General features: G+C 57.8%; 59 protein-coding genes and 1 other RNA gene (1 of these 60 running past the window's edge). 46 read left to right on the forward strand and 14 right to left on the reverse strand.

Annotation, left to right across the window (positions count from 1 at the left end):
* Positions 1–102: 102 nt before the first annotated feature.
* Together IEX57_RS14505 and IEX57_RS14510 are read right to left on the reverse strand one after the other, a co-directional pair.
* On the reverse strand, positions 103–1,698 hold the full coding sequence (locus IEX57_RS14505; RefSeq protein WP_188705081.1) for a TnsB C-terminal domain-containing protein: 1,596 nt from the start codon (positions 1,696–1,698) through the stop codon (positions 103–105).
* The gene (locus IEX57_RS14510; protein WP_188705082.1) at positions 1,688–2,353 is read right to left on the reverse strand and encodes a TnsA endonuclease N-terminal domain-containing protein; all 666 of its coding nucleotides are present in this window, start codon (positions 2,351–2,353) and stop codon (positions 1,688–1,690) included. Before IEX57_RS14510 ends, IEX57_RS14505 begins: the two co-directional genes overlap by 11 nt.
* 172 nt (positions 2,354–2,525) lie before the next feature.
* Between IEX57_RS14510 and IEX57_RS14515 the strand changes: the two genes are divergently transcribed.
* Positions 2,526–3,128 carry an ATP-binding protein gene (locus IEX57_RS14515; protein ID WP_229709035.1) on the forward strand — a complete coding sequence of 201 codons (603 nt, stop codon included), beginning with the start codon at positions 2,526–2,528 and terminating at the stop codon, positions 3,126–3,128.
* Positions 3,129–3,137: 9 nt separating this feature from the next.
* On the opposite strand, the gene IEX57_RS14520 is transcribed toward IEX57_RS14515, so the two are convergent.
* Complete coding sequence (locus IEX57_RS14520) at positions 3,138–3,560, reverse strand: globin family protein (protein ID WP_188705084.1); 423 nt, start codon at positions 3,558–3,560, stop codon at positions 3,138–3,140.
* Between the two features lie 186 nt (positions 3,561–3,746).
* On the opposite strand from IEX57_RS14520, the gene parE reads away from it, so the two are divergent.
* From parE to IEX57_RS14540, 4 genes are all read left to right on the forward strand, one after another.
* Positions 3,747–5,720: a DNA topoisomerase IV subunit B gene (gene parE, locus IEX57_RS14525; protein WP_188705085.1), complete on the forward strand. Its 1,974-nt coding sequence runs from the start codon at positions 3,747–3,749 to the stop codon at positions 5,718–5,720.
* 150 nt (positions 5,721–5,870) lie between these two features.
* Positions 5,871–6,410, forward strand: a complete 540-nt coding sequence (locus IEX57_RS14530) for a nucleoside 2-deoxyribosyltransferase (protein ID WP_188705086.1) — start codon at positions 5,871–5,873, stop codon at positions 6,408–6,410.
* Positions 6,411–6,598: 188 nt separating this feature from the next.
* The gene (gene parC / locus IEX57_RS14535; protein ID WP_188705087.1) at positions 6,599–9,001 is read left to right on the forward strand and encodes a DNA topoisomerase IV subunit A; all 2,403 of its coding nucleotides are present in this window, start codon (positions 6,599–6,601) and stop codon (positions 8,999–9,001) included.
* Between the two features lies 1 nt (position 9,002).
* Positions 9,003–9,548 (forward strand): M15 family metallopeptidase, encoded by a 546-nt coding sequence (locus IEX57_RS14540; protein ID WP_188705088.1) that lies wholly within the window; start codon positions 9,003–9,005, stop codon positions 9,546–9,548.
* A 42-nt stretch (positions 9,549–9,590) separates the two neighbouring features.
* Here the strand turns inward: IEX57_RS14540 and IEX57_RS14545 are convergent, their stop codons facing one another.
* The 3 genes from IEX57_RS14545 to thiD all read right to left on the reverse strand — a co-directional run bounded on the left by IEX57_RS14545 (position 9,591) and on the right by thiD (position 12,059).
* The gene (locus tag IEX57_RS14545) at positions 9,591–10,187 is read right to left on the reverse strand and encodes a chloramphenicol phosphotransferase CPT family protein (RefSeq protein ID WP_229709036.1); all 597 of its coding nucleotides are present in this window, start codon (positions 10,185–10,187) and stop codon (positions 9,591–9,593) included.
* A 2-nt stretch (positions 10,188–10,189) separates the two neighbouring features.
* Complete coding sequence (locus IEX57_RS14550; protein ID WP_188705089.1) at positions 10,190–11,041, reverse strand: helix-turn-helix domain-containing protein; 852 nt, start codon at positions 11,039–11,041, stop codon at positions 10,190–10,192.
* Positions 11,042–11,207: 166 nt separating this feature from the next.
* Positions 11,208–12,059, reverse strand: a complete 852-nt coding sequence (gene thiD / locus IEX57_RS14555) for a bifunctional hydroxymethylpyrimidine kinase/phosphomethylpyrimidine kinase (RefSeq protein ID WP_188705090.1) — start codon at positions 12,057–12,059, stop codon at positions 11,208–11,210.
* A 64-nt stretch (positions 12,060–12,123) separates the two neighbouring features.
* Between thiD and IEX57_RS14560 the strand changes: the two genes are divergently transcribed.
* From IEX57_RS14560 to IEX57_RS14605, 10 genes are all read left to right on the forward strand, one after another.
* On the forward strand, positions 12,124–12,288 hold the full coding sequence (locus IEX57_RS14560) for a rubredoxin (RefSeq protein ID WP_188705091.1): 165 nt from the start codon (positions 12,124–12,126) through the stop codon (positions 12,286–12,288).
* A 69-nt stretch (positions 12,289–12,357) separates the two neighbouring features.
* The gene (locus IEX57_RS14565; protein ID WP_188705092.1) at positions 12,358–12,780 is read left to right on the forward strand and encodes a CopD family protein; all 423 of its coding nucleotides are present in this window, start codon (positions 12,358–12,360) and stop codon (positions 12,778–12,780) included.
* A 35-nt stretch (positions 12,781–12,815) separates the two neighbouring features.
* Entirely contained in the window at positions 12,816–13,283 is a 468-nt protein-coding gene (locus tag IEX57_RS14570; protein ID WP_188705093.1) for a CYTH domain-containing protein, read from the forward strand.
* A gap of 14 nt (positions 13,284–13,297) precedes the next feature.
* Positions 13,298–14,578, forward strand: a complete 1,281-nt coding sequence (gene hemL / locus IEX57_RS14575) for a glutamate-1-semialdehyde 2,1-aminomutase (protein ID WP_188705094.1) — start codon at positions 13,298–13,300, stop codon at positions 14,576–14,578.
* A 572-nt stretch (positions 14,579–15,150) separates the two neighbouring features.
* Positions 15,151–15,591, forward strand: a complete 441-nt coding sequence (locus IEX57_RS14580; RefSeq protein WP_308433875.1) for a type IV pilin protein — start codon at positions 15,151–15,153, stop codon at positions 15,589–15,591.
* 2 nt (positions 15,592–15,593) lie between these two features.
* The gene (locus tag IEX57_RS14585) at positions 15,594–16,154 is read left to right on the forward strand and encodes a GspH/FimT family pseudopilin (protein WP_268238359.1); all 561 of its coding nucleotides are present in this window, start codon (positions 15,594–15,596) and stop codon (positions 16,152–16,154) included.
* A gap of 2 nt (positions 16,155–16,156) precedes the next feature.
* Positions 16,157–16,585: a type IV pilus modification PilV family protein gene (locus IEX57_RS14590; protein WP_188705096.1), complete on the forward strand. Its 429-nt coding sequence runs from the start codon at positions 16,157–16,159 to the stop codon at positions 16,583–16,585.
* 46 nt (positions 16,586–16,631) lie between these two features.
* Positions 16,632–17,675 carry a PilW family protein gene (locus IEX57_RS14595; RefSeq protein WP_188705097.1) on the forward strand — a complete coding sequence of 348 codons (1,044 nt, stop codon included), beginning with the start codon at positions 16,632–16,634 and terminating at the stop codon, positions 17,673–17,675.
* Positions 17,672–18,232, forward strand: a complete 561-nt coding sequence (locus IEX57_RS14600) for a pilus assembly PilX family protein (RefSeq protein ID WP_188705098.1) — start codon at positions 17,672–17,674, stop codon at positions 18,230–18,232. The genes IEX57_RS14595 and IEX57_RS14600 overlap by 4 nt, the downstream gene beginning before the upstream one ends.
* 12 nt (positions 18,233–18,244) lie before the next feature.
* On the forward strand, positions 18,245–21,892 hold the full coding sequence (locus IEX57_RS14605; protein ID WP_188705099.1) for a pilus assembly protein: 3,648 nt from the start codon (positions 18,245–18,247) through the stop codon (positions 21,890–21,892).
* Between the two features lie 149 nt (positions 21,893–22,041).
* Here IEX57_RS14605 and IEX57_RS14610 read toward each other — a convergent pair whose 3' ends face one another.
* Both IEX57_RS14610 and IEX57_RS14615 read right to left on the reverse strand, forming a co-directional pair.
* The gene (locus tag IEX57_RS14610; RefSeq protein WP_188705100.1) at positions 22,042–22,755 is read right to left on the reverse strand and encodes a hypothetical protein; all 714 of its coding nucleotides are present in this window, start codon (positions 22,753–22,755) and stop codon (positions 22,042–22,044) included.
* Between the two features lie 78 nt (positions 22,756–22,833).
* A complete protein-coding gene (locus IEX57_RS14615; RefSeq protein ID WP_188705101.1) occupies positions 22,834–23,322 on the reverse strand; it encodes a TlpA family protein disulfide reductase in 489 nt (162 codons plus the stop codon).
* Positions 23,323–23,668: 346 nt separating this feature from the next.
* Here IEX57_RS14615 and ylqF point away from each other — a divergent pair, with 346 nt between their 5' ends.
* From ylqF to IEX57_RS14670, 11 genes are all read left to right on the forward strand, one after another.
* Positions 23,669–24,589, forward strand: a complete 921-nt coding sequence (gene ylqF, locus IEX57_RS14620) for a ribosome biogenesis GTPase YlqF (RefSeq protein WP_188705102.1) — start codon at positions 23,669–23,671, stop codon at positions 24,587–24,589.
* The gene (locus IEX57_RS14625) at positions 24,586–25,440 is read left to right on the forward strand and encodes a cobalamin-binding protein (protein ID WP_188705103.1); all 855 of its coding nucleotides are present in this window, start codon (positions 24,586–24,588) and stop codon (positions 25,438–25,440) included. Before ylqF ends, IEX57_RS14625 begins: the two co-directional genes overlap by 4 nt.
* Positions 25,441–25,494: 54 nt before the next feature.
* Positions 25,495–25,788, forward strand: coding sequence for a hypothetical protein (locus IEX57_RS14630; RefSeq protein WP_188705104.1), 294 nt, complete (start codon positions 25,495–25,497; stop codon positions 25,786–25,788).
* Positions 25,785–26,090, forward strand: coding sequence for a cell division protein ZapA (locus IEX57_RS14635; protein ID WP_184101529.1), 306 nt, complete (start codon positions 25,785–25,787; stop codon positions 26,088–26,090). Before IEX57_RS14630 ends, IEX57_RS14635 begins: the two co-directional genes overlap by 4 nt.
* 36 nt (positions 26,091–26,126) lie before the next feature.
* A non-coding RNA gene (gene ssrS / locus IEX57_RS14640) (6S RNA) lies at positions 26,127–26,307 on the forward strand.
* A 6-nt stretch (positions 26,308–26,313) separates the two neighbouring features.
* Positions 26,314–26,931 (forward strand): 5-formyltetrahydrofolate cyclo-ligase, encoded by a 618-nt coding sequence (locus IEX57_RS14645; RefSeq protein ID WP_188705105.1) that lies wholly within the window; start codon positions 26,314–26,316, stop codon positions 26,929–26,931.
* Between the two features lie 222 nt (positions 26,932–27,153).
* Positions 27,154–29,688, forward strand: a complete 2,535-nt coding sequence (ptsP, locus tag IEX57_RS14650; protein WP_188705106.1) for a phosphoenolpyruvate--protein phosphotransferase — start codon at positions 27,154–27,156, stop codon at positions 29,686–29,688.
* A 294-nt stretch (positions 29,689–29,982) separates the two neighbouring features.
* Positions 29,983–31,524: a PTS transporter subunit EIIC gene (locus tag IEX57_RS14655; protein WP_188705107.1), complete on the forward strand. Its 1,542-nt coding sequence runs from the start codon at positions 29,983–29,985 to the stop codon at positions 31,522–31,524.
* A 107-nt stretch (positions 31,525–31,631) separates the two neighbouring features.
* Positions 31,632–31,826: a PspC domain-containing protein gene (locus IEX57_RS14660; protein WP_188691529.1), complete on the forward strand. Its 195-nt coding sequence runs from the start codon at positions 31,632–31,634 to the stop codon at positions 31,824–31,826.
* Between the two features lie 91 nt (positions 31,827–31,917).
* Positions 31,918–32,583: a glutathione S-transferase family protein gene (locus IEX57_RS14665; RefSeq protein ID WP_188705108.1), complete on the forward strand. Its 666-nt coding sequence runs from the start codon at positions 31,918–31,920 to the stop codon at positions 32,581–32,583.
* 71 nt (positions 32,584–32,654) lie between these two features.
* Positions 32,655–33,917 (forward strand): AmpG family muropeptide MFS transporter, encoded by a 1,263-nt coding sequence (locus IEX57_RS14670; RefSeq protein WP_188705109.1) that lies wholly within the window; start codon positions 32,655–32,657, stop codon positions 33,915–33,917.
* Positions 33,918–33,968: 51 nt separating this feature from the next.
* Here IEX57_RS14670 and IEX57_RS14675 read toward each other — a convergent pair whose 3' ends face one another.
* Entirely contained in the window at positions 33,969–34,229 is a 261-nt protein-coding gene (locus IEX57_RS14675; RefSeq protein WP_188705110.1) for a hypothetical protein, read from the reverse strand.
* Positions 34,230–34,243: 14 nt separating this feature from the next.
* The gene (locus IEX57_RS14680) at positions 34,244–35,020 is read right to left on the reverse strand and encodes an exodeoxyribonuclease III (RefSeq protein ID WP_188705337.1); all 777 of its coding nucleotides are present in this window, start codon (positions 35,018–35,020) and stop codon (positions 34,244–34,246) included.
* A gap of 210 nt (positions 35,021–35,230) precedes the next feature.
* Between IEX57_RS14680 and pyrE the strand changes: the two genes are divergently transcribed.
* From pyrE to ppgK, 3 genes are all read left to right on the forward strand, one after another.
* Positions 35,231–35,878: an orotate phosphoribosyltransferase gene (gene pyrE, locus IEX57_RS14685; protein ID WP_188705111.1), complete on the forward strand. Its 648-nt coding sequence runs from the start codon at positions 35,231–35,233 to the stop codon at positions 35,876–35,878.
* A gap of 49 nt (positions 35,879–35,927) precedes the next feature.
* On the forward strand, positions 35,928–36,515 hold the full coding sequence (locus IEX57_RS14690) for a DUF4124 domain-containing protein (RefSeq protein WP_188705112.1): 588 nt from the start codon (positions 35,928–35,930) through the stop codon (positions 36,513–36,515).
* Between the two features lie 202 nt (positions 36,516–36,717).
* Complete coding sequence (gene ppgK, locus IEX57_RS14695) at positions 36,718–37,494, forward strand: polyphosphate--glucose phosphotransferase (protein ID WP_188705113.1); 777 nt, start codon at positions 36,718–36,720, stop codon at positions 37,492–37,494.
* A gap of 76 nt (positions 37,495–37,570) precedes the next feature.
* On the opposite strand, the gene IEX57_RS14700 is transcribed toward ppgK, so the two are convergent.
* From IEX57_RS14700 to IEX57_RS21315, 3 genes are read right to left on the reverse strand one after another with little or no spacing between them, the layout of a single operon-like run.
* The gene (locus IEX57_RS14700; RefSeq protein ID WP_188705114.1) at positions 37,571–38,404 is read right to left on the reverse strand and encodes a Cof-type HAD-IIB family hydrolase; all 834 of its coding nucleotides are present in this window, start codon (positions 38,402–38,404) and stop codon (positions 37,571–37,573) included.
* Entirely contained in the window at positions 38,397–38,657 is a 261-nt protein-coding gene (locus IEX57_RS14705; protein ID WP_188705115.1) for an HPr family phosphocarrier protein, read from the reverse strand. Before IEX57_RS14705 ends, IEX57_RS14700 begins: the two co-directional genes overlap by 8 nt.
* Before the next feature lie 17 nt (positions 38,658–38,674).
* On the reverse strand, positions 38,675–39,616 hold the full coding sequence (locus tag IEX57_RS21315) for a PTS transporter subunit IIC (RefSeq protein ID WP_268238350.1): 942 nt from the start codon (positions 39,614–39,616) through the stop codon (positions 38,675–38,677).
* Positions 39,617–39,960: 344 nt separating this feature from the next.
* Between IEX57_RS21315 and ulaG the strand changes: the two genes are divergently transcribed.
* From ulaG to glmU, 16 genes are all read left to right on the forward strand, one after another.
* Positions 39,961–41,025 carry an L-ascorbate 6-phosphate lactonase gene (gene ulaG, locus IEX57_RS14715; RefSeq protein ID WP_188705116.1) on the forward strand — a complete coding sequence of 355 codons (1,065 nt, stop codon included), beginning with the start codon at positions 39,961–39,963 and terminating at the stop codon, positions 41,023–41,025.
* A gap of 66 nt (positions 41,026–41,091) precedes the next feature.
* Positions 41,092–41,847, forward strand: a complete 756-nt coding sequence (gene ulaR / locus IEX57_RS14720; RefSeq protein WP_188705117.1) for an HTH-type transcriptional regulator UlaR — start codon at positions 41,092–41,094, stop codon at positions 41,845–41,847.
* Between the two features lie 400 nt (positions 41,848–42,247).
* Positions 42,248–44,164, forward strand: a complete 1,917-nt coding sequence (mnmG, locus tag IEX57_RS14725; protein WP_188705118.1) for a tRNA uridine-5-carboxymethylaminomethyl(34) synthesis enzyme MnmG — start codon at positions 42,248–42,250, stop codon at positions 44,162–44,164.
* Between the two features lie 51 nt (positions 44,165–44,215).
* Positions 44,216–44,842 carry a 16S rRNA (guanine(527)-N(7))-methyltransferase RsmG gene (gene rsmG, locus IEX57_RS14730; RefSeq protein ID WP_188705119.1) on the forward strand — a complete coding sequence of 209 codons (627 nt, stop codon included), beginning with the start codon at positions 44,216–44,218 and terminating at the stop codon, positions 44,840–44,842.
* Positions 44,843–44,847: 5 nt separating this feature from the next.
* Entirely contained in the window at positions 44,848–45,636 is a 789-nt protein-coding gene (locus tag IEX57_RS14735) for a ParA family protein (RefSeq protein WP_188705120.1), read from the forward strand.
* Positions 45,637–45,674: 38 nt separating this feature from the next.
* The gene (locus IEX57_RS14740) at positions 45,675–46,520 is read left to right on the forward strand and encodes a ParB/RepB/Spo0J family partition protein (protein WP_188705121.1); all 846 of its coding nucleotides are present in this window, start codon (positions 45,675–45,677) and stop codon (positions 46,518–46,520) included.
* 122 nt (positions 46,521–46,642) lie between these two features.
* Complete coding sequence (locus IEX57_RS14745) at positions 46,643–47,071, forward strand: ATP synthase subunit I (protein ID WP_188705122.1); 429 nt, start codon at positions 46,643–46,645, stop codon at positions 47,069–47,071.
* 3 nt (positions 47,072–47,074) lie between these two features.
* Positions 47,075–47,863, forward strand: a complete 789-nt coding sequence (gene atpB, locus IEX57_RS14750) for a F0F1 ATP synthase subunit A (protein WP_188705123.1) — start codon at positions 47,075–47,077, stop codon at positions 47,861–47,863.
* A gap of 117 nt (positions 47,864–47,980) precedes the next feature.
* Entirely contained in the window at positions 47,981–48,256 is a 276-nt protein-coding gene (gene atpE / locus IEX57_RS14755; protein WP_053938443.1) for a F0F1 ATP synthase subunit C, read from the forward strand.
* A 38-nt stretch (positions 48,257–48,294) separates the two neighbouring features.
* Positions 48,295–48,765, forward strand: coding sequence for a F0F1 ATP synthase subunit B (locus IEX57_RS14760; RefSeq protein WP_188705124.1), 471 nt, complete (start codon positions 48,295–48,297; stop codon positions 48,763–48,765).
* A 6-nt stretch (positions 48,766–48,771) separates the two neighbouring features.
* Positions 48,772–49,308, forward strand: a complete 537-nt coding sequence (locus IEX57_RS14765; protein WP_188705125.1) for a F0F1 ATP synthase subunit delta — start codon at positions 48,772–48,774, stop codon at positions 49,306–49,308.
* Positions 49,309–49,318: 10 nt separating this feature from the next.
* Positions 49,319–50,860, forward strand: a complete 1,542-nt coding sequence (gene atpA / locus IEX57_RS14770; RefSeq protein WP_188705126.1) for a F0F1 ATP synthase subunit alpha — start codon at positions 49,319–49,321, stop codon at positions 50,858–50,860.
* Positions 50,861–50,886: 26 nt separating this feature from the next.
* Positions 50,887–51,756: a F0F1 ATP synthase subunit gamma gene (gene atpG / locus IEX57_RS14775; protein WP_188705127.1), complete on the forward strand. Its 870-nt coding sequence runs from the start codon at positions 50,887–50,889 to the stop codon at positions 51,754–51,756.
* Between the two features lie 44 nt (positions 51,757–51,800).
* On the forward strand, positions 51,801–53,180 hold the full coding sequence (gene atpD, locus IEX57_RS14780; protein ID WP_188705128.1) for a F0F1 ATP synthase subunit beta: 1,380 nt from the start codon (positions 51,801–51,803) through the stop codon (positions 53,178–53,180).
* 12 nt (positions 53,181–53,192) lie between these two features.
* A complete protein-coding gene (locus tag IEX57_RS14785) occupies positions 53,193–53,621 on the forward strand; it encodes a F0F1 ATP synthase subunit epsilon (protein ID WP_188705129.1) in 429 nt (142 codons plus the stop codon).
* A gap of 158 nt (positions 53,622–53,779) precedes the next feature.
* On the forward strand, positions 53,780–55,150 hold the full coding sequence (gene glmU / locus IEX57_RS14790) for a bifunctional UDP-N-acetylglucosamine diphosphorylase/glucosamine-1-phosphate N-acetyltransferase GlmU (RefSeq protein WP_188705130.1): 1,371 nt from the start codon (positions 53,780–53,782) through the stop codon (positions 55,148–55,150).
* 6 nt (positions 55,151–55,156) lie between these two features.
* Here glmU and IEX57_RS14795 read toward each other — a convergent pair whose 3' ends face one another.
* Complete coding sequence (locus tag IEX57_RS14795) at positions 55,157–56,053, reverse strand: YihY/virulence factor BrkB family protein (RefSeq protein WP_229709037.1); 897 nt, start codon at positions 56,051–56,053, stop codon at positions 55,157–55,159.
* Between the two features lie 293 nt (positions 56,054–56,346).
* Between IEX57_RS14795 and ychF the strand changes: the two genes are divergently transcribed.
* Positions 56,347–56,477, forward strand: the start of a protein-coding gene (ychF, locus tag IEX57_RS14800; protein WP_188705131.1) for a redox-regulated ATPase YchF. 961 nt of this gene lie beyond the right edge of the window; 131 of the gene's 1,092 nt are visible here — the first part of the coding sequence; it begins with the start codon at positions 56,347–56,349; its stop codon lies beyond the right edge, outside the window.

Consider the following 56,477-nt stretch of genomic DNA (forward strand, 5'->3'; position numbering starts at 1 on the left):
TCAACATAGCCACGTCGATCACTCCAGTACTCCCGCTCGTTACCTCGCGGGACAGTGTTCTACGTGGGTCAGTTTTCGGTGCAAATTACTGCATCAAGTGGGTCAGGTTTGGGTGCAAATCAACAGCTTGATCTCCGGGTCAAAGAAGTACAACTGGCTGATGTTGCGCGGGTCGCGCCGGACGATGAATTTGCGCTTGTAGCGAGTCAACTCTGGATCCATTGCATTGATCCAGGGGTTCAGCACTTCGTGGTAGTAATAAATGTCGTCAAGCAAGATACCGTAGGGCTGGACGGTGCGTTCCTTGAACGGGAGAAAATCGAGCCTCAGTTTTGCCGGATCCGCCGGGACCTCGGGGACACCACGGGCCGGTTTGTCGTCATTCCTGCCCAACACGTCTTCTTGCCATTTCTGCAACGGAGACATGCCGAGTTCTGCATGCTTGTTCTTGTGATACACGTTGACGATGAAATCAACGAGATTGGCCTCGAACTCACGAAGCGTGAGTGCAGCCTTCTTCTCGGAGTCGTAACCTTTACGCTCCTGGGTATTCGAGAATGTTGTGCCCGGCCACTTATGGATTTGCCGGGCCGTGGTGAGCATCAGTCGTTCGATATGACCGCCATAGTGCGGCTTTTTGACTGGTCTTAACTCAAGGCCAATATTGTAGAGTTCGGTCGCTTCACGCAGCATTTCTCCCCGGAATTCACGGGCATTGTCTGCATGAATCTTGCCCATCTTGCCCCACACCGGCCATTCACCGGGGACGCCAAGCTCCAGCAGATACGATGTCTTGGGCAGCATGGCCATGGACAGGCACATCCCCGCGGCAAGGGAACTCGGTTTTTCAAAGGAAATATAGAGTCCTACTACCATCCGGCTGTAAACATCGATCGCAAGGGTTACAACTGGCCGGTTGATCGTCTGGCCGGTGGATTCCTCGACCAGGATGATGTCCGCAACGGTGTGATCAATCTGGACTACAGACAGGATATGGTCGGCGTTGGGAAAGGGCCCGAGAATGGCTTCATACTTGTCTCTTGCCTCGTCCTTCTTCCCGCGCCGGCGTAGTGTCGATGCTGTTGGCAGCGCATTGATACGGTTACGGACCGTATTTACATGCGGGATCGGCAAGGGCGGCCTGGCATTCAGGCAAAGTTCTTTCACCTTCAAATGCACATCCTTTGGGGTGAGGCGCTGATCAGTCAGATACACCTCGGTAATAGCCTGATCGATGACGGTATCAGTGGCTTCGTCCAGCCGGCGCGTCCCTTTCGTCATGCCTCTGGTCGCAGGGATCAGCGAAGATAGAAGTCCAGATTCGCAGTAGACCTTCAACCAGGAATAAATTGTTGCAGCGCTACAACGATTTTTAGCTGCGACATCCTCCACCTTCTGGCGAGTACGCCCGTTCAGTGTCAGAAGCGGAGAGATAATTTCCAGTCGCTTATGGGCGGTCTGCCACTCCTCATCGGTGTAGTCCTGCGCGTCTCGGGAGGTGGGGTCTTTGTTGCCTTCACTTCCTGCCTTGATCACCGGGCCAATCTTCTCGATACCAATCACTCTGTGCTGCCCGGTCTCAACGTTGAGGCACAAGAAGTTCCCCATATCGAGCGTGTTGGTCACTTTATAAGTAACCCCTTCCGAGCTGATCAGGCTCCCCGGATTAAGTGCAACGAATGCAGGCTTATTCATCATGGAGCTCCGGAGACCGTCCCAGCCAGATGGGGCTTTTCATGTTCAGTGGTTGGGTGAGATCTGCGCGGATCAGGCCGACCGCCATCAGACGCCATAGATAGCCTACGGCGCTGGCAAAGTGATGATCGCTTTCGAAACAGGCCTCAAGAAGAATTCGTGGTGTTGTCTCACCAAGCTCTTCGAGCATTCTCATCATTCTTTGTTCGTAGTTAGGTTCCTCACGCCGGGACCGGTAATCCTTCAAGAAGGTTGCGTTCTCCAGCAACGCGGAGCTTCGGATTTCAACCTCCGTGAGTATCCTGAAGCGCCCACCTTCAAGGCGGGCTTGGTGGACAGCGGCTTTGAAGCCGGGCCGAAAGGCTTCCCAGTCCTCCTTGAGATCCTTCCTGTACTTGATTTCTACGAGCCAGTAGCTGCCATCTGCGAAGCTGACCTTGTAGTCGGGGGTGTACACCTTGCCCACCGCATATCGCACCTGAACCGGCTGGGAAAGAATGTCCGTAACGCCTGGCAAAATCTCCGCCAGCGTAACGAAGTCTCGTTCCAGTGTTGATTCATACGGGATATGTCCGAATCCCGTTGGGGCATACCCGGTAACGCTGCGGTAGCTTTTTCCAATGCGTCGTACAGATCTCTTTGAAACCAGTCTAGACATTAAATGTGTCCTTATAACCAGTCTAGGAATAGCGTGTACCCAATCCAGCTATCCAATGTATCGAGTATGCCTAAGCCCTTGATTTATGGCAGCCACAGTCCAATTTTGTTGTGTTTTTCACAGTGGTAACCCGCCGCAGCCCGGTGAGGTCTCGCTGGCGCATCACGGGATCTTGTTCCTCGATGAGCTGCCCGAGTTCGATCGCAAGGTGCTGGAAGTGCTGCGTGAGCCGCTGGAAACCGGCGAAGTGCATATCAGTCGCGCCAATCATGCCGTGACTTATCCGGCACGGTTTCAATTGATTGCGGCGATGAATCCGTGCCCCTGCGGGTATCTTGGACACCCCACCCGGGCCTGCCGCTGCACGCCGGACCAGATCACGCGTTATCGCACCAAACTATCCGGGCCGTTTCTGGATCGCCTCGACATTGCCATTGAAGTGCCTGCCATCAACGAGAACACGCTGCTGGCCGCGCCGGATGGGGAGGACACGGCCACCGTACGCCAACGCATCCTGCAGGCGTGGGCGTGCGCGCACGCACGCCAGAACAAGCCCAACGGGGTACTGACGACGGCCGAGATAGATCAGTGGTGTACGCCTGACGAGGCGGCGCGGGCGATGCTGCATACGGCGCTGCAAAAGCTCAACCTGTCGGCCCGCAGCTATCACCGTGTACTGAAACTGGCCCGCACCATCGCTGATCTGGCCGGCAGCGCGACGATTGGCGCAGCGCATGTGGCTGAAGCGATCCAGTACCGGCGCGGGCTGGGCTAGCGCCCGGTTTCAGTTAAGCTGGCGGCAGCGGGTGACGGCCAGGATGGGTTCGGGCTCCGCCACCATGGCCGGGGCGAGTAACTGCGGAAAAGACTGTTCCAGAATATCCACCCGGCGCAGCCAGGCTGTAGCCAGATCGTTATGCAGGCAACGGCTGATCGCGGCACGGAACAACTGGAACACAAGGCCGTGGCTATCGGCAAAAATGGCCGGCATTTGCGCGCCGCCATTGCTGCGGGTCAAGGACAAGCGCCAGGTTTCACCATCCAGCACGGCGTGCCAGAAATGCACCAGGCGCGTTTTAAGGCGGCCCTCGTCGGCAATCTGGTTAAAGCTGGCGCTAAAACGCGGATGTTGCCGCAACAGGGAGAGAAAATCGTCCACTACCGCCTTGATGGCGGGGATGCCGATCATGGATGCGAGCGCGTTCATGGTAGGTCCACTCTGCTTTTATTCAATTGCTGTCATTCACAGACTGGTTACATCGGCAAACGTTCAGTTTAAACAAAACCGTCATGTACACATCACATAACCGGACGGTCCTGGTGTGCGGTGGTTTGCCGCCAGGTCCGGGTTTGTTAGACTTCGCCGCATCCAGAGACCGACGCGTTAAAGAATATGTCCACACCCCGTTACGATGAATCCGCCGTCAAGGTCCTTAAAGGGCTCGATCCGGTCCGCCACCGCCCCGGCATGTACACGCGCACGGATAACCCGCTGCACATTTGCCAGGAAGTGATCGACAACGCGGCTGATGAGGCGCTGGGCGGGTTTGCCACGCGCATTGATGTCACCTTGTTCCGCAACCAGACCATGCGCGTCAGCGATAACGGCCGTGGTATTCCGGTGGGTATTCACCCGGAAGAAGGCGTACCGACCGTGCAGGTGGTGTTCACGCAATTGCACGCCGGCGGCAAGTTCGACAAAAAAGACGGCGGCGCGTATGCGTTCTCTGGCGGTCTGCACGGGGTGGGTGTGTCGGTCACCAACGCCCTGGCGACGCGTCTGGAAGTCGAGGTCAAACGTGATGGCCAGGTCAACAAGCTGGCATTTGCCGATGGCAACGTGATCGAGCCGCTGGCCGTGATCGGTTCTTGCGCCAAAAAAGAGACCGGGACCACGGTGTTTGTTGCTCCGGACCCCAAATATTTTGATTCCGCCGCCATTCCGCAGGGCGAGCTGGAACATCTGTTGAAATCCAAGGCCGTGCTGCTGCCGGGCCTTGTGGTGACGCTCAAGCTGGAACAGGCCAATGGCGAGTTCGCGGAAAAATCCTGGAATTACCCGGATGGCTTGCCCGGTTATCTGGCCGAACAACTGGCCGGTTATGAGCTGGTTATCCCTATTTTCCGTGGCGAGAAATTTATTGAAGGTGTGGACGAAACCTTTGCCCCGGGCGAAGGCTGCGGCTGGGCGCTGACCTGGACTGAAGACGGCCCCACCTCGCGTGAATCTTATGTGAACCTGATTCCGACGCTGATTGGCGGCACGCACGAATCCGGCCTGCGTGACGGGGTATTCCAGGCGGTCAAAACCTTCATGGAATTTCACTCGCTCACGCCCAAGGGTGTGAAGCTGCTGCCGGAAGACTTGTTCAGCCGCGCGTCGTTCGTGCTGTCGGCCAAGATTCTGGACCCGCAATTCCAGGGCCAGACCAAAGACAAACTCACCAGCCGCGATGGTCTGAAACTGGTGTCCACCATGGTCAAGTCGCCGTTCGAGTTGTGGCTGAACGAGCACGTTGAGCTGGGCAAAAAACTGGCGGAGTTGTGTATCCGCGCCGCGCAGGCCCGCCAGAAAAACGCCCAGAAGGTGGAGAAGAAAAAATCCAGCGGCGTGGCCGTGCTGCCAGGCAAACTGACCGATTGCGCCAGCGATGAAACCGAACGCTGCGAACTCTTTCTGGTCGAGGGCGATTCTGCCGGCGGTTCTGCCAAGCTGGGGCGTGACAAAGACTTCCAGGCCATCCTGCCGTTGCGCGGCAAGGTGCTCAATACCTGGGAAGTCGATCGCGACCAGATTTTTGCCAATAACGAAGTGCACGACATTGCCGTTGCGATCGGCGTGGATGCGCATACGCTCAACGACACGCCGGATCTGTCTGGCCTGCGTTACGGCAAGATCATCATCATGTCTGATGCGGACGTGGATGGCTCGCACATCCAGGTACTGCTGCTGACGCTGTTCTACCGGCATTTCCCGGCGCTGATTGCGCGCGGGCATGTCTGCGTCGCGCAGCCGCCGCTGTACCGGGTGGACGTGGCCGGCGCCGGCAAGAACAAACCACCGCGCAAGTTCTACGCACTTGATGAAGGCGAACTGAACGCGATCCTGGACAAACTGCGGGCCGAGAAAGTCCGCGAAGGCGCCTGGGATATCTCCCGCTTCAAGGGCCTGGGTGAAATGAACGCCTCGCAGCTGTACGAGACCACCATGAACCCCGACACCCGTCGCGTATTGCGCGTGGGTATTCCGGACGACGTCAGCCAGAACACGCGTGACATGATGCATATGCTGATGGGCAAGAGCGAGGCCTCCAGCCGCCGTGCGTGGCTTGAAGCACGCGGCAACGAGGTAGAAGCAGATATCTGATCTGCCCGCCGAGATAGTTTCATCTGCCCGCAACTGACGTCTGTGGGCGACACAAGGGGCGCAATAGCGCCCCTTTTGCTATTCAAACGGTCATAATAGTTCCCTTTCAATCTTTGCCAGCTTTGGCATCACCCTCGTATTTGCGGCGTTATGGCTTCCCAAATCTCTGTCTATCTTGCTGGCCCGGGCGTGTTCCGGCCCGACGCCGCAGTCTGGGGCGCCAGGCTTAAATCCGCCTGTGAAATGTATGGTCTGCAGGGATTGTTTCCGCTGGATGCCAACGTCCCGCCGCTGCCGGATCACGCCTCAAGACGGCAGTGGATCTTCCAGCAAAACTGCACCCTGATCAGCCGCAGCAATCTGGTGCTGGCCGATTTGCGTGCTTTTCGCAGCCAGAGCGAGCCAGATTCCGGCACCGCGTTTGAAGTCGGTTTTGCCTATGCGCTGGGTAAACCGGTGTGGGTCTGGGTGCCCGACGCCGACGCCAATACCCCCATGTATACCCGCGTTCCGGGCGCGGCCAGGCCGCAAGACCGGTGGGTGGATAAATCCGGTTTGTCGATTGAAGACTTTGGCGTGCCCCTGAATCTGATGCTGTGGCAGGCCGCGGCCGGCATCATTTGCGAAAACTCGCCAGAACAAGCCGTGGAACAACTGGTACGGCGCGCCCGCTTGCCGGTGCTGCGCTGAACGCCGCTGCCGTTCATTCCCGCCACAGATCATGATTAGCCACTGCTGATACACCAGCAGCAGTGCGGCATGCGCGCCAATGTTCCACGTGGAACACACGCATTGCAGACAATCTGCGCATGCCCTGCCCACACAAGCCGGCGCGCGGCTACAATGCCGTCTGACCTGTTTTCATGGATTGTGGTGCCATGTCTGAAATCGACGAACAGAACGAACTTCTGCCCGAAACCGCCGATACCGTCGTTGAACCCGAAGCCGAAGCAGATGCCGGCCAGGGCGGCGGCAACCGGCGTTTTGTTTCCGCACAAGTATCGGCGTCTCTGCCGGATGATGGCGAAACGGTGCAGCTGGGCCTGTATGCAGAGCGCAGCTATCTTGAATATGCCATGAGCGTGGTGAAGAGCCGCGCCCTGCCCCAGGTGGAAGACGGCCAGAAGCCGGTGCAGCGCCGCGTGCTGTACGCCATGCATGAGATGGGCCTGACTGCCACCGCCAAGCCGGTCAAGTCCGCCCGTATTGTGGGTGAAGTGCTGGGTAAATATCACCCGCACGGCGACCAGTCCGCCTATGACGCACTGGTCCGCATCGCGCAGAGCTTCTCGCTGCGTTACCCGCTGATTGATGGTCAGGGTAACTTCGGCTCCCGCGATGGCGATGATGCTGCGGCCATGCGTTACACCGAAGCGCGCCTGACCCCGATTGCCGAATTGCTGCTGGGCGAACTCAACCAGGGCACCACCGATTTCATCCCCAACTACGACGGCGCTTTTGACGAGCCCGTGCTGCTGCCAGCCCGCCTGCCCATGCTGCTGCTCAACGGCGCATCCGGCATTGCCGTGGGTATGGCGACGGAAATTCCGTCGCACAATCTGGGCGAAGTGGCTGATGCAGCCATCGCGCTGATCCGCAATCGCCAGATGGATGTCCCTGCCCTGCTGCAATATATCCAGGGCCCGGATTTGCCCGGTGGCGGGCAGATTATCTCTAGCCAGCGCGATATCCAGTCTGCGTATGAAACCGGCCGTGGCTCGCTGAAGATCCGTGCCCGCTGGGAAAAAGAAGACATGGCGCGCGGCCAGTGGCAGATGGTAGTCACCGAACTGCCGCAAGGCACGTCCACGGCCCACGTGCTGGAAGAAATTGAAGAGCTGACTAACCCCAAGGTCAAGAAAGGCAAAAAGGCCCTCACGCAAGAGCAGATCCAGACCAAGCAACTGGTGCTCTCCATGCTTGATCGCGTGCGTGACGAGTCCGGTAAAGACCAGCCGGTACGCCTGGTGCTGGAACCCAAGTCATCCCGCCAGAGCCCGGAAGAAATGATGAATGTGCTGCTGGCACATACATCGCTGGAATCCTCGCTGTCGCTGAACCTGGTCAGCATTGGCCGCGATGGCCGCCCTGGCCAGAAGTCGCTGAAAGCGCTGCTGGATGAATGGATCGACTATCGCTTTGATACCGTCACCCGCCGCCTGAATCACCGCCTGGGTCAGGTCAACGACCGCATCCATATCCTGGAAGGCCGTTTGATCGTCTTCCTCAATATCGATGAAGTCATCCGGATCATCCGCCACAGCGACGAGCCCAAGCCGGCGCTGATCGAGGCGTTTAATCTGTCTGATCGCCAGGCTGAAGACATTCTTGAAATCCGCTTGCGCCAACTGGCCCGGCTGGAAGGCATCAAGATTGAGCAAGAACTGGCCGCACTGCGCACCGAGAAAGAAGAGCTGGAACACCTGCTGGCCAATAGCGGGGCGCTGCAAAAACTGGTCATCAAGGAAATCGAAGCCGATCGCAAGAAGTTTGGCGACCCGCGTCGCACGCTGATCCAGGAAGCTGAACGCGCCTCGCTGGAAGCCACTGTGGTCGACGAACCCACCACCCTGATCCTCTCGGAAAAGGGCTGGCTGCGGGCCCGCCAGGGCCATGGCATTGATACGCAGAACCTGACCTTCAAGGACGGTGATGCCCTGCTCGCGGCGATTGAATGCCGCACAGTCGATCAGGTTGCGCTGTTTGGCACTGATGGCCGCATCTACACCATTGCCGCTTCTACCGTGCCAGGCGGGCGTGGCGATGGCGTGCCGGTGACCACGCTGGTTGAGCTGGCGGCGCAGACCAAAGTAACGCAGATGTTCGTCGCCAAACCGCAGGACTGGCTGGTCATTGCCAACTCCGGCGGCTATGGCTTCACTTGCCAGTTCGAAAATCTGTTGTCGCGGCAGAAAGCTGGCAAGGCGTTCCTCTCGCTGGAAAAGGGCGAAACGGTGCTGCGTGTTTCGACATTTGTTCCACGTGAAACATCGCTGGTGGCGTGTTTGTCCAAGGGCGGCAAGCTGCATCTGTTCCCTTTGTCCGAGTTCAAACAACTCACCGGCGGGGGCCGCGGCGTGATCACCATGGCGCTGGATGACAAAGACACGCTGGCCGCCATTACCGTATCGGATGGCGTCACGCTCAAGCTCACCGGCACTGGCCGCGGCGGCAAAGCGGTTGAACTGATTCTGGACGAAAACGAGATGGCGCCCTATATCGGCAAGCGCGCACGCAAGGGCAAACCCATCAACGCCGGTCTGAAGTTCCCCGGTTTCTAAGATGCGTGATGTACGGCCGTCGCCCGGCTTGCAGGCGCTGTGGTCCAGTCTGGGTATCAACCCGGACTGGATTACCGCCAGAAACCTGCCGTTGTTTGCCGATGCGACAGCGCTGGTCACGGTCGCGCCAGGCTACCCGACCCAGCGTGTTTTTCAACTGACACCCGAAGCCGCAACAGCCTGGCGCGCGATGAACGAGGCAGCCACGGCGGATGGCATCGCACTGTTGATGATCTCCGCATGGCGCGGCATAGACCGCCAGGTAGAGTTGATCCGCGCGCGGCTGGCCGAAGGTGAAGCCATCACGACGGTACTGGAACGGCTGGCGCCACCGGGTTGCAGTGAGCACCATACCGGCCGCGCGATCGATATTGCCACGCCCGGCACCATCACGCTTGATGCCACCTTTGCCGACACCAGCGCATTTGCCTGGCTGCAGCAACACGCTGCGGCATTTGGCTTTGTGCTGTCTTTCCCGCGCGATAACCCCTATGGCTTTACCTACGAGCCCTGGCATTGGTGTTATCACCCAAAAAATGAAGCATGAAAAAAGCCCGCACAATGCGGGCTTTATTTTGGGCAAACTGGCCTAGCCAAACAGGCTGAGCGACTCCAGCGTATTACCCGCGCCGCGCCAATGTGCGCCAGGAACCGCCCGTAATTGCGCTGCGAGTTCTTCGGCGCAAGCGTCTGCATTGGCTCGCGCAGTATCCAGCAACACGTCGTATTCCATATTCTGGTGCACACGCTCGAACTCCCAACGCGCCAGGCCAGGCGGGCGATCACCCCGCGCTTGCTCGCGCTGCTCAACCAACGCCAGATCGCATTGCACGCCGACCAGCATGACGCGGTAGCCCGCCAGTTCGGTCAGCAGCTCGCGTTTTTCATCGACATGGCACCAGGCGTTATCCACAATCAACCGCAGCCCGGCCTGCAGCAATCCGGGCAAGGCATAGTGATAACCGCGCACCAGCTTCTGCCAGTCGTGCCCGTTGCGCGTGATGATATCGCCGCTTTGCAGCTGCGCCAGATCCGTCAGCGGCAATGCGTCCAGCACAGAGTCGATCGAGAAATTGAGATACTGCAGCGGTAGTTTTTCCTGCAGCGCGCCGGCAATGCTGGTTTTGCCGGATGAACTGGTGCCATTGAGCACAATCACCTGCGGCATGTCTTCAGGTAGCGCCACGGTTATTCCGGCAGTACAGGCAGACAAAGTTCGTAATGCCCGACCAGATACTGATCTTCCGCGTAGCGCTCAACCCGCGGCCGGGACGGATCAAGCACCACTTTGGCACCCGCTACCCAGGTCAGCATCAGATCGCGCCAGCGCGGGCCGATGTCATCGGTTGGGCCATGATGGCGGAACACCGCCCAGCGCCCGCCCTGCAATTTGTATTCACCCAGACCGCGCGGAATACGGATATTGGGCGCAATCACTTGCGCAGCATCGTAACGGCGGCGGCCAGAAGGCGTCGTAGCCGGGTCACTCCAGATCAGGCCGTAGCGTCGGGTCGGCGCAATGCCATACATGGTGCAGGTCTTGCGGAACCGCTTCCACAGCAAATCCAGATTACAGCCATACTCCCCTACTTCGCGGATAAACACCACGCGCTCGGTGTCCCATTGCTCGTAGGTGATGCGGGCATCGACTTCGGCAAAGCTCCAGTGATAATCGGCCGGTGTACCGACAATGGCGGCGCCCGGTTTGTAGGAATGCTCGCCCAGATTGCGGTCACGCCAGGCATCCGCTGCCGGCGCACCCTTGCGCCACTCACTGGGCGTAAACCCGAACTCGCGATGAAATGCGCGACTGAACGTCGCCGCCGAAGAAAAGCCCACCATCAAGGCCACCCGGCCAATCGGCATGCCGGGCTGCCACTGCAGAATGGAGGCCGCCGTTTCCAGGCGCAGGCGCCACAGAAAGGCCTGCGGCGTGGTGGCATAGCGGGAATGGAACCGGCGGACCAGATACCAGGGCGAATAATGCGCCGCCTCCGCCAGATCAGCGAGCGTCAGCGGTGTAGCAAGATCGCGCACCATTTTATTGATAGCGCGTTCCAATCTCAGGCAAGGCGTAGACATCCTGTATTCGTCCCCGGCTAGACAATACCAAGCCCGCTATTTTATCAGTGACAATGGCATACGTGTTTGCCGGTCAGCCAATACACCTGGTTTGACGCTTGATGTTCCACGTGGAACACAACCATCAAGCGGCCGGAGTTTCGCCCTTGGTGGCCGCTTCCTCTTCTTCACCCGGCCGCGCCCAGAACAGACGATCAGGAATGAACTGCCCCATGCCCGGACGGAATGCGCGGCTCAGCGTTTGCCAGGTGTATTCCTGCGCATCACGCACCGCTGTGGCCAGCTCCGCACCACTGGCCAACGCACCGGCAATGGCAGAAGCCAGCGTACAACCGGCGCCGTGATAGCTGCCAGGCAAGCGCTCCCAGGTATCGCTGCGGGTACGGCCCGCGCGCGAGAACAGCGTGTTGGTCACCTTGGGCGTGTGCTCATGGGTGCCGGTAATCAACACATATTCACAACCGCAATCCAGCAAGCGGCTGGCGGCTGCATCCAGCGCCAGTTCTTCCTGTTCATCCGGATCATCAGACGCCAGGCGCCGCGCTTCAATACTGTTGGGCGTGATCAGCAAGGCATGTGGCATCAGCAATTCGCGCATCGCGTTCTGTAATTCTTCGGCAGAGATTTCATCGCTATGCAACGGGCCCAGCACCGGATCAAATACCAGCGGAATATCGGGATAATCGGCCGCAATTTCTGCAATGACGGCCAGATTTTCTACACTGCCAACCATGCCGACTTTGATGGCATCAATCTGCATGTCTTCCAGAATGTAGCGGGCCTGATCTTGCAGCCAGTCTGATTCGACCGGCTGAAACTCTTGCACTCCGGCCGTGTCTTGCACCGTAAGCGCGGTCACCACCGGCAAGGGATGGCAACCCAGCGAGGCCAATGTCAGAATGTCGGCTGTCAGCCCGGCACCGCCAGAGGGATCGTTTGCACCAAAGACGAGAACCAGCGGAGGAGTAGCAATCATGGGCGGGCAAATATGATTTATCGGGTAGAATCCTGATTCTAAACCAAGCCATCAAGTGGACCGCATGAAAAAATATATGTGCCTGATTTGTGGATTCATTTACGACGAAGCCGAGGGCTGTCCGAACGACGGAATCGCCCCGGGAACGACGTGGGAAGACGTGCCCATCAACTGGACTTGCCCTGATTGCGGCGCACGCAAAGAAGATTTCGAAATGGTCGAAATCTGATTCAGGCGTACGCAGACGGCGCGGCCCTGTCCGCGCCGTTTTCATTTGTGCCATCAAGGAAGACATCACATGCTTTGGGTCAAGGCATTCCACATCATTTTCGTCGTCAGCTGGTTTGCTGGTCTGTTTTACCTGCCCCGCCTGTTCGTGAATCTGGCCATGGTCGAAGACGGTCCCGCCCGTGAACGGCTGATGCTGATGACAGGCAAACTGTTGCGATTCATGACCCCCATCGCCGTGCTGGCAGTGGGCTTCGGGCTGTGGACCTGGTCTTACTACAATTTCTTCGCCGGCCCCGGCTGGCGCTGGATGCACGCCAAACTATTGCTGGTGTTCCTGCTGATTGTTTACCACGGCGTATGCATTCATCTGTTCTCGCGCTTCACCGCACATCGCAATACCCACAGCCACGTCTGGTATCGCTGGTTTAACGAAATCCCGGTGCTGCTGCTGGCCGGCGTGGTCATTCTGGTCACCGTCAAACCCTTCTGAAGCGATCACTACCCGCCACTTTCAGGAAGACCGTCATGGCTCAGGAAATCGAACGCAAATATCTGCTGGCCAACGCGCAATGGCGTGGCGAAACAACCCGCTCCACCCGCATTGCCCAAGGCTATCTGAATGATGAACCCGCGCGCACCGTGCGTGTACGCATCAAGGGCGACCAGGGCTTTCTGACCATCAAGGGCAAGAACGAAGGCATCGCCCGCGCCGAATTTGAATATCAGATTCCGCTGGCCGATGCGGCAGAACTGCTCAAGCTCTGCCCCAATGTGCTCGATAAAACCCGTCATGAAATCCACCGTGACGGCTTTGTCTGGGAGATCGATGAATTTGCCGGTGACAACGCCGGCTTGATCGTCGCTGAAATCGAACTCCCGACGGTCGATACCGTATTTGCCAAACCCGACTGGCTGGGCGAAGAAGTCTCGGGTGATGCGCGCTATTACAACAGCGCCCTCTCCACCCACCCCTACACCCGCTGGCCACGTTGAACCGGAGTAACCCGATGTCCCGTAATCAGACCCTGTTTGAAGCTGCCTGCAAACACATCCCCGGTGGCGTTAATTCGCCAGTCCGCGCCTTCGGTTCGGTCGGCGGCACCCCGCCCTTCATCCAGCGCGGCGAAGGCGCCTACGTCTGGGATGCCGACGGCAAACGCTATATCGACTACGTGGGTTCCTGGGGCCCGCTGATCCTGGGTCACGCCCACCCGCAGGTCATTGAGGCAGTACAGCGTGCAGCCGCCAACGGGCTCAGTTTTGGCGCCCCTACCGCGGCTGAGATCGATCTGGCAGATCTGCTGTGTGACATGCTGCCCGCGCTTGATCAAGTGCGACTTGTCTCCAGCGGCACAGAAGCCACCATGTCCGCCATCCGCCTTGCGCGCGGTTTTACCGGTCGCGACAAACTGATCAAGTTTGAAGGCTGTTATCACGGCCACGCCGACAGTTTGCTGGTCAAGGCCGGCTCCGGCCTGTTGACCTTTGGCAATCCGTCCTCCGCTGGCGTGCCCGCAGCAGTGGCCGCGGACACCATCGTCCTGCCGTACAACGACGTTCCTGCGCTGGAAGCGGCGTTCGCTGAACATAAAGGCAAGATCGCCGCAATTATTGTCGAGCCAATTGCAGGCAACATGAACCTGGTAAAGCCCTCTACCGCCTTCGTCAAAGCCATGCGCTCACTGACCGAGGACGACGGCGCTGTCCTGATTTACGACGAAGTCATGACCGGCTTTCGCGTAGGCCTGCACTGCGCACAAGGCTTGCACGGCATCACGCCGGATCTGGTAACGCTGGGCAAAGTGGTCGGTGGCGGCATGCCGCTGGCAGCCTTCGGCGGCCGCGCCGACATCATGGCCAGACTCGCCCCGCTGGGCCCGGTCTACCAGGCCGGCACCCTGTCTGGCAACCCGGTCGCCGTAGCAGCTGGCCTGGCCACGCTGCAACTGATCCGCCAGCCCGGTTTCTTTGAACAACTCACCGCCAAAACCACCCAGCTGGTGCAAGGCCTGCAAACCGCAGCGGCCGCTGCCGGTGAAACCTTCAGCGCGCAAAGCGTGGGGGGTATGTTCGGCGTGTATTTCAGCAAAACCGCCCCGCAATCTTTCAGCGAAGTCATGGTCTCTGACAAAGCGCGCTTCAACGCGTTTTTCCATGCGCTGCTGGATGAAGGCGTCTACCTGGCGCCGTCTGCATTTGAAGCGGGGTTTGTATCGGCTGCACATACCGATGATGACCTGACCCAGACCCTGGCGGCGGCTGGTCGGGCGTTTGCAAGGCTGGCCTGAAACGATTAGCGGGAAATCAAAAAGCCTCTGGTGCGATCCAGAGGCTTTTTTTTGCCTTACAAACCCGCTTTTTTACAACAGCCGGACCAGGAAACGAAAAGCTGAAAGGGATAACTGGTAACATCGATATCACCATTTATAGTTTACAAAACAAGTAATTAATTTAAGCAACAATGGCGAAACTGGCTTTCAAACCAGTTTTCCCACATGTCATTTTGCCAGGTTCGAAGCCCATGCCAAGGGTGTGTTCATCATTTGAAACTTACTACTGCAACCGTTTTTCGAACCCGACTGTCGCAAAGAAAAAACAAAACCAACCGGCTGTAAGCTGGAGTTCGACTTGGGTCTGAAAATAGTAGTATTTGCTTATGACATGTGTTTTCTTAACGATAGAAAATAGTCGGTATATATCAGGCACAACCGCAAAATCCGGTCTGAGGTGTTTTATAAAACCTCATGCCGGTTTTTTCGCGTCCTGGCATAAAAACAGACCGGACCAATTGATAGACCCGGATTTTGCCAGCAAGACCTGACCCATTACCGCTTGGCCGTTTTGCGCGAGGAATGAGCAAATGCAAATGTCGTTGAAAAGTGCACGCCGCACGCAGGGCTTTACGCTGATCGAGGTGATGGTCACAGTCGCCATCATCGGGATTCTTGCCGCCATCGCATTGCCTGCATACAGCAACTATCTCAAACGCGGGAAGCTGCCCGAAGCCTTCGACAACCTGAGCGCTTACGGTACGCGGCTTGAATCCAGTTACAACGACAACGGTAACTACGGTTCGTCGACGTGCGCAATAAGCGTTCCTACAAGTACTTCCAACTTCGATTTCAGTTGTACATCCAGTGCTGCAGGCGATACCTATACCGCAACAGCAACTGGCAAATCAGGGATGGCCGGTTACACCTTCACCCTCGATAGTTCTGGTAACCACAAGACGACTGCGTTTCCGGGGGCATCCAATTTGCCATTGTCGTGCTGGCTCTCCAAGGCAGCGCCATCGTGCTGAATATGCGTTTGCTGACCCCTCCCCCGCGACAACGGGGCGTCACGTTGATTGAGCTGGTTATCGTACTGGCCATCACGGCGCTACTGGTTGCGCTGTCGGCACCGGCACTGCAGCAATACATGCTCAATAACCGGATTCGTGCTGTAGCCGAACAAATGCGTGACGGGATTCAGAAAGCCCGCCTTGAGGCAGTCCGCCGCAACACGCCGGTGAACTTCAGCCAGACCGATGCGAGTGGCAACCTGGGGAGTGCCGGTACGGGTTGGTCGATTGGTTTGCCTGGCGTGTCATCCATGATTTACACCAGGCCCGCAGAAAGCGGTGAAGCTGTGCTCACGGCGTCGGGCTCCACCACGCCATCCAGCCTGCAGCCAGCATTCAGTGGCAATGGACGTTTTGCCAACGGTGTCACCAGCTACACGGTTTCAGTCACGTCCGGTACGTGCGCGTCATTAAGTAGCCCGAACACGGGTAATCGTTGTCTGAACGTGGTGGTCAGTTCGCTGGGTAACGCAAAAATCTGCGATCCCGCGTTAGCCAGCACCACGCCGGCGGGGTGTTGAACATGCATATGCGACAACAAAGCGGTTTCGCTCTGCTTGAGGGCCTGATTACGGTGCTGATTTTTTCGATCGGCATTATCGGTCTGGTCAGCATGCAAGGCGCAATCATGAAGGCAAACCAGCAAAGTGGCATGCGTGCGCAGGCCAGCTATTTTGCTGAGGAAATTATCGGTCTGGCCACCGTTGATCCCAACAACGCAAGTTGTTATGTCACGGGTTCAGCCACGTGTTCCAACAGTACCGCACAAGCGAGCGTAACGGACTGGAAAAGCCGGGCCACCGCCCAGTTACCAAACGCCAGCGTCACCGGGAAAACACCGACGGTGACTTATAGCTCCACCACTGGCCAGTTTGTGGTCACGCTGAGCTGGAAAAGAACCGACGAGCCGGACTGGCACCAGTACGTCTCGACCACTGTGATCAAACCATAACGCGAATCAGAACTGAGCGTGTCTCTGAGACTCGGCAGGTGACAGAATGAATATCGTCGAATTAATGGTTGCCATTGTCATATGGTTGCTCGCTGCTCTTGCTATCATGAGCAGCGCAACCTTCTTTGACAACAACCGCCGCGGCATGACCGGGGAAAACTCCGTCCAGGAAAATGCCATGTTTGCGCTGGTAGACCTCCAGCGTGATCTGAAAAACTCCGGTGCCGGTTTTGCCGGTAGCAACAACGTGACCTGCACCACGTTGAATGCGGCTTACGGCAGCACGACGCTGGCAAACGGCGCTTCGGTTGCACCCGTAGTCATCACGGATGGCGGTGCCAACAATGCATCCGACACCATCACTGTTTTGTCTGCCACCTCCTTCATGGCAGCCTCCCCCGGGTTGACCCGGGACGCGATGTCTTCCGCTACTGCCGCTATTAATATTTATTCGGCAAAAGACTGGAATGTCGGTGACGTATACATGCTGTCCTCCGGTACCGGCTCGCCTTGCACCGTTGGCAGTGTTACTGCAATTACCACCAACTCACTGGGCGCTACCCTTACCCACAATTCCACTGGGACTGGCAGCAGCTGGAACAGTGGCAGCTATACCAATGCCCCCTCTTACGCGGCCAAAAGTTCCATCAGCAAGATTGGCGGGCTGAACTGGGTCAGCTATCAGGTGGCCAGCCAATCGCTGAACATGACAGACAAAATCGCGCAAAGCACGACTTTGATCGCCGATAACGTCGTGCTCATGAAAGCACAGTACGGCGTAAGCAGTGGCTCAACCAGCACGGTCAGCTCCTGGGTTGCTGGTAGCGGGTCCTGGGCAGCGCCGTTGAACTCGACCCAGATCACCCAGATTCGTGCGGTACGTGTGGCAATGGTTGTCCGGATTCCTGCAAAGATCAAACCGTCCGTATCCGGTGGGAGCTGTGATGCCACGACGGCATCGCCCAAGGTCTGGGGCGGTACACAGACGATGGACATCAGCGGACTTGCCAACTGGCAGTGCTACAAATACCGGACGCTGACGCTGACCATCCCGCTCAAAAACTTCATTTTCAGTGGAACGTCGACATGATCCGGCTCCCCAAGCAAACCGGCGCTTCGCTTTTACTGGGCCTGATCGTCCTTGTCGTGTTGCTGATCGCAACCGTGGCATTGATGCGCTCATCAGATACAGCCAATCTGATCGCTGGCAACGTCGCATTCAAACAGGCGGCCACTCAGTTGGCAGAGCTGGGCGTGAACGATGCCAAAGGCGTATTGGGCAGCATGACCACGCCAGATACCAACGTCGCGCCATCTTCCAGCACGAGCTATGCCTATTACGCCCTGCAGCAAACCACTGATTCTGCCGGCCTGCCCAGCGTAACCTGGTCCAACATGTCTACCGTGACCAATGGCCTTTATCAATACCAGTATGTGATCGAGCGCATGTGTACGGGCACCACGCCGGTCTCTGATTTCGTCACTTATTGTTCGGTTTCACAGCAATCCCAAGCGGGCTTGCCCGTCAACAACAATAGCAACGCAGCCAACTATCAGGTTTCAACCGCCGTGTTTTACCGGGTCACCGTACACGTGACCGGGCCCCATTCCAGCGAAAGTTTCATTCAGGCCATGTTTCTGAAGTGAAGCGAGGATGCCATGACAAACAAACACTCCATCCTGAACAAAATCATTTTTCTGTTGTTGACGGCGACACAGGCGATTCCGGTCAGCTACGCCGCGACCATTTCGCCATCGCAAAATCCACTGACTTCGCAGACCCAGTCCGCACCGAACCTGATCATGGGTATCGACGACTCAGGCTCGATGGACTTCGAGGTCATGCTGACCACCAACGATGGTGCGTTGTGGTGGGACTCGTACAACAAGAGTTTTACCAATAACACCGGTAGTGTTGTCACGGTCAGTGGTCTTACCGGCGTCACCGTCGGCAAAGGACAACCTTGGTATAACGCCGTCGGCAACGCATCCAATAACCAGAAAACAGATGATGGTGTGAACAACAACTCCTGGTACAAGTATGCATACTTGTTCCCGGATGGCAGTGCCACGGATGCACGCAAGAATACCGACGCTACCTACGATCACTTTGGTATCGCGCCGACAACCACGTTTGCGTTCCTGCGCAGTTCAGACTGGAACCCGATCTACTACAACACCACTACCACCTATACCCCCTGGTACCCGGCGTATATCAGTGGCGCCACCGTTACCTATGCCAATGCCGTAGCCAAAACAGTGCGCAGCCATCCACAACTGGGTGGCACCACGCCGGTCACGCTGGATCTCACGACTAACATCACTGCCGGGACCAAAGCCACAACCGTCGGCACCACCACAACTTATACCGGTACCCAGTCAAACTGGACGTTCCGTATGCAGCCAGGCATGGTCATCCCGGCCAACTCGTATATCAAAAAGAGTGGTCAGAGCAGCTATTCGAAAATAACGGCCGATTACACGGTAACGGCCAATGACAACTATGTCGACGCTGACATTTCGTACTACGCGCCGACCTTTTTCGTCACGGATTCAACCTGCAAATCTACTGATACCAATGCATCGGCGGACATCGCCAATTCCGTTTGCGTACTGGCACCGGACGGCAGCTATCTGCGCAAGTACGAAATCAAAAAAGGTAATAGCTTCCCGAGTGGTCGCTTGTATGACGATGAGATGCAGAACTTCGCCAACTGGTTCCAGTACTACCGCAAAAGAAAGTTGATGCTCGGTTCGGCCATGGGTTCGGTGTTAAGCGGTGTGAATACCCTGCGCGGCGGGACGGTCGCATTTAACAATCAGAGTACGGTCACGATGTACGACTTTTCGTCGAGCAGTGATTCGTCCAACGTCAAACCACTGCTTGGCGTCATTTATCAAAATGCGGCCAGTGGAGGCACCCCGACACGTGAAACGCTCAAGTATATTGGCGGCCAGTTTGCCCGAACCGACTCCGCGGCCCCGATCCAGAACGGTTGCCAACGCAATACCGCTTTCATCCTGACCGACGGTTTTGCCAATGCCACTGCGGTATCGCCACCGAATTACGCCAATACCTATGTCAATAGTTCGCCATACACGGTAACTACGGCCAATACGCTGGCCGATATTGCTGCCTCGTACTACACCAATAATCCGCGTCCTGATCTGCCAGTCGGTTTGTTGAAGAAAGACTACACAAACACCGAAAACCCGGACACCAACACCAACCTGCATGTCACTACCTTTGGTATGACGCTGGGCGCCAAAGGGACTGTGTACGATCCGACTTCATCCACTTTTGTCGACCCATTCACGGTAAAACCCCCGGCAGTCTGGACATGGCCCGCAGCCACCCTGAACCGTAATCCGACGGGTGTGGACGACTTGTGGCACGCCACCATTAACGGTCGTGGTCAGATGTTCCGCGCCACCGACGTAAAAACCGCGACTGACTACTTCAAGCAGGTGATCCAGAGCTTGCTGGCAACTGTAGGTTCTGATGCCGCCGGCACGACCACATCGCCCAATATCACTACCAATAACAATACCGAGTTCACGTCCACTTATAACGCGCAGAACTGGACTGGTGAACTGTCGGCGTATTCGGTCAATGTGACCACAGGTGCTGCTGGCACCAATCCGCTGTGGACCGCCCAGACGCAACTGACTGCACTGGCCCCGACTGCACGCAATATCGCAACCTGGGACCCGGCTACCAACTCGGCAGTGGCGTTTACCTCAAGCGGACTGTCTTCGACCACTGTCTCGGGTATGGCCAACACCAGTGCAAATGACGGCGGTAACGTCATCAATTACATCCGTGGGGATCGCAGCCTGGAATCGGCTTCCGGTTACCGTGTCCGTGCCGGGCTGCTTGGCGACATCGTCACCGCTGAACCCGTATACGTGCTCGGCCCGTATGCTTCGTATACCGATTCCGGTTACTCCAGCATGTCGACGCTGACCCGAACCGCAATGGTGTATCAGGCGGCCAACGACGGTATGCTTCATGCCTTCAACGCCACGAACGGCGCGGAGGCCTGGGCTTATGTCCCAAGTGGTGTGTTGAACAACCTGCACTATCTGACCAGTCAGACTTATACGCACCGCTTCTTCGTAGACGGAACGCCAACGACCGGCGACTTCTATAACGGCACAGCCTGGAGAACCATGCTGGTTGGCGGTCTGCGCGCCGGTGGCAATGGCTTTTACGCCCTTGATGTCACAGCACCCGCTGCTGCTAGTGATTCCGATGTCGTTAGCAAAGTCTTGTGGGAGTTCCCGGGTGCCAACACAACCTCTGGCCAGAAAAACAACGTGGGTCTGAGCTACGGTCAACCCTTGCTGGTCAAGACCCGTGCGGATGGCTGGGTTGTCCTTGTGACGTCCGGTTATAACAATACAGCTGGTGACGGTCAGGGCCACTTGTTTGTCCTTAACGCCACCACAGGTGCGGTCCTCAAGGATCTGGCCACAGGCGCAGGCTCTGCTACCTCGCCTTCTGGCCTGGCCCAGATTTCTGCCTTCGCCGCCAATGCGCAGTCAGATGCCACCATCGACTATGTTTACGGTGGTGACCTCTTGGGCAACGTGTGGCGCTTTGACCTGAGCACAAGTGCAGATACGTCGTGGACTGTGAAAAAGCTGGCCACCTTGACCGATGGATCCAACAACGCACAACCGATTACGACTGCGCCGGTGACATCGGTACTGGCTAACGGCAAGCACATTGTTTACGTCGGTACCGGCAAGTTGCTGGAAACCTCGGATCTGAGCACCACCAGCACGCAAAGCATGTATGCGCTGGTTGATGACTTGTCCGCAACCCCGACAATCGCGACCCCCAGAACCTCCTTGCAACAGAAAACCGTCACTGTGAATAGCGACGGTTCACGTACCATTGCTGCTGATTCCGTCGCCTACGCGACCAAAAAAGGCTGGTATTTTGATCTGCCAAGTTCGGGTGAACGTGTTTCGACAACGCCGCAACTGGCATTCGGTGCCCTGATTTTCACTACCAACCTGCCGTCCAGCACTGCCTGCTCCTCCAGAAGCTATCTGTATGCAGTCAGTGCAACCGACGGTGGTCAGCTGCCTGCCAGCGCCTTCCCGTCTGGCACAACGCCGTGGAGCGGTATCTTGCTGGGTGCCACGTTGTCGTCCACCGTGAAGATCACTGTTCTGCCCAATGGCAGTGAAGTGTTGACGACCAAGGGTTCGGACGGTTCGACCTCTAACAACACTCTGAATATTTCGGGTAGTGGTTCGCTCAAACAGGTGTTGTGGCGAGAAATCACGCATTAAAACATACACTGGCTTGAACAAAAAAAGGCTTTCCTTTGCAGGAAAGCCTTTTTTATTTCGTGAGTAACTCCGGGTAGCTTGTGTTGATTACCCGGAGAGCAAATCGGTTTACGGGCATCTGGACCATTGCAGATCCCACCGCTTCCACATCAATCAGAAAGCGGGTCTCTGGGCTTCTCTGGCGAGCGTATAGGCACCTCCCCCAGCACACCAGGGCTGTAGCTCACACGCATGCGGTAGTCCACCGCAGCCCCCTCCTTGCGCGCGGCCTGCAAACGTATCTGGCCAAGTACGCCCAACAGGTAATCACTGCCAGCGGTATCAAAGCTGCTGGAAACCAGTTCAACCCGTGTGACGAGTCCCTGATCGTTGATATACAAATCGGCAATCAATACGAGAGCCGGATCAGGATTGCTCAATGGGCCACTCGTGGTATTGATATCCGGCATATCTACAATGACCGGTGGTGCGGACACTTCGTCATAAGTATAAAAAACCGGGGTATCAATTACGGACGGATTGATTTCAGGCTGATTCGCTATATCTTTAATAGCGGGTTGCGATGCGGGCGAATAATGCAAAACCTTATTACTCGGCACAATTGAATTTTCATGAATAACCCGCTTTTTTTTGCCGGTTAATACTGTATCTGATGGCGCTATTGCTGGCTGTGTTTTTTGCTTTCCAGTGACCAGTTTAACCTGTAATGCATCAGTGCCCATGTGAATCCGGTGCTGATTTCCATGGCTGGATAATTTGAAAAAACACAATAAAATCAAATGGATAGAAAAAGAAGCGGCAAAAGGGAGTACCAGTTCATTCCAGTTTTTGCTTTTTCTGGCTACCGGTTTTTGTTTTTTCATACTTCAATCAGATCTGCCATTACCTATTGCATAAATAATAAAAGGGCCTTGATAGACCCTTTTATTTTTTCTGGTTATTCAAATCAACTTCCTGATTTCTTTTTCCAGATCTTGTTCGTTGATTGAACCTACATATTTTTTGACAATATTGCCGTTTTTGTCAATCAGAAAGCTGGTGGGTGTCAACTCTACATTGTCAAATGATTTGGCAACAGTACCAGAGACATCATGAACCACAATAAAAGGCATGTGCTGCTGTTTGACAAAGTTATTCACGTAAACAGCTGGATCGTAATCCATGGCTACCGAGAGCGTTTTGTAGCCTTGTTTGCCGAACTGGTCTTGCAGTCTGGCCAGGTTTCCCATCTCTTCTACGCAACCTGGACAGGTGGTTGCCCAGAAATTAACCAGGACCACCTGACCTTTGAGTGATGCAGAGGTGCTTTTTTCTCCTTGCAGTGTGGTGTAGGAGAACTGTGGGGCCGGTTTGCTGCTGTTGCTGGTGATCAAAAAGAGGGTGATCAGTACTGCAGCAGTGAGAGGAAGTATCCAGTAAAGGCGTTTCATGGGGTTTTTTGCAGATCCGGTGTGTTCAGTGAAACCGGCTGTGCCGGGTTTCCACTTAAGTAACAATGTTGGATAAGAAAATATAAAAATAGATAATAAGGGTCAAGGTTTCCTGTGGATAACTCGTTTTGTCCTTATCGATCAGCATGTTATTACGCTTTCAACTCTGTATTCAAGTTGCGTTTCTACTGTGGATAATTTGGGGGCGAAACAGGAGACCCACCGCGGCTTTGAGGTTATCCTCTGTCTCGTCCAGGTTTTCCACAGGCCATGTTGCTGATTTCATTGGGCCTTTGTGAACAAATGTATAATCCGGCACTTTTTGCTTCAGAAGAAAGGACAGACGATGGCGATCCAGTGGTACCCGGGGCACATGAATGCGGCCCGCAAAGCGGTTGAAGAAACCATCGCCAAGGTCGACATGGTGATCGAGATCGTTGATGCCCGTTTACCTTTGTCCAGCAGCAACCCCATGCTTGAACAACTGCGCAAAGGTCGTCAGCGCCCTGCCCTCAAGATTCTGAACAAGGCTGACCTTGCAGATCCGGCGCAGAACAAGGTGTGGCTGGACTGGTTCAGCCAGCAGCCGCAAACCGCGTCGTTGTTGCTGGGCGAAGATACCCGTGCGATGGGCGTGAAAAAGATTGGCCAGTTGTGTCGCAAGCTGGTGCCCAATCGCACTGGCATGGAAAAACCGTTGCGCGCGTTGATCGTGGGGATTCCCAACGTGGGCAAATCCACCATGATCAACACGCTGATGAACCGCAAAGTGGCCAAGGTGGCTGATACCCCGGGTGTCACCAAGCATCAGCAGCGGGTGGAAACGCCTGATGGCGTGATCCTTTATGACACGCCGGGCCTGTTGTGGCCGCGCATTGAACGCGAAGAATCCGGTTTGCGCCTGGCGCTGGCCGGCTCGGTGGGCCGTAACGCCTATCACGAAACCGAAGTGGCCTGGTTTGGTATCCAGACCTTCATCGAACGTTATCCGGAACTCTTGAAAGCGCGCTTCAAGCTGGCCGATCTGGATGGCGGCTTCGAACAGGTATTCGAGAAAATCGGCCGTAAACGCGGCGCTATCTTGCCTGGTGGTGCGCTGGACGAGCAGAAAACCGCGGAACTGATCCTGACCGAATATCGCAGTGGCAACATCGGCCGTATTACGCTGGAAACGCCGGCAGACTTTATCGAACCGCCCAAAGCGGTGCGCCAGACCGATTACACTGGCGGCAAAAAAGACGCGGACGACGAGGAAACCGAGGCGTGAAACGTTTTGCAGTTGGTCTGGTGGCAGCGTTGTTGCCGGCGCTGGCCTGGCCGGCGGTGCGGGCGAAAGATGACAACGGTACGGTGGTGGAACTGGCGCAACCCGCCCGGCGGGTGATCACGCTTGCGCCGCATGCCACAGAACTGGTGGCGGCACTGGCACCGGAGGCCATTGTTGCGGTGGATACCGCCAGCGATTACCCGGATCTCGTCAAGAAGCTGCCCAAGGTGGCGGATTTTCAAAGCCTGAATGTGGAAGCCATCCTGGCTGCCCGGCCCGATCTGGTGGTGGTGTGGGAAAGCCAGGCGGTGAACCAGTCTGTCGCGCAGTTGCAGCGGCAGCATATCCCGGTCTTTGTCAGCCGGCCGCAAACGCCGGACGATGTAGGTTCCAGTTTGCGGCGTCTGGGCAGTTTGCTGGGCGTGGATGCCAAAGCGGATGAACTGGCCACCGCGCAGGAGACGCGATATCACCAGTTGTTGCGGCAGTATCAGCGCGCGCGGCCGGTGCGGGTGTACCTGCAGGTCAGCGAAAACCCGCTCTTGAGTTTGTCGCGCCGCAGTTTTCTTGGCCAGATGCTGGCAGACTGCGGGGCAACCAGTCCTTATGCCAATGCACGCGGTGAGGCGCCGCAGGTCAGCACCGAAGCCGTGCTGGCTTTTGCGCCGGAAATCATGTTCACCACGGGCGCAAAAAGTACGCTGGATATGTGGAAAGCGTGGCCGCAGATTCCGGCGGTGAAGTCCAACCGGCTGCTGGCCTTGAGTGGTGACCAGTTTGTCAGACCTGGGCCACGGCTGATCGACGGCATGCAAAAAATATGCGAACAAATCGATGTTATCCGGCACTGAAATATCGCCGTGATACGATTAATGCCAGAGTAATAACGGCCGGCCTGTGCCAAATTGCACACTTGCGCCGGCCAGACACGCAATCCGGGCAGCAAGCAGGCCCGAGTTATCATAAAATCCGGTGAACAAAAACCGCGTTGGGTCGACATGGACGCCGAACTCGCCACACTTGAAGAAAAAATCAACATGCTGGTGCGCATCGTTGCCGCGCTGCGCAGTGAAAATCATCAGTTGCGCCAGGAAATCCTGGCCTCTGGTCGTGAAAACCAGCAACTCGTTAGCAAGCTTGATGAGACCAAAACGCGCGTTGCCGCGCTGATCGAGCGTTTGCCTGAGGAAGAAGCATGAGCCAGATCAAGCAGCTCGATGTATCGATCATGGGCCGTGATTTCCGTATCGCCTGTCCGGATGACGAAGAAGAAACCTTGCTTCAGGCGGTGGACGTGCTCAACGGCAAAATGAATGAGATCCGCGAGGGTGGAAAAGTCATTGGCCTTGAGAAAATCGCCATCATGGCCGCGCTCAATATTGCCCACGAATATCTGCACGTGAAGGCAGGCGGTTTTGACATTGGCGCATATCGGCGTAGAATCACCGACATGAATGCAACGGTGGATGCGGTGCTCAAGGGACAGTCAGAGCTGTTCTAGGCAAACCGGGCACATGCCGCGCCACCTGCAACGATTGCTTTCCTGCGGTGTTCGACTACGGTTCTAATTTCCTTGAACCTAGCTTAAACCTCGGTCGCCAGCCACGACGCGCCTGTTGTGAGCGTTCCTTAGTCGAACGCACCTGATGGCGCAAGGCCGGTGGCCACTTGAACCTTCGGGTTCAGGATACGAACCGACCGGCACTCGCGGGAAGCCCCTTTCCTTGCCCAGCGCGTATTTCCCCCACGTGGAAGCTCAAAAAGCCGCGCTGCGGCGAACCCTGCGTCAGCGCCGCGCCGCGCTGACGCTCCCCTACCGGCGTGAAGCCAGCTTGTCGATCATGCAGCGTGCCAGTTCAGGCAAGCTGCTGCGTCGCGGCCGGCGAGTGGCGGTGTATGTCTCCATGGCCAGCGAGATCTCTACATGGCCGCTGATCCTCAAAGCACTGCAAGCCGGTTGCCTGGTTTATCTGCCTGTGGTGCCGCGGCGCGGCCGTCTCATGCATTTTGTCCGTTACGATCACACCAGTGCCTGGCAACGCGACCATTACGGCATACCCTTTCCGGTGCATGAAGAGACTTGCCGGCCGCAGGATCTGGATGTAGCCTTCGTCCCCCTTTTGGGGTTTGATGCCGAACTGGCCCGGCTGGGTCAGGGTGGCGGCTACTACGACACGACCTTCCGGTTTCGTCGTTTGCGGCAAAAATGGAAGAAACCGCGCCTTGTCGGTCTTGCCTATGATTGCCAGGAAGTCGCCGGGCTGCCGGTCGCGTCGTGGGATTTGTGCCTGGATGAAGTCATCACCGAAACACGTCAATTGCGTGCCCGTATAGCCGATTGATCAACTGTTTGCGTTGTCATGCAGGGTAAATCATGACGTTGTCGTGAATTCTTCACACCATGACAATGGGAAAAATTTCACTGATACGGCGCGCGCGAAGCTCTACACTACGATCAGTGTCGAACTCCGGAACACGGGAAACCTGCCGGCCTGGCTGCTGCCATGCCGGCTTTGCTGTACCCGGAAATCGAAAAAAGTCAGAAAAAACCAGAGGTTGCCAAGATGTCGAATAAAACCGTGGAATTGATTGCCCCCCTGTCCGGCTTGTTTGTGCCCATTGAAGCCGTGCCGGACCCTGTGTTCTCGCAAAAGATGGTGGGCGATGGCGTCTCCATCGACCCGACGTCCAATGTGCTGCTGGCGCCCGCCGCAGGCAAGATCACGCAACTGGCTTCCACATTCCACGCGCTGACCCTGACGACAACCGACGGCCTGCAGATCTTGCTGCACATTGGCCTTGATACCGTCATGCTCAAGGGCCAGGGTTTCCGCCCGCTGGTCAAGGAAGGCGATGTTGTCGCACTCGGCCAGCCGCTGGTTGAATTTGATGAGGCGGTGATTACCGCCGCGGGCAAGAGCTCGATGACTGAAATCGTCATTGCCAATGGCGATATCGTCACCAACCTGCAAGCGGCCCGTGGTTTTGCCCACGCGGGCAAGACGGTGGCCTTGACGGTCACGATGACCGGCGATTTTGCCGCCGCTGAAACCGCCGCGGCGCCTGCCGGCAATCTTTCTGACGCTATCCGCGTTCCCAACCCGACCGGCTTGCATGCGCGCCCGGCCGCGGTGGTGGCCAATGCCGCCAAAACCTTCAAGTCCGACATCAAACTGGTGCGTGGCAGTGAAGAAGCCAATGCCAAATCCGTGGTCAGCATCATGGGTCTGGAAGTCCAGAACAATGATGAAATCCGCGTAAAAGCGACGGGTGTCGATGCCGCCGAAGCCATCAAGGCGCTGGTTGATCTGATCCGCTCCGGTTCGGGCGAAGACTGTGGCGCCGCTGCTGCGCCGGCCGCCGCGCCCAAGCCGGTGGCGGTACCGCGTCCGGCTCCCAAGGCCCATTCGGATGATCCGAACGTGTTGCTGGGTGTGTCCGCCTCGCCAGGTCTGGCTGTCGGCCAGATTTTCCAGGTGCGCCAGGAAGTGATCGAAGTGCGTGAAGCCGGGGATAACCCGCAACTGGAACGCCGTCGCCTGGAAGACGCGCTCAAGGAAGCCCGTCAGCAACTGGAAGGCCTCAAGTCCGAAATCAGCGACGCGTCCAAGGCAGAAATTTTCTCCGCTCACCAGGAATTGCTGGCTGACCCGGAACTGCTGGATCTGGCGCTGTCTGCCATCTCTGCCGGCAAGAGTGCGCCGTTTGCCTGGAAGCAGGCTTTCACCGCCTATGCCGACAAGCTCTCCAAACTGAAAAACGAACTGCTGGCCGGCCGCGCCAATGACATCCGCGATGTGGGCCGCCGCGTGCTGCGTCTGCTGACCGGGGTGAAGGAAGCCGCCCTGGAAGTACCAGATAACGCGATCCTGATCGCAGAAGAACTGACCCCGTCCGATACCGCCAGCCTTGATCGCAACAAGGTGCTGGGTTTTGCCACCACTGGTGGTGGTGCGACCAGCCACGTGGCCATTCTGGCGCGTTCGCTGAATATTCCGGCGATCTGCGGTATTGAAGAAGCGGTGCTGGAACTGGCTAATGGCACCAACGTGATTCTGGATGGCACCAAGGGCAGCCTGCGCAAGAACCCGTCTGAAGCCGAAATCCAGGACATCCGCACCCGCCAGGCCACGCTGGCCAAAAAGCGCGAAGAAGAACTGGCCGCCGCTGGCCAGCCGGCGGTGACCAAAGATGGCGTTCACATTGAAGTGGTGGCCAATATTGGCGGCCTGGAAGACGCACAGCAGTCGGTTACCCTGGGTGGCGAAGGCGTCGGTCTGCTGCGTTCGGAGTTCCTCTATCTGGAACGCACCGATGCGCCGACCGAAGAAGAACAGACCAAAATCTACGGCGATATCGCCAAGGCGCTGGGCACGGAACGTACCCTTGTGATCCGTACCCTGGACGTGGGCGGTGACAAGCCGCTGCCGTATCTGCCGATGCCGGCCGAAGAAAACCCGTTCCTGGGTGTGCGCGGTATCCGTTTGTGCCTTGCCGCGCCGGAAATCCTGCGCACCCAGGTGCGTGGCATCTTGCGCGCTGCACCGTACAGCAAGCTGCACATCATGTTCCCGATGATCGCGTCGCTGGAAGAAGTCCGTGAAGCGAAGAAAATCGTGGCTGAAGAAAAGGCTGCGCTCGGCGTAACGGCCGATGTGAAGGTCGGCATCATGGTTGAGGTGCCCTCGACCGCTGTGATGTCCGAGATCTTCGCCCGTGAGGTGGATTTCTTCTCGATCGGCACGAACGATCTGACCCAGTACACCCTGGCTATGGACCGTGGTCACCCGAAACTGGCCAAGCAGGCTGATGCGCTGCACCCGGGCGTGCTGCGTCTGATCGCCATGACCGTGAAGGGTGCGCATGCTCACGGCAAGTGGGTGGGCGTGTGCGGTGGTATCGCTTCCGATCCGCTGGCAGTACCGGTGTTGCTGGGTATTGGTGTGGATGAACTCTCGGTCAGCGTGCCGGCTATTCCGGCGATCAAGGCCATGGTCCGCAAGCTGAACAAGGCCGATTGCCAGAAGCTGGCAACCGAAGTACTGCAAATGGGTACCGTAGCTGAAGTACGTGCCCGTTTGTCTGGCCTGGTTGATTGATGTAAGGGCGGGTCTGCTTTCTGGCAGGCCCGCTTGTTGTGGAGTAGTTGATAAAAAGCACACATCAGAAAACAGGGAAACGACCGGACTCGGTTGCTTTCTGGTGTGAATAAGTCACAAAGCAGTCCCTCGACCCTGTTGATAGGGGGGACGCTGTATTTAGAACAGCCTGCCGCCAAGAGCAGAATGCGCCCGCTGGAAAAAATAAAGCATATTTATAAACAGTGACGAGTGCCGTTTGCACCGTACTTTTTGGTGCTGTGCGGGTGTCGTCCTAGGGCAAGGAAAGTCATCATGTTCAAACAAGCATTCGCCGTTCTGCAAAAGATCGGCAAGGCATTGATGTTGCCGGTTGCCGTGCTGCCGGTTGCAGGTTTGCTGCTTGGTATTGGCAGCTCAAACTTCTCGTTCATTCCTGACGTCGTCAACCACGTCATGGCGCAGGGCGGCGGCGCGATCTTCGGCAACCTGCCGATCATCTTCGCGGTCGGCGTTGCACTGGGTCTGGCTGAAAACGATGGTGTTGCCGCCATTGCGGCTGTTGTGGGCTTTGTCGTCATGGTCGCCACCATGGGCGTCATGGCGCAGTTCTTCGGTATCGAACCGGCCACCGTGCTGGGTATGAAGTCGATGGAAACCGGCGTGTTCGGCGGGATCATCATCGGTGCCGTGGCCGCAACGCTGTTCAACAAGTACTACCGCATCCAGTTGCCGCAATATCTGGGCTTCTTTGCCGGTAAGCGTTTCGTGCCGATCGTGACCGGTATCGCTGCCATTTTCGTGGGCGTGATCCTGTCCGTGATCTGGCCGCCGATCCAGCACGGTATCGACGTGTTCTCGCACTGGGCTGCTGCCAGCGATCCGCGTACCGCTGCCACCGTGTACGGTTTTGTTGAACGTCTGCTGATCCCGTTCGGTCTGCACCACATCTGGAACGTGCCGTTCTTCTTCGAAATCGGTAACTTCACCAACTCGGCCGGCCAGGTTGTTCACGGCGATATCAACCGCTTCTTCGCGGGCGATACCACTGCCGGTATCCTGTCGGGCGCTTTCCTGTTCAAGATGTTCGGTCTGCCGGCCGCTGCGTTTGCCATCTGGCACACTGCCAAGCCGGAAAAGCGCGCCATGGTTGGCGGTATCATGATCTCCGCTGCCCTGACCTCGTTCCTGACCGGTATTACCGAGCCGATCGAGTTCTCGTTCCTGTTCGTCGCTCCGGTGCTGTACGGTATCCACGCTGTGCTGGCTGCTTCGACCCAGTTTGTGGCTAACACCCTGGGCATGCACATGGGCTTCACCTTCTCGCAAGGTGGTATCGACTTCTTGCTGTTCAACGTGTTCGCCAACAACCCGGCCGCGCAACACTGGGCCTACGTGTTCATCCTCGGCCCGATCTATGCCGCGATCTACTACGTGGTGTTCCGTTTTGCCATCGTCAAACTGAACCTGAAAACACCGGGTCGTGAAGATGATGAGCCGGTCGCTGCCGTAGCTGCTGCCCCGGTTGCCGGTGTTGCAGGTGTTGCTCCGGTTGCTGCTGCAGTGACCGCAGATGCGACCAGCGAAAAACTGATTGCTGCTGAACCGCGTTTTGCTTTTGCCTCCAAGCTGGTCAGTGCATTCGGCGGCCCGGAAAACATCAAGGGTCTGGATGCATGTATCACCCGTCTGCGTATTGCCGTGGATGATCCGGCCAAGGTGGATCAGGCTAGTCTGAAGGGTCTGGGCGCTGCGGGCGTGATGATGGTCGGTAATGGTGTTCAGGCTGTGTTCGGCACCAAATCCGACAACTACAAGACAGACATGGATGAATACCTGAAGAAGGGTGGCCGCTGATTCTTGCTGGCGGCAACAAATCGGGTAAAGTGCGCTAGTCGCACGTAATCCAGACAAACCGGAACGGGCGTGTAATTCACGCCCGTTTTTATTTTTGTGGAGACCCGATGGAAGAGAAACGCATGCGGCGCAGCCGCCATAACAAATGGGTTGCCGGCGTCATTGGCGGCATGGGTGATTACCTGAATATCAGCGCAGACAAACTGCGGATCGTGTTCATTCTGTTGTCGATCTGCGTGGCTGGTTTTCCAGGGCTGATCCTGTATCTCATTTTGTGGTTCCTGATGCCGACTGAAGAATAAGCACCGCTCCACCCTGTTTTTCGCAAGCAGCCCTTGCAATGAGACGTGGCGTCGCCAACTCCCCGGTAGATTCGTCTGAAAGGAGCCCGCCATGTCTCAACCTCATTTGCATCTGATCAGCTTTGATCTGTGCCCGTTTGTGCAGCGGGCGATCATCACCCTGCTGGAAAAAGAAGTGCCGTTCGAGCGCACTTATATCGATCTGGCCAACAAACCCGACTGGTTTCTCAGGCTCTCGCCCACGGGCAAAGTCCCTGTCCTGCAAGTGAATGACGATGTGTTGTTCGAGTCCGCAGTCATTGCCGAATATCTGGACGAAGTCTATCCACCGCAATTGCACCCGGCCGACCCGCTGACCCGTGCGCGCCACCGCGCCTGGATCGAATACGCATCGGGCATGCTCGGCGCGTTGTGGCAGTTTTATACCGCTGCAGACATTGCCGCGCTGGAAAAAGCCCACGCCGATATCGAAAACCGTCTTGCATGGCTGGAACCTGCCGTCAGCGAAAGCGGCCCGTATTTTGCCGGCGCGCAGTTTTCGCTGGTCGATGCCGCCTTTGGCCCGGTGTTCCGGTATTTCCCGGTGCTGGAGTCGCTGGCAGAACAAGGCTGGTTTGCCGCCACGCCGCGTATCGCCGCCTGGAGCAATGCCTTGCTGACGCATCCGTCTGTCATCAACGCGGTCAAACCCGGTTACGCAGAAAACCTGCGCGCGTTTATCCGTGGCAAGGGCGGCGTACTGGCAGCACGCGCCTGATCCTTGCTGATGCGCGGGCTGGCCGGTTGCGGTAAGGTATCGCACCCTTACACCTGACGCCCGCGCATCTCATGAGCTCGCCCGACTGGAAACAACTCCTGTTCACCCGCCGCATGGCCATCTGCCTTGTCTCCGGGTTCAGTTCGGGTTTGCCGCTGTACATCCTGATCAACCTGGTGCCCGCCTGGCTGAAAAGCGAGCATATCGACCTCAAGGTGATCGGCTTTTTCGGGCTGATCCAGTTCCCGTATACCTGGAAGTTCGTCTGGTCGCCCTTGATGGACCGGTTTGCCTTGCCGCGTCTGGGCCGGCGCCGGGGCTGGATGTTGTTTACCCAGTGCGTGTTGCTGGCGGTGATTGCCGGCATTGGCTGGTTCAGCCCCTCGCTGGAGATGTCGATCATCGCGCCCATGGCCTTTGCACTGGCGTTTTTCAGTGCCAGCCAGGATATCGTGCTGGACGCCTACCGGCGTGAAATCCTCAGCGAGGCCGAGCTGGGTCTGGGCAATTCGGTTTTCGTAAACGCCTATCGCATTGCCGGGCTGGTACCGGGGGCGCTGTCACTGATCCTGGCCGACCACATGGCCTGGTCCCAGGTGTTTGCCTGCACCGCGCTGTTCATGCTGCCGGGGCTGATACTCACCCTGCTGGTCAAAGAACCGCAGTTGTCCCGCCCGCCCGCCACGCTGCGCGAAGCCGTGGTTGAACCGTTTCATGAATTCATGACGCGCCACGGCTGGCAGGCGGCGTTGCTGATTCTGGCATTCATCTTTTTGTACAAGCTGGGCGATAGCATGGCCACCGCGCTGGCCACGCCGTTTTATCTGGATCTGGGTTTCACCAAAAGCCAGATTGGCTTGATCGCCAAGAATGCCGGGCTGTGGCCCAGTGTCATTGGCGCCTTGCTGGGCGGCATCTGGATGATCAAGCTGGGCATCAACCGCGCGTTGTGGTTGTTCGGCCTGGTGCAACTGGCGTCCATTCTGGGTTTTGCCTGGCTGGCTGGCCGTGGGGCGGACCCCCTGGCGCTGGCCCTCGTCATCAGCTGTGAAGCGCTGGGCGTGGGGCTGGGGACTGCCGCGTTCACGGCGTTTATCGCCCGCACCACCCATCCGCGTTATACCGCGACGCAATACGCCCTGTTTACCAGTCTGGCCGCGGTGCCACGCACGGTATTCAATGCCATGACCGGCGTGATGGTAGAACATCTGGGCTGGCAAACCTTTTTCTGGGCGTGCGCCTTGTTGGCGGTGCCGGGCATGCTGCTGCTGTTCAAGGTCGCGCCGTGGCATGCCCCGGTGCCAGAATCCAGCCAGCCGGCAAAACCGGCATGAAAAAAGCCACCCTCAGGGGTGGCTTTTCAGATTCGCGGCACAAACAAATGGTCAGGGCTGTTTACGCCATTGTGCCAGGCCATAAGCAATGCACAACAAGCCGATCAGCCCCTCGCCCATGGCCCACAACTGCCAGGCATAACCGTCGCCCATCCAGGCATTACCCACTCGCAGAAAATACGCGCAGGCTTCATTGCCGGTGTCGGTACAGCTATGGCGATTGAGCCAGTCCCACATCGCCACGCCGGCAAAACCGGCACCAACCACGAAGGCCGGAACAGCCTTGGCGCGCGGGGTCAGATCATCACTCATATCCTGGCCTGCGTTCAGATGGTGTAGTCGTAATCGACCAGCAGCGGTGCATGGTCAGAGAACTTGATGTCCTTGAAGATGCTGGCGGATTGCAGCTTGCCGGACAGCGAGGGCGACACGATGTGGTAGTCGATGCGCCAGCCCACATCCTTGGCATAAGCCTGACCGCGGTTGGACCACCAGGTGTAGCCCGGTGCTTCCGGATACAGCGTACGCCACGCGTCCACCCAGCCTTGTTCTTCAAACAGCTTGCCGATCCAGGCGCGCTCTTCAGGCAGGAAACCCGAATTCTTCAGGTTGCCCTTCCAGTTTTTCAGGTCCAGCTCGCGATGGGCGATATTCCAGTCACCGACCAGCACAACGTCGCGACCGTTTTTGGCCAGCGCTGCGAGGTGATGCCAGAAACGTTCCATGAACGCGAACTTCACCGTCTGGCGTTCTTCGCCGCTTGAGCCGGACGGCAGATACACCGACACCACCGACAGATTGCCGAAATCGGCCTGGATGTAGCGGCCTTCCGCATCGATGTCCTCAATGCCCAGACCAATGACGACGTTATCCGGTTTCTTGCGGCAGTACAGGCCGACACCGCTGTAGCCTTTTTTCTCGGCGCAATGAAAATAACCATGCATGCCATCGGGCGCGCGCATGGTCTCGGTCAGGTCACCATCCTGCGCCTTGAGTTCCTGCAGGCCGATGACGTCTGCATTCTGGCTGGGCAGCCATTCGAAAAAGCCTTTGTTGGCAGCGGAGCGGATACCATTGAGGTTGGCAGAGATGATGCGCAAGATCGTTTCCTCATCGGGTTCAGGCTGATACGGGGTCGCATCAACCAGTACTGGCCGGGCATAATATGCTGTTTTTTGTCACCGGGGGTTACGAAAAGCGGCAGTACATTGGCATAAAGTGCCCTGTATACCGCCGTACCGCCAGAAATAGATGAAAGTTCTCTTTTACCAGACCGGGAGCGCTTTCTATCGTTACAAGGAGGCAGTTTTAATATGTCTGATTTCCGCCGGGAATTCATCGAATTTGCCGTGGCACAGAATGTGCTGGGGTTTGGCGAGTTTATCACCAAAGCCGGGCGTACCTCGCCGTACTTTTTTAATGCCGGGCTGTTCAGCAACGGTGCTTCGCTGGGCAAGCTGGCCGGCTTTTATGCCAAGGCTGCCATCGCAGCGGGCATTGAGTTTGATGTGCTGTTCGGGCCGGCCTACAAGGGGATTGTGCTGGCCGCCGGCACAGCCGTAGCGCTGGCCCAAGCAGGCCGTGATACGCCGTTTGCCTACAACCGCAAGGAAGCCAAGGACCACGGCGAAGGTGGCGTGTTGGTCGGGGCGCCGCTCAAAGGGCGCGTACTGATCATCGACGACGTGATCTCCGCCGGGACGTCCGTGCGTGAGTCGGTTTCCATGATCCGTGCGCACGGCGCAGAGCCGGCAGGCGTACTGATCGCGCTTGATCGCATGGAACGCGGCACAGGTGCGTTGTCGGCAGTGCAGGAAGTAGAGCAGCAATATGGTATCCCGGTGGTACCGATTGCCACGCTTGATGATTTGATGGGTTATCTGGAAAACACGCCGGGTATGGCTGAAAACCTGAAAAAGGCGGCAGCCTACCGGGCACAGTACGGGATCGACCGGCACTGATACGGCGCCACGCGCACCGGCCGGCATCCCGGATATTTTGAGGAAAACAATGAAGTATTCCGGTTTGCCGGTCGCGCTGGCGTTCTTGCTGGTGGCGGTCTCGGCGCAGGCCCAGCTTTATCGCTGGGTAGATGACAATGGTCAGGTACAGTACAGCGACAAGCCGCCTGTCACCGGCCCCAAAAAGGGTGTGTCCGAACTCGACTCGCAAGGCATCGTGCGCAAGGCACCGGTGCAGCCGCTTACGCCGGAAGAGAAAGCAAAGCAGGACGCTGATCGCGCCCAGGCGCTTGATCGTGAACGTCGCGACAAGGCTTTGCTGCAGTCGTTCTCCAATACTCATGAAATTGATGTGCTGCGCGACCGGCAGATTGAATCTGTCCAGGCCGGCATCCAGACCAACAATCTGCGCCGGCAGGGTGCCGAAGCGCGGCTTGACCGCCTGAACCGGCAGATTGATTCGTTCAAGAAGCGTAAAAAAGACCCACCGGCCGATCTGTTCGGTGACGTGGCTGGCGCGCAAAAAGAAATTGCCGACATCAACGCCGATACCCAATCTAAACAGGTGGCCATTCAAGCCATCCGCCAGCGTGCGGAAGACGACAAAAAGCGCCTGACCGAGCTGATGGGCCACTGATTACACCGTTTCAAAACGTTGTATTTACCAAGCCAGGGTGTTTACCCGGCTTGACTTTGACCGCCCAGACGTTAAATTCCGTGTTGCTTGCGTGCCCGGCTGGAGGGGCTGGCGGTGGTGTCTGCGGACACCGCCCGGCGATATTTCTGATCGCGCACGTGTTCGATTATTTTTACTGGTTTGGCAACACAACGGAGTCAACATGGCCAATGCAGCAAACGGGCCCAAAATTGTTTTGGGGATTGATATCGGCGGTACCGGCATCAAGGGTGCACCGGTCAATGTTGAGACGGGCGAACTGGTAGCAGAACGCGCGCGTTATGACACGCCGCAACCGTCCACACCGGAAAACGTGGCCGCCGTCGTGCGCCAGATGGTCGAGCATTTCGAATGGAAAGGCCCGATCGGCTGTACTTTCCCGGCGATTGTGCGCAACGGCGTGACCCTGTCCGCTGCCAACGTCGACAAGTCCTGGCTGAACGCACCGGCTGAACAGATTCTGGCCGACGGCGTGGGCCAACCGCTCAAGCTCCTGAATGATGCCGACGCAGCCGGCCTGGCCGAGCAAACCTTTGGCGCGGCCAAGGGCCGCATGGGCAAAGTGCTGGTGGTCACGCTGGGTACCGGTATTGGCACGGCGCTGATTGTGGACGGCAAGCTGATCTCCAATACGGAATTCGGCCACCTGATCTACCCGAAAGACAACATTGCCGAGAAGTATTGCTCTGGCAAGGTCAAGGACGACGAGGACCTGAAGTGGAAAGACTTCAACCCGCGTCTGAATGGCTACCTCAAGCATCTGGACCTGCTGCTCTCGCCTGACCTCGTCATCATTGGCGGTGGCATCAGCAAGAAGCATGAGAAGTTCATTCCGGAAATGACCGGCATCCGCTTCGAAGTGACGGCCGCTACCCTGCAAAACGACGCCGGCATTGTCGGCGCTGCGCTGGAAGCCGCACACACCTACGGCGTGCTGTAAACCGCAGCGGTAGTCGTTGGGCAAAACAAAACCTGCGTGCATGTGGCGCAGGTTTTGTTGTTTCTGGACGTCGTGTTCAAACGCCGGCCAGAACCGATCGCAACAACATGGCGATGCCGCCTTCGTCGTTGCTGCCGGTCACGCGCCAGGCGCGTGTCTTGACTACCGACTGGGCATTGCCCATGGCCACGCCCATGCCGGCCCAGCCCAGCATGGACAGATCATTTTGCTGATCGCCAAAAGCCATGACCCGTGCTGCCGCAATGCCACGGCTGGCGCAGTAGCGGGCCAGACGTTCTCCCTTGCTGTTGCCGGCCGCCACCATATCCACCCGGTTATGCCAGGACCATTCGCTGGAAAGTTGCTTTTGCAAAGCCAGTGGCATGTGCGCCATGGCAACCCGCAAGACGGCAGGATCAGCATGTGAGGCGACGATTTTCCAGATACAACTGGCCTGGCGAATAGCGCTTTGCGGGCTGGCAATGCTGATTTCCGGCGCAATGCTGCGTGGCAATTGCGCGGCCCACGCTTGCAGGCCAGTGATATGGGCATTGATGGCGGCGGCGATCATTGCATCGTCGATATACACCAGCACGTGTAGATGATGGCTTTCGCACCAATCCGCCAGTTCCTGGGCCAGGGCCGGCGCCAGTGGCGATGCGGCCAGTGCGCGCTGTTCGGCAAAGTCATACAGACTGGCACCGTTACAGCAAATGGCCGGCAAGCCAGGGAGCTGCTGGTGAAACGGCCGCGCCATGATGTGGTGGCGGCCGGTGACCAGCATGATCTCGATCCCGGCGGCCCTGGCCTGCCCCAGTGTCTCGAGACTATCGGCGCGGATCCGGCCCTGGCTATTGAGCAAAGTGCCATCCAGATCCAGCGCAATCAGTGCCGGCTGTACTTCAGCCATGGGCTGCGCCAAGGAGTTCGCGCACCTGGCGCACTGCCTCGGCAGCATCTTCGCCATCGGCCAGGATGGTGACCTCGTCGCCTTCAACAATGCCCAGCCCCATCAGTTTAAGCAGATTGGTGGCTGGCGCGCTTTTGCCGGCCCGCTGCAGGATGATCTCTGCGTTCAGCGTACGGGCAAGTTGCACCAGGCTGGCCGCCGGGCGGGTATGCAGGCCGGCTTCATCGGTAAATACAAAAGTTTCGCTATGCATGATGGTGTCCCAGGAGTTCAGCGGGTCTGGCCGTAATAGGCGTTGGGGCCGTGTTTGCGGCTGAAATGTTTGTCTGACAAGGCCGGCGCAATACGCTGTTGGCCCGGGTTGATGCCCAGCGCCAACTGCGCCATGTGCGCCACTTCTTCCAGCACCACGGCGTTGTGTACGGCATCTGCGGCATCGCAGCCCCAGGTAAACGGGCCGTGTTGCTGTACCACGATGCCTGGACAATGCAGCGGGTCGGCCTGGCCTACCGTTTCCAGAATGACCGCGCCGGTCAGGGCTTCGTACTCTGCGTTGATCTCTGCGGGAGTCAGCCCGCGGGTGCAGGGAATGTCGCCGTGGAAATAGTCGGCATGGGTTGTGCCCAGGGCGGGAATGGCGCAACCGGCCTGAGCCCAGGCGGTGGCGAAGGTCGAGTGGGTATGCACCACGCCGCCAATGCCGGGCCATGCGCGGTATAGCGCCAGATGGGTGATGGTGGTCCACATGCCCGTATGCAGTTGCAGCACGAAGAACGCCACAATGACGCCCGCGCCCTGGAACATGATGTGACCGGTGAGAAACACCGTGCGGATACCGGTTGCCCGCCGCGCCAGCACCAGCCCCACATTCAGCAGCAAGGCAAACAGCACCGTATAACCTACCCAGGCGTAGGCATCGCCCAGCGCGTCAATGGTGGCGACCATGCCCGCGTAAGGGTCAGCCACCGTGCCGGTGAGCTGGTAGACATCGGCCAGCTTGGTGACGATCGGTTTGAACGTGGAGACCAGCACGCCGGCACCTGCTTGCAACAGCATGAAACCGACGATGGTCTTGATGGTGCCCTTGATCACCACATCTGCCGGTTTGCGCAAGAGCAGATAACCCAGCATGGTCACGAGCCCGAGCAGGAACTCCGGCCGTGAGAGTACCTGGCTGTAGAACACGTAAAAGACGTTGTACACGGCGTCCATGAATGCCGTTCTCCTGATTGGTAAGCGATGGGTGGAACCCGTGCCGGGCGCCTGAACCGAACGCTACTCCCACAAAATGATCAAATACAATCAATAGTGATCATGAAATGCGGGTCGCTTGATCCTGCGTAAAACATTGCAGTTCGCGTAATCAGGCGTGGAAAATATCGAGCCAGAATGCCCACATGGGCTGAGTGGCGCCGGTAGCGGGCAGGTTTGATCTATCGCAGATCGGGGTGGGGCCGCGCATTGTGGACGTGAGCAGATGCGGTTAATTTGGATTTTAGTGATCAAATATGATCAATATCGATCAAATCACCGCAACCGCTCACCAAGGAATGCATATGAGTAAAGTCGAACAGATCACCCGGGAATCCTGGATTCTCAACACCTTCCCCGAATGGGGTACGTGGCTGAATGAAGAAATCGAGGCAGAACACGTCGCGCCGGGCACGTTTGCCATGTGGTGGCTGGGTTGCACCGGTATCTGGCTCAAGAGCGAAGGCGGCGCCAATCTTTGCGTGGATTTCTGGTGTGGCACCGGCAAGCACACCCACGCCAAGCCATTGATGAACAAACAGCACCAGATGCAGCGCATGGCGGGCGTGCTCAAGCTGCAACCCAATCTGCGCACGACGCCCTTTGTACTTGATCCATTTGCCATCAAACACATCGACGCGGTGCTCTCTACCCATGATCACAACGACCACATTGATGTGAACGTCGCCGCCGCCGTGCTGAAAAACTGCCCGGACACCGTGCCTTTCATTGGCCCCAAGGCATGTGTGGATTTGTGGATCAGCTGGGGCGTGCCGGCCGCGCGCTGTATTACGGTCAAGCCAGGTGATGTGATCCGCATCAAGGATGTCGAAATCCATGCGCTGGATTCGTTTGACCGCACCGCGCTGATCACGCTGCCGGCAGGCGAAACGGCCGCAGACAAATTGCCGGACGGCATGGATCTGCGCGCGGTGAATTACCTGTTCAAGACACCGGGCGGCACGCTTTACCACAGCGGTGATTCGCATTACTCCAACTACTACGCCAAACACGGCAATGACTACCAGATCGACGTGGCACTTGGTTCGTACGGTGAAAACCCGCGCGGCATTACCGACAAGATGACCAGCGCGGACATCCTGCGCATGGGTGAATCACTCAACGCTAAAGTGGTGATTCCGTTTCACCATGACATCTGGTCCAACTTCCAGGCTGATCCGCAGGAAATCCGGGTGTTGTGGGAGATGAAACGGCATCGTCTGGGCTATGCGTTCAAGCCCTTTATCTGGCAGGTTGGTGGCAAATTTACCTGGCCGCAAGACAAGGACAAACTGGAATACCACTATCCGCGCGGCTTTGACGATTGTTTTGCCATTGAGCCGGATTTGCCGTTCCGGTCCTTTCTGTAACCGCGGCGAGTGGCGCTGGTATGATGCAAAGCAATCAAAAACGTGCAATCCCGCGCCACTCATCTCATGACTGAAAGCCAACGCCATAACGCCATTCTTGCCCTGCTGGCCGAGCGCTCGCCGGTCAGCGTGCATGATCTGATCGCGCACGTCGGCATGTCCCCTGCTACCGCCCGGCGCGACTTGCACAAGCTGGCGCAGGCAGGGCGGCTGGTGAAAGTGCGCAATGGCGCTGAGCGGATCGACAGCAGTTTTCCGGCGGCACCGTGGCTGCCGCTGGACCTGCGCAACACCCCGCATCTGGACGCCAAAAACCGGATCGCCCGCGAAGCCGCCACGCTGCTCGCGCCGGGTGACAGCGTGGTGATCAACTGCGGCTCCACCGCGTTTTTGTTGGGACAGCAATTGTGTGGCCGGCCAGTGCAACTGATCACCAATTACTTTCCGCTGGCCAGCTACCTGGTCAGCCACGACCATGCCGACCTGATCCTGATGGGTGGCCAGTACGATCACAGCCAGGGCATTACCATTGGCGACGACCAGTCACTGCGTTACGCCGCACGCTGGATGTTTACATCAGGCTCCGGGCTGACTGTGGACGGCCTCTACAAGTCCAACATCATCACCGCGCTTTCGGAGCAGAAAGTCATGCGCGGTGCCAGCAAGCTGGTGGTGCTGGCCGATGGCAGCAAAGTCGGCCACGGTAGCGGCATGTTGTTTGCGGCAGCGAAGGATATTGCCATGCTGATTACCAGCGCCGATGCCGATGCAGATACCGTGGCGGCACTGCGCGCGCAGGGTGTAGAAGTGCGGCAGGTATAAGCGTTCTGCAGCAATGCTCAGCGTAGTCAGTGATTTACGTCTTCTGCCCGCAGATCTGACCAGGAATGTGCCTGGCTGATTTTCTGATACCTCGCCTCGCACAAGTCCCTGTTTTGCCGTAGAATATTGCCCCTTGGTGGGTACCCCCACAATGTCGCTGGCATTCTTGTGGCGGCGGCAGCGGGGTGCCCCTTGGCGGGTACCCCCACAATGCTGCTGGCATTCATATGGCAGTTGCAGTGGGGTGCCCCTTGGTGGGTACCCCCACAACGTCGCTGGCATTCTTGTGGCGGCGGCAGCGGGGTGCCCCTTGGTGGGTACCCCCACAATGTCGCTGGCATTCTTGTGGCGGTGGCAGTGGGGTACCCCTTGTGTATCGAATCAGCAGCAGAGAACCCCCATGCTTTACCCAACTCGTTATGACGTTATCGTTGTCGGCGGCGGCCACGCCGGGACGGAGGCCGCGCTGGCGGCTGCGCGCATGGGGCGCAAGACGCTGCTGCTGAGCCACAATATCGAGACGCTGGGCCAGATGAGCTGCAATCCGTCGATTGGCGGCATTGGCAAAGGTCACCTGGTGCGCGAAGTCGATGCGCTGGGCGGCGCCATGGCGCTGGCCACCGATATGGGCGGCATCCAGTTCCGCACGCTCAATTCGTCCAAGGGCCCGGCTGTGCGCGCTACCCGCGCTCAGGCAGACCGTATCCGCTACAAAGCGGCGATCCGCGACATGCTGGAAAACCAGCCCAATCTGGATCTGTTCCAGCAGGCGGTGGATGACCTTACGCTTGATGGCGATCGCGTCACGGGTGTGATCACCCAGATCGGTATCCGCTTTGAAGCCAGCGCGGTGGTGCTGACGGCCGGCACGTTCCTGAACGGCAAGATCCATGTCGGGCTGGAGAACCACACCGGCGGCCGTGCGGGCGACCCGGCGTCGGTGACGCTGTCGCACAAGCTGCGTGAACTCAACCTGCCGGTCGGCCGTTTGAAAACCGGTACGCCGCCGCGTATTGATGGCCGCACCATCAATTTTGCCGTGCTGGAAGAACAACCGGGCGATACGCCGGAACCCGTGTTCTCCGTGCGCGGCAATGTGGGCATGCACCCGAAGCAACTGCCGTGCTGGATTGCCCACACCAATCTGCAAACGCACGAAATCATCCGCTCCGGCTTTGATCGCAGCCCCATGTTCACCGGCAAGATCGAAGGCGTCGGCCCGCGCTATTGCCCGTCGATTGAAGACAAGATCAACCGCTTTGCGGACAAAGACAGCCATCAGGTGTTCCTGGAGCCGGAAGGCCTTGATACCAATGAGTACTATCCCAACGGGATTTCGACCAGCCTGCCGTTTGATATCCAGATTGCCGCCGTGCAATCGATCAAGGGCCTGGAAAACGCGCGTATCCTGCGTCCGGGTTATGCCATTGAATATGATTACTTCGACCCGCGCGGTCTGAAGTCCAGCTTTGAAAGCAAAGCCATCACCGGTCTTTTCTTTGCCGGCCAGATCAACGGCACCACCGGTTACGAAGAAGCCGCTGCGCAAGGTTTGTTTGCTGGCCTGAACGCCGCGCTGTTTGCACGTGATGAAGCGCCGTGGCTGCCGGGGCGTGATACCGCCTACCTGGGTGTGCTGGTTGATGACCTTGTCACCCGTGGCGTGACCGAACCGTACCGCATGTTTACCAGCCGCGCCGAATACCGCCTGCAACTGCGCGAAGACAACGCCGATCTGCGCCTGACCGAAGCCGGCCGCAAGATGGGCCTGGTGGGTGATGAACAATGGGCGCTGTTCAGCCGCAAGCGCGATGCCATCGACGCTGAACTCACTCGCCTGAACAGCACCTGGGTGAACCCGCGCGTGCTGGACGCCCACGACGCCGAGCGCGTGCTGGGCAAGGCCATTGAACGCGAATACACCCTGGCCGAGCTGCTGCGTCGTCCGCAAGTAACCTACGCCGACCTGTTGAGCATGGCCGCCGCGCAGCCCAAAGAAGGCGAAGCCGCGGTGACTGATCCGCTGGTGGCGGAACAGGTTGAAATCCAGGTTAAATATCAGGGTTATATCGAACGGCAACAATCGGAAGTCGCCAAGCGCGATACACTGGAAGACTTCCGCCTGCCCGACAGCCTGGACTACCGCGACGTGATCGGCTTGTCGATCGAGGTGCAGCAAAAGCTCAACAAGCACCGGCCCGAAACCGTGGGCCAGGCAGGGCGCATATCCGGCGTTACCCCGGCGGCCATTGCCCTGCTGCTGGTGCACCTCAAGAAAAAACAGTGGCTCGGGAACGACGCCGACAAGGTGGCCTGAACGGCGCCCGGCCTGCCAGACAACAAAACAGAATATAAAAGAATTCCGCTCATGAACGACGCGCTCAATGCCGGTCTTGCCAAGCTGGGGCTCCAGCTGGATGAAGCCCAGAAACAAAAGCTGCTTGAATACACTGGTCTGCTGGAAAAGTGGAACAAGACCTACAGCCTGACCGCCATCCGCGAACCGGAACGCATGGTGCCGCACCATCTGCTCGATTCGCTGGCGCCGCTGCCGGTGTTCCCGGCTCAGGCCAACGCCCGCATTCTGGATGTCGGTTCCGGTTTTGGTACGCCCGGTATCCCGCTGGCGATTGCCCGTCCGGACTGGCAACTGACGCTGCTCGATTCCAACCACAAGAAAACCACCTTCTTGCGGCAGGCCTTGCTGGAACTGCAACTGCCCAACGTCTCGGTGGTGAGCGAGCGGGTTGAAGCCTGGCGCCCGGAGGCGCCCTTCGACGTGATTACCTCACGCGCTTTTGCCGAGTTGAGCGAGTTTGTGAAGCTGACCCGCCACCTGCGGGCGAAGGGCGGCACCTGGGCTGCGCTCAAAGGCGTGTATCCTTATGAGGAAATTGCGTTGCTGCCCAAAGACGTGGTGGCAACCGAGGTGAAACAATTGCAAGTGCCTGGCCTTGATGCCGAGCGCTGCCTGGTATTGATCAAAGAGGTGTGAGTTTCATGACGCGTGTGCTAGCGATTGCAAACCAGAAAGGCGGGGTGGGCAAAACCACGACTGCGGTCAATCTGGCTGCCAGCCTGGTGCATCTGGGTAAACGCGTCTTGCTGGTCGATCTTGACCCCCAGGCCAACGCCACCATGGGCGCGGGTGTGGATAAAGGCAAGGTCGACGCCACCGTATACAGCCTGCTGATTGGCGAGGCCCCGATCGAAGATGTGGTGGTCAAGTCAGAAAACGGCGGCTTTGATCTGCTGCCCGCCAACCGTGATCTGGCAGGCGCCGAGGTTGAACTCGTTGAAGCCGATGCCCGCGAATCGCGGCTGAAGAAGGCCCTGGGTGAAATCGCCGGCAACTACGACTTTGTGATCCTGGACTGCCCGCCGGCGCTCAACTTGTTGACACTCAACGGGCTGGTGGCGGCTGACGCGGTGATGATCCCCATGCAGTGCGAATATTACGCGCTGGAAGGGTTGTCCGATCTGGTCAACACGCTGCGCCGGGTCAAACAGAACCTCAACCGCCGCATCGAGATCGAAGGCCTGCTGCGGACCATGTTCGATCCGCGCTCCACGCTGGCGCAACAAGTGTCGGATCAGCTGGTCAAACACTTCACATCCAAGCTTTACCACACGGTTATTCCACGGAACGTGCGGCTGGCCGAAGCACCCAGCTACGGCCGCCCCATCCTGGCTTATGACAAAACGTCCAAAGGTGCACAAGCGTATTTGCAACTCGCAGAAGAGTTGCTGGCGCGGCATAATCCGGTCGATGCTGCGCAGCCGGTCTGACCGTTGCGCCACCCAATGCTCCCCGGAATGAATCGGACATGAACAAAAAATTCAAAGGCCTGGGTCGTGGTCTGGATGCCCTGATGGGCGACGCCGTGGCCAGCGAAACGCTGCAGCAACTGCCGGTAACCAGCTTGCAGCCGGGCAAGTATCAGCCGCGTACCCAGATGGATGAAGGCGCCCTGCAAGAACTGGCCGAATCCATCCGCGCCCAGGGGCTGATGCAGCCGGTGCTGGTGCGCCCGATTGCTGGCAGCCTGGAAGACCGCTACGAAATCATTGCCGGCGAGCGTCGCTGGCGTGCCTGCCAGCTGGCCGGCCTGACCGAGATCGCCGCGCTGGTGCGTGAAGTGCCGGACGAAGCCGTCGCGGCCATGGCGCTGATCGAGAACATTCAGCGTGAAGACCTGAACGCGCTGGAAGAAGCCCAGGGCCTCTCGCGCCTGATTGAAGAATTCGGCATGACCCACGAAGCCGTTGCGCATGCTGTGGGTAAATCGCGTGCTACCGTCACCAATCTTTTGCGGCTACTCAATCTGGCCGAGCCTGTCCGTGAGTTGTTGTCTGCCGGCCAGTTCGACATGGGGCACGCCCGTGCCTTGCTGGCGCTGCCGGCCCTCAAGCAGATTGATACCGCACGCACCGTGGCGCTCAAGGGTTTGTCTGTCCGGGAAACGGAAGCGCTGGTGCAGCGCCTGTTGCAGGACGCACCCGCCAGGGCCGAGAAGAAAGCCGATCCGGATATCCAGCGTCTGGAAGAAGAAGTGTCATCCCGCCTGGGTTCGACGGTGGGTATTCGTCACGGCAAGCGCGGCAATGGCAAGCTGACCATCCAGTACACCAGTCTGGATGATCTTGACCGGCTTCTAGCGCTCTTGAAATAATCACAAATCAAATCATTACGACGGGTTTGCAAGCACCTTGCGGCCAATTGCACCATATTGGTGCCAATTGTGTAACCAATATGCCGCAGAAACGAAAAACCCCGTAACTTCAATGTGTAAAATTGACGCGCAGCGAACGGCATCCGTATAATCGCCGGATATTTGCCTGGCGTAACAAAATGGTTAACAAAGCACAGATCCAGGGCATCATCCGGCTGAAAGTCTGGATTACCCTGGCGGTAGTGGTGCCTGTTTCCATTGTATGGGGATGGCAAGCAGGATTTGCAAGTGTCATAGGTGGCACTGTCGCGATTCTGGGCTCCCTGATCTACGTCAGGGCCGCTTACCAGTTGCCATACGGCCCGCCGGAAGTGCTGATGAAACTGCACTATCTGGGCGAAGCCCTGAAAATGGCGTTTACGCTGGTCGCATTCGCGGCAATATTCGTCTTTCACCGCAAGGTGGTCTGGCCGGCGCTGTTCTTCGGGTATATCGCTGCCGCCTCCGCCTTCTGGTTCGGGCTTTTGATCAAATTTAAAGACAAGAAATAGACCATGGCTGAAAACACCTCAACCGAATATATCCTTCACCATCTGACGCACAACCGTCTGCATACTGAAGGCGCGATGGCCAATTTCCACCTCGATACCTTCTGGATCGCGCTGGTTCTTGGCTTTATTTTCGTTGGCATCTTCGGCCTCGTTGCCCGCAAGGCCACCGACGGCGTACCGGGCAAGCTGCAGAACTTTGTCGAACTCATCGTCGAGATGGTCGATACCCACATCAAGGATACTTTCCACGGCAAGAGCAAGGTGATCGGCCCTCTGGCGCTGACCATTTTCTGCTGGGTGTTCCTGATGAACGCCATGGACTTCTTCCCGGTTGACCTGTTCCCCTGGCTGGGCGGTCTGGTTGGCATCAACCACCTGCGCGTGGTGCCGACTGCCGACGTGAACCAGACCTTCGCCATGTCGATCTCGGTACTGCTTTACATCATCGGTTTCTCCATCAAGGCCAAGGGTCTGGGTGGCTGGATCAAGGAACTCTTCACCGCGCCGTTCCACGCTGAAGGCACTGTCGGCAAGATCTGCCTGTTGATCCCCAACTTCCTGTTCCAGCTGATCGAACTGATCGCCAAGCCGATTTCTCTGGCACTGCGTCTGTTCGGCAACATGTACGCCGGTGAACTGCTGTTCATCCTGATCGCGCTGTTGCCGTGGTGGATCAACTGGGTTCTGGGCACACCGTGGGCCATCTTCCACGTGCTGGTCGTGACCCTGCAAGCATACGTATTCATGGTTCTCACCATCGTTTATCTGTCGATGGCGGTGGAAGACCACTAAGCTGATGGCGGCAGCTGCCGCCGCAGCAGTACCTGATCGCGCGGGGACGCATGGTGCGTTCCTGTTCGAGTTACCCCCTTATCTTTTTGCAACTTCCTTTTCAGGAGATATTACAAAATGGCTGCACCCGAAGTTATCGCTAGCGTACAAAGCGCAACTGCAATCGCTGCCGCACTGATGATCGGTCTGGCTGCTCTGGGCACCGCTATCGGTTTTGCTATCCTGGGTGGCAAATTCCTGGAGTCCTCCGCTCGTCAACCGGAAATGATCCCGGTTCTGCAAACCAAGCTGTTCATTATTGCTGGTCTGCTGGACGCCATTTCCATGATCGGCGTTGGTGTTGCTCTGCTGTACACCTTCTCGAACCCGTTCCTCTCCGCGCTCGCAGGCTGATTTAGAACCGTCACCGCGAACAACTGGAGGGCTACAACGTGGAATTCAATACTTCCCTCATTGGCCAGGTAATTACATTTGCCTTGCTGGTGTGGTTCACGATGAAAATCGTGTGGCCTCCGCTGACCGGCATGATGGAAAAGCGCGCACAGCGTATCGCTGAAGGTTTGTCGGCAGCAGATCGTGCCAAGCAAGATCTGGCCAATGCCGAAAAAGCTTCTGCTGATAAGCTGCGTGAAGCCAAGCAACAAGCTTCCGAGCTGATTGCACAGGCTGAAAAGCGCGCGAATCAGATCATCGACGAGGCGAAAGACAAGGCCAAGGTCGAAAGCGAACGCCTGCTGGCGGGCGCCCAGGCCGAAATTACGCAGCAAGTCGAACAAGCCAAGGGTGTTCTGCGTCAACAAGTGGCATCGCTTGCCCTTGAAGGTGCATCCAAGATCCTGAAGCAAGAAGTCGACGCCGGCAAACACGCCGTGCTGTTGGAATCGATCAAAGCGGAACTGTAATCAGTCATGGCAGAACTCATCACCGTCGCAAGGCCGTACGCCGAGGCTGTGTTCCGTCTTGGCAAGGAAAGCGGCAAGCTGGACCAATGGTCCGAAGTGCTGGCAAAGCTGGGCTTGATTGCCAGCGATGAACTGGCAGAACAAGTCGCGTCCGATCCGAGATATTCCGCTGCTCAGGTTCAGCAACTCTTGATCGAGCTGTTGGGTGCTGGCGTGAACGACGAAGCGAAAAACTTTGTCGCGCTGATCATCGAAAACGACCGCTTCTCTGCACTTCCTGTCATCCGTGACCTGTTCGAATCGTACAAGGCCGCAGAAGCAGGTGAAGTCGAAGCGCAAATCGAATCGGCATTCCCGCTTGACGCAGCCCAGGTCGAATCACTCAAGACATCGCTTGCACAGCACTTCAACCGCAAGGTCGCCGCAACGACGACGACCAATGCCGATCTGATCGGCGGCGTGAAGGTGACGGTGGGTGATGTTGTGATCGACGCATCCATAGCCGGCAAGCTCTCTGAACTGGCGACGAGCCTGAAGAGTTAGGAGATTTTTAATGCAACTCAATCCGTCTGAAATCAGTGAACTGATCAAGGCCCGGATCCAGAACCTGTCGAGCGGCGCGCAAACTGCCACCGTTGGCACGGTTGTGTCGGTTACCGACGGCATCGTTCGCGTCCACGGCTTGTCCGATGTGATGCAAGGCGAAATGCTGGAGTTCCCGGGCAATACCTTTGGTCTGGCGCTGAACCTGGAACGTGACTCCGTCGGTGCCGTGGTGATGGGTGAATACACCCACATCTCCGAAGGCGACGAAGTCAAATGTACCGGTCGTATTCTGGAAGTACCGGTTGGTCCGGAACTGGTTGGCCGCGTGGTCAACTCGCTGGGTCAGCCTATCGATGGCAAGGGCCCGATCAACGCCAAGCTCTCCAGCCCGATCGAAAAGATCGCGCCGGGCGTGATTGCGCGTCAATCGGTTGACCAGCCGCTGCAAACCGGCCTGAAAGCCATCGACACCATGGTGCCGATCGGTCGTGGCCAGCGTGAGCTGATCATTGGTGACCGTCAGACCGGCAAGACTGCCGTTGCACTGGACGCGATCATCAACCAGAAGGGTACCGGCGTTACTTGTATCTATGTTGCTATCGGCCAGAAAGCCTCGTCGATTGCCAACGTGGTTCGCAAGCTGGAAGAACACGGCGCACTGGCCCACACCATCGTGGTGGCTGCTGCTGCGTCTGAATCTGCCGCGCTGCAATACATTGCTGCTTACTCCGGTTGCGCAATGGGTGAGTACTTCCGCGATCGCGGCGAAGACGCCCTGATCGTATACGATGACTTGTCCAAGCAAGCCGTAGCTTACCGTCAGATCTCCCTGCTGCTGCGCCGCCCACCGGGCCGCGAAGCATACCCGGGTGACGTGTTCTATCTGCACTCCCGTCTGCTGGAACGTGCCGCACGTATCAACGCCGATGAAGTTGAAAAACTGACCGGTGGCGAAGTGAAGGGCAAGACTGGTTCGCTGACCGCTCTGCCGATCATCGAAACCCAGGCTGGTGACGTTTCCGCGTTCGTTCCGACCAACGTGATCTCGATCACCGACGGTCAGATCTTCCTGGAAACCGACTTGTTCAACGCCGGTATCCGTCCTGCGATGAACGCCGGTATCTCGGTGTCCCGTGTTGGCGGTGCAGCGCAGACCAAGGTCATCAAGAAGCTCGGCGGCGGTGTGCGTCTGGCACTGGCCCAGTACCGTGAACTGGCTGCGTTCGCGCAGTTTGCTTCCGATCTGGACGAAGCCACCCGCAAGCAGCTCGAACGCGGCAAGATGGTGACCGAACTGATGAAGCAGGCTCAATACAGCCCGCTGAAGGTTGGCGAACTCGCCGTGACCCTGGCTCTGATCGCCAAGGGCAGCTACGACGATGTTCCGGTTGATCGCGCTCTGGCCTTCGAATCTGCCTTCCTGGCAGACCTGAAAGCCAACCACGCTGATCTGCTGGGCCGCGTTGATGCCAAGGGCGTTCTGTCTGACGAAGATGAAGCAACCCTGCTCAAGGCAGTGGCTTCGTTCAAAGCCAGCAGCGCGTACTGATTCAGTACTGAAAAAGGAACTGGATCATGGCAGGCGGTAAAGAAATCCGTACGAAGATCAAAAGCGTAAAAAACACGCAGAAGATCACCCGCGCTATGGAAATGGTCGCGACATCCAAAATGCGCAAGGCGCAAGAACGCATGCGTTCGGCCCGTCCTTACGGCGAAAAGATCCGCAATGTAGCGGCTCATCTTTCGCAAGCATTTGTGGATTACCCGCATCCGTACCTCCAGAAGCGCGAAAGCGTTAAACGGGTTGGCCTGATCGTGGTTACGTCGGACAAGGGCCTGTGCGGTGGTTTGAATACCAACGTGCTGCGCTTGTCCGTCAACAAGATGAAGGAGTTTCACCAGAACGGCACCGAAGCTGCGGTTACCGCCATCGGTAACAAGGGCATGAGTTTCATGACCCGCAACGGTGCCAAGGTGATTTCTTCTGCAGTCGCACTGGGCGATACGCCTCACCTGGAAGCCTTGATCGGTCCGATCAAGGTGATGGTGGATGCGTTTGTCGCTGGCGAAGTGGATGAAGTCCATCTGGTGTACACCAAGTTCGTCAACACCATGAAGCAAGAGCCGACGGTAGAACAGTTGCTGCCGCTTGCAGGCGAGGCCTTTGGCCAGCCGGAGCACAAGTACAACTGGGAATACCTGTACGAGCCGGATGCAAAGACCGTCATTGACGAGTTGATGAACCGCTACGTTGAAGCGCTGATTTATCAGGCTGTAGCCGAGAACATCGCATCCGAGCAGGCTGCGCGCATGGTGGCCATGAAGGCTGCAACAGATAACGCCGACAAGGTGATCGGCAACCTGCAACTGCTGTACAACAAGACCCGTCAGGCCGCGATTACGAAGGAACTCTCCGAAATCGTCTCCGGCGCGGCAGCAGTTTGATGCAGGCGGCTAACCCGATTGATGCAAGATATTAGGAACCTACGATGAGCCAAGGCAAAATTGTGCAAATCATTGGTCCGGTTGTTGACGTGGAATTCCCGCGTGACAACCTGCCCAAGGTGTATGACGCGCTCAAACTGGCCGACCCCGATCTGACGCTGGAAGTTCAGCAGCAGCTGGGTGACGGCGTTGTGCGCGCGATCGCCATGGGTACGACCGATGGTTTGAAGCGCGGTCTTCTGGTGTCCAACACTCACGCTCCGATCTCGGTGCCGGTGGGCAAGGCGACGCTGGGCCGCATTATGGACGTGCTGGGTAACCCGATTGACGAAGCAGGCCCGGTTGAAACCGAAGCCCGCCGCGCCATTCACCAGACCGCCCCGAAGTTTGACGAACTGAACCAGTCGATCGACCTGCTGGAAACCGGTATCAAGGTGATTGACCTTGTTTGCCCGTTTGCCAAGGGTGGTAAGGTTGGTCTGTTCGGCGGCGCCGGTGTGGGCAAGACCGTCAACATGATGGAACTGATCAACAACATCGCCAAGGCACACAGCGGTTTGTCCGTGTTTGCCGGCGTGGGCGAGCGTACCCGTGAAGGGAACGACTTCTACCACGAAATGAAGGACTCCAACGTCCTTGACAAGGTGGCGATGGTTTACGGTCAGATGAACGAGCCTCCGGGCAACCGTCTGCGCGTTGCGCTGACCGGTCTGACGATCGCTGAACAGTTCCGTGACGAAGGTCGTGACATTCTGTTCTTCGTGGACAACATCTATCGCTACACCCTGGCCGGTACCGAAGTGTCCGCGCTGCTGGGTCGTATGCCTTCCGCTGTGGGTTACCAACCGACCCTGGCCGAAGAAATGGGTGCCCTGCAAGAACGTATCACGTCGACCAAGAACGGCTCGATCACTTCCATCCAGGCCGTTTACGTGCCTGCGGATGACTTGACCGATCCGTCCCCGGCGACCACGTTTGCCCACTTGGACGCAACCGTTGTTCTGTCCCGTGACATCGCCTCGCTGGGTATCTACCCGGCGGTTGATCCGCTGGATTCCACGTCGCGTCAGCTCGACCCGCAAGTTGTGGGTGAAGAGCACTACAGCGTGGCGCGTGGCGTTCAACAGACTCTGCAAAAGTACAAAGAACTGCAAGACATCATTGCAATTCTGGGTATGGATGAACTGTCTCCGGACGACAAGCTGGCCGTTGCTCGTGCCCGTAAGATCCAGCGTTTCCTGTCGCAGCCGTTCCACGTTGCTGAAGTGTTCACCGGCTCGCCGGGCAAGTACGTGCCGCTGAAGGAAACCCTGAAGGGCTTCAAGGGCATTCTGAACGGTGATTACGACCACCTCCCCGAGCAAGCCTTCTACATGGTTGGCGGCATCGAGGAAGCGATCGAAAAAGCCAAGACCTTGCAATAAGGATGTAGGCAGATGGCGATGACCATTCATGTTGATGTGGTAAGTGCTGAATCGCTGATCTTCTCTGGTGTTGCTGAGTTCTTCACAGCACCGGCCGAAGGCGGTGAAGTCGGTATTTACCCGCGCCATGCGCCTCTCCTGACTCGTATTCGTCCGGGTGCGATTCGCATCAAGCTGGCCAACACTCACGAACCGGATGTCATCCTGTACGTGTCTGGCGGCCTCTTGGAAGTGCAACCGCATTCGATCACCGTGTTGGCAGATACTGCCATTCGCGGCGCGGATATCGACGAAGCCAAGGCGCGTGAAGCCAAGGCCAAGGCCGAAGATGCTTTGAAAAACCGCAAGACCCAGATGGACTTCGCCATGGCGCAGGCCGAACTGGTGGAAGCGGTGGCCAAGCTGGCCGTGATCGAGAAGCTGAAGAAGCGCGGCCACTAAGCCCTGTTTCTTGTACGCTCCCAAAAAAAAAGCAGCCCTTGTGGCTGCTTTTTTATTGCCCGGCATATACCTGAAAAGCCTGATCCTGCCGGGTTATGCGATGCGGCAAGGCGCCGCAACGGCTAGAATGACCAGCAATTCACGTACTGGATATGCTCATGTCTTCTCTTGATGTCGTCATTCTTGCTGCAGGTCAGGGCAAGCGCATGTATTCCTCGCTGCCCAAAGTGCTGCATCGCATTGCCGGCAAGCCCCTGGTCGGCCACGTGATTGATACTGCCCGCGCGCTGAGCCCGGCGCAGACCGTGGTGGTTTACGGCCATGGTGGCGATCAGGTCCAGGCCGCGTTTGCCAGCGATAAAGACCTGCATTGGGCGCTGCAAGCCCAGCAACTGGGCACCGGCCATGCACTGGCCCAGGCGCTGCCCTACCTGAAAGGCGACGTGACGCTGATGCTGTACGGCGATGTGCCACTGACCCGCGTCGAGACGCTCAAGGCGCTGCTGGCCGCCGTGGAAGGTGGCAAGTTGGGCATCCTGACCGTCACGCTGGATAACCCCACCGGCTACGGCCGCATCGTGCGTAACGACGCCGGTGCCGTGCAATCGATCGTCGAGCAAAAAGACGCGACGCCGGAACAAGCCGCCATTCGTGAAATCAACACCGGCATTCTGGCCTTGCCCACAGCGCGCCTGGCGCAATGGTTGTCTGAACTGAAGAACGACAACGCACAGGGCGAGTACTACGCGACCGATCTGATCGCCCTGGCCGTGCGTGATGGGGTGGCGGTAGTGACCACCCAGCCGGCCGATGCCTGGGAAGCCGAAGGCATCAACAACAAGGTGCAACTGGCCCAGCTGGAACGCATTCATCAACGCAACCTGGCCACCGCGCTGCTCACCGCCGGGGTGACGCTGGCAGACCCGGCGCGCCTGGATATCCGGGGCCGCGTGGTGCACGGCAAGGACGTCTTCATTGACGTGAACTGCGTGCTGGAAGGCGAGGTTTCGCTGGGCGAGGGCGTGCAGATCGGCGCCAACTGCATCCTCAAGAATGTCTGGATTGCCGACGGTGCAGTGATCCACCCGTTCAGCCATCTGGAAAACGCCGAAGTCGGTGCCGGTTCACTGATTGGCCCTTACGCCCGCCTGCGCCCTGGCGCGGTGCTGGAAGAAGGCGTGCACGTCGGCAACTTTGTTGAAGTCAAAAAATCGACCATCGGCCCGGGCACCAAGGTCAATCACCTTTCCTACATTGGTGACGCACAGATTGGCAGCGGCACCAATATTGGCGCCGGCACCATCACCTGCAATTACGACGGCGTGAACAAGTCGCTGACCACCATTGGCGACAACGTGTTCATTGGCTCCAACAATTGTCTGGTGGCCCCGGTGACGATTGGCGACGGTGCCACGACCGGTGCGGGCTCGGTGATCAGCAAGAACGCGCCGGCGGGTGAGTTGACCATCGGCCGCGCACGCCAGGTGACCCTGACCGGCTGGAAACGCCCGGTCAAGCACAGCAAGTAAGGCGACTCAAGCGGGCGCATCTTCATGGGTGGTGGTGATGATGCGCACCGCATGCGCGGTAGGCCGGATCGGCACGCCGCGCGCCTCTGCCACCGCCTCGGTCAACTCCGCGCCCAGCAACAGAATCAGCGCCGAGTAGTACACCCACACCAGCAGCACCACCACGCTACCCGCCGGGCCATAAGCCCCGCCGACGTTGGAATTCTGGATATACAGGCTGATGCCCACTTTCCCCAGAATGAACAGGATGTCGGTCAGCACCGCCCCGGCCAGGGCATCGCGCCAGGCAATGATGGCGTCTGGCAGTACCTTGAAGATGGCGGCGAACACGAACACGAAAATGGCGGTGGACACCCCGGCCTCTACCCAGCGCCAGGCCAGCGTGTGCCCCGGAACAAAGAAGCCGATGACCGTACTGGCTGAAAACGAAATCACCAGCAAGAACGCCACCGCCAGCAACAAGCCCAGCGCATTCATGCGTGAGCGCAGCCAGCCCATGACAGCCTGACCCGGGCGGGAACGCAGCCCCCACACCCGATTGATCGCTCCTTGCAACTGCGCAAACACGGCCGAAGCACCGACCAGCGTGATACCCAGCCCGATCAGCCCCGCCATGTTGCCGACACTGGGTCTGCTGGAGGCATTGCGGATCACCAGTTGCACCGCGTCGGCCGCCCTTGGCCCGACCATGCGGTTCAGGCCATCAACCAGTTGCGTCTGGTAATCGGGCGAGAGGGACGCCACCACCCACAGCAGCAACACCAGCAGCGGCGCGAAAGACAGCGCAGAGTAAAACGCCAGCGCAGCCGCGCGCGTCATCAGTTCGTCGTCAAAAAAACCGGCGATGGTTTTGTTGACGACATGCCGGGCCAGACGCCACAGCACGGTGATTTGGTGTCGCACGCCAGTGGTCTCCTTGCTTTGTGCCTTCCAGCCTGGCACCCAAACGCCAACAAATCATGGTGTGTTGTCCGGTTTTGTTGCAAGACAGACCAGGACAAATGGGGATGGCCCGACGGGAACACCTTGAGTTCCAAAAGAATTTGCCGTGGTCAGTGGTACAATCGCGCCTGATTGTGGCCACCGCAACGCGCTGGCCCCGGCAAGCTGCCACAAAGGCCTGCCGACCCTGAATAAGACGCAGCAAGACCGGTCTGGTTTTGCCGCGTGCCAGTTTGAACACAAGGAAAGCTCCAATGAGTCTTAAATGCGGCATCGTCGGCCTGCCCAACGTCGGCAAGTCCACGCTTTTCAACGCCCTGACCAAAGCCGGTATCGAAGCGGCCAACTACCCGTTCTGCACCATCGAGCCCAATGTCGGCATCGT

Origin of the sequence: Silvimonas iriomotensis (genome assembly GCF_014645535.1) — a bacterium.
GTDB classification, from domain to species: domain Bacteria; phylum Pseudomonadota; class Gammaproteobacteria; order Burkholderiales; family Chitinibacteraceae; genus Silvimonas; species Silvimonas iriomotensis.

Coding starts and splice junctions, on each gene's coding strand:
- IEX57_RS14520 (WP_188705084.1), bottom strand. CDS start 3,560: ATGAACGCGCTCGCATCCATGATCGGCATCCCCGCCATCAAGGCGGTA.
- atpB (WP_188705123.1), top strand. CDS start 47,075: ATGGCTGAAAACACCTCAACCGAATATATCCTTCACCATCTGACGCAC.
- pyrE (WP_188705111.1), top strand. CDS start 35,231: ATGTCTGATTTCCGCCGGGAATTCATCGAATTTGCCGTGGCACAGAAT.
- atpG (WP_188705127.1), top strand. CDS start 50,887: ATGGCAGGCGGTAAAGAAATCCGTACGAAGATCAAAAGCGTAAAAAAC.
- IEX57_RS14570 (WP_188705093.1), top strand. CDS start 12,816: ATGGCTCAGGAAATCGAACGCAAATATCTGCTGGCCAACGCGCAATGG.
- IEX57_RS14565 (WP_188705092.1), top strand. CDS start 12,358: ATGCTTTGGGTCAAGGCATTCCACATCATTTTCGTCGTCAGCTGGTTT.
- IEX57_RS14585 (WP_268238359.1), top strand. CDS start 15,594: ATGCGTTTGCTGACCCCTCCCCCGCGACAACGGGGCGTCACGTTGATT.
- mnmG (WP_188705118.1), top strand. CDS start 42,248: ATGCTTTACCCAACTCGTTATGACGTTATCGTTGTCGGCGGCGGCCAC.
- IEX57_RS14550 (WP_188705089.1), bottom strand. CDS start 11,041: ATGGTGCGCGATCTTGCTACACCGCTGACGCTCGCTGATCTGGCGGAG.
- atpE (WP_053938443.1), top strand. CDS start 47,981: ATGGCTGCACCCGAAGTTATCGCTAGCGTACAAAGCGCAACTGCAATC.
- ppgK (WP_188705113.1), top strand. CDS start 36,718: ATGGCCAATGCAGCAAACGGGCCCAAAATTGTTTTGGGGATTGATATC.
- IEX57_RS14690 (WP_188705112.1), top strand. CDS start 35,928: ATGAAGTATTCCGGTTTGCCGGTCGCGCTGGCGTTCTTGCTGGTGGCG.
- atpD (WP_188705128.1), top strand. CDS start 51,801: ATGAGCCAAGGCAAAATTGTGCAAATCATTGGTCCGGTTGTTGACGTG.
- IEX57_RS14740 (WP_188705121.1), top strand. CDS start 45,675: ATGAACAAAAAATTCAAAGGCCTGGGTCGTGGTCTGGATGCCCTGATG.
- IEX57_RS14610 (WP_188705100.1), bottom strand. CDS start 22,755: ATGAAAAAACAAAAACCGGTAGCCAGAAAAAGCAAAAACTGGAATGAA.
- IEX57_RS14705 (WP_188705115.1), bottom strand. CDS start 38,657: ATGCATAGCGAAACTTTTGTATTTACCGATGAAGCCGGCCTGCATACC.
- IEX57_RS14510 (WP_188705082.1), bottom strand. CDS start 2,353: ATGTCTAGACTGGTTTCAAAGAGATCTGTACGACGCATTGGAAAAAGC.
- glmU (WP_188705130.1), top strand. CDS start 53,780: ATGTCTTCTCTTGATGTCGTCATTCTTGCTGCAGGTCAGGGCAAGCGC.
- IEX57_RS14655 (WP_188705107.1), top strand. CDS start 29,983: ATGTTCAAACAAGCATTCGCCGTTCTGCAAAAGATCGGCAAGGCATTG.
- IEX57_RS14615 (WP_188705101.1), bottom strand. CDS start 23,322: ATGAAACGCCTTTACTGGATACTTCCTCTCACTGCTGCAGTACTGATC.
- IEX57_RS14560 (WP_188705091.1), top strand. CDS start 12,124: ATGAAAAAATATATGTGCCTGATTTGTGGATTCATTTACGACGAAGCC.
- IEX57_RS14605 (WP_188705099.1), top strand. CDS start 18,245: ATGACAAACAAACACTCCATCCTGAACAAAATCATTTTTCTGTTGTTG.
- rsmG (WP_188705119.1), top strand. CDS start 44,216: ATGAACGACGCGCTCAATGCCGGTCTTGCCAAGCTGGGGCTCCAGCTG.
- parE (WP_188705085.1), top strand. CDS start 3,747: ATGTCCACACCCCGTTACGATGAATCCGCCGTCAAGGTCCTTAAAGGG.
- IEX57_RS21315 (WP_268238350.1), bottom strand. CDS start 39,616: ATGGACGCCGTGTACAACGTCTTTTACGTGTTCTACAGCCAGGTACTC.
- parC (WP_188705087.1), top strand. CDS start 6,599: ATGTCTGAAATCGACGAACAGAACGAACTTCTGCCCGAAACCGCCGAT.
- IEX57_RS14765 (WP_188705125.1), top strand. CDS start 48,772: ATGGCAGAACTCATCACCGTCGCAAGGCCGTACGCCGAGGCTGTGTTC.
- IEX57_RS14675 (WP_188705110.1), bottom strand. CDS start 34,229: ATGAGTGATGATCTGACCCCGCGCGCCAAGGCTGTTCCGGCCTTCGTG.
- IEX57_RS14580 (WP_308433875.1), top strand. CDS start 15,151: ATGCAAATGTCGTTGAAAAGTGCACGCCGCACGCAGGGCTTTACGCTG.
- IEX57_RS14660 (WP_188691529.1), top strand. CDS start 31,632: ATGGAAGAGAAACGCATGCGGCGCAGCCGCCATAACAAATGGGTTGCC.
- IEX57_RS14735 (WP_188705120.1), top strand. CDS start 44,848: ATGACGCGTGTGCTAGCGATTGCAAACCAGAAAGGCGGGGTGGGCAAA.
- IEX57_RS14665 (WP_188705108.1), top strand. CDS start 31,918: ATGTCTCAACCTCATTTGCATCTGATCAGCTTTGATCTGTGCCCGTTT.
- ylqF (WP_188705102.1), top strand. CDS start 23,669: ATGGCGATCCAGTGGTACCCGGGGCACATGAATGCGGCCCGCAAAGCG.
- atpA (WP_188705126.1), top strand. CDS start 49,319: ATGCAACTCAATCCGTCTGAAATCAGTGAACTGATCAAGGCCCGGATC.
- IEX57_RS14700 (WP_188705114.1), bottom strand. CDS start 38,404: ATGGCTGAAGTACAGCCGGCACTGATTGCGCTGGATCTGGATGGCACT.
- IEX57_RS14590 (WP_188705096.1), top strand. CDS start 16,157: ATGCATATGCGACAACAAAGCGGTTTCGCTCTGCTTGAGGGCCTGATT.
- IEX57_RS14530 (WP_188705086.1), top strand. CDS start 5,871: ATGGCTTCCCAAATCTCTGTCTATCTTGCTGGCCCGGGCGTGTTCCGG.
- ulaG (WP_188705116.1), top strand. CDS start 39,961: ATGAGTAAAGTCGAACAGATCACCCGGGAATCCTGGATTCTCAACACC.
- ptsP (WP_188705106.1), top strand. CDS start 27,154: ATGTCGAATAAAACCGTGGAATTGATTGCCCCCCTGTCCGGCTTGTTT.
- IEX57_RS14600 (WP_188705098.1), top strand. CDS start 17,672: ATGATCCGGCTCCCCAAGCAAACCGGCGCTTCGCTTTTACTGGGCCTG.
- IEX57_RS14505 (WP_188705081.1), bottom strand. CDS start 1,698: ATGATGAATAAGCCTGCATTCGTTGCACTTAATCCGGGGAGCCTGATC.
- thiD (WP_188705090.1), bottom strand. CDS start 12,059: ATGATTGCTACTCCTCCGCTGGTTCTCGTCTTTGGTGCAAACGATCCC.
- IEX57_RS14540 (WP_188705088.1), top strand. CDS start 9,003: ATGCGTGATGTACGGCCGTCGCCCGGCTTGCAGGCGCTGTGGTCCAGT.
- hemL (WP_188705094.1), top strand. CDS start 13,298: ATGTCCCGTAATCAGACCCTGTTTGAAGCTGCCTGCAAACACATCCCC.
- IEX57_RS14670 (WP_188705109.1), top strand. CDS start 32,655: ATGAGCTCGCCCGACTGGAAACAACTCCTGTTCACCCGCCGCATGGCC.
- IEX57_RS14635 (WP_184101529.1), top strand. CDS start 25,785: ATGAGCCAGATCAAGCAGCTCGATGTATCGATCATGGGCCGTGATTTC.
- ulaR (WP_188705117.1), top strand. CDS start 41,092: ATGACTGAAAGCCAACGCCATAACGCCATTCTTGCCCTGCTGGCCGAG.
- IEX57_RS14785 (WP_188705129.1), top strand. CDS start 53,193: ATGGCGATGACCATTCATGTTGATGTGGTAAGTGCTGAATCGCTGATC.
- IEX57_RS14595 (WP_188705097.1), top strand. CDS start 16,632: ATGAATATCGTCGAATTAATGGTTGCCATTGTCATATGGTTGCTCGCT.